This window comes from Candidatus Acidianus copahuensis, assembly GCF_000632495.1.
In the GTDB taxonomy this organism is placed as follows: domain Archaea; phylum Thermoproteota; class Thermoprotei_A; order Sulfolobales; family Sulfolobaceae; genus Acidianus; species Acidianus copahuensis.
This window is the reverse complement of sequence record NZ_JFZT01000045.1, coordinates 1-55,272: the sequence shown is the minus strand read 5'-3', so window position 1 is coordinate 55,272 and position 55,272 is coordinate 1. Positions and strand designations below refer to the sequence as shown.

At 34.2% G+C, this 55,272-nt stretch carries 69 protein-coding genes and 1 tRNA gene (1 of these 70 only partly in view); 40 read left to right on the top strand and 30 right to left on the bottom strand.

All coding sequences use genetic code 11. The features are described 5' to 3' along the window. The 12 genes from argC to CM19_RS08000 all read left to right on the top strand — a co-directional run. Positions 1-269, top strand: partial view of an N-acetyl-gamma-glutamyl-phosphate reductase gene (gene argC / locus CM19_RS08055; RefSeq protein ID WP_048099942.1) — the 3' portion only. 781 nt of this gene lie to the left of the window's left edge; only the last 269 of its 1,050 coding nucleotides appear in the window; its start codon lies beyond the left edge, outside the window; it ends in the stop codon at positions 267-269. A gap of 1 nt (position 270) precedes the next feature. After that, the gene (locus CM19_RS08050) at positions 271-1,059 is read left to right on the top strand and encodes a [LysW]-aminoadipate/[LysW]-glutamate kinase (protein WP_048099941.1); all 789 of its coding nucleotides are present in this window, start codon (positions 271-273) and stop codon (positions 1,057-1,059) included. After that, positions 1,056-1,478, top strand: a complete 423-nt coding sequence (gene lysM, locus CM19_RS08045) for an HTH-type transcriptional regulator LysM (protein WP_048099940.1) — start codon at positions 1,056-1,058, stop codon at positions 1,476-1,478. The genes CM19_RS08050 and lysM overlap by 4 nt, the downstream gene beginning before the upstream one ends. A gap of 67 nt (positions 1,479-1,545) precedes the next feature. Next, entirely contained in the window at positions 1,546-1,716 is a 171-nt protein-coding gene (gene lysW/argW, locus CM19_RS08040; RefSeq protein WP_048099939.1) for an alpha-aminoadipate/glutamate carrier protein LysW, read from the top strand. Further along, positions 1,713-2,561 (top strand): lysine biosynthesis protein LysX, encoded by an 849-nt coding sequence (gene lysX / locus CM19_RS08035; protein WP_048099938.1) that lies wholly within the window; start codon positions 1,713-1,715, stop codon positions 2,559-2,561. Before lysW/argW ends, lysX begins: the two co-directional genes overlap by 4 nt. After that, positions 2,558-3,721 carry a [LysW]-aminoadipate semialdehyde/glutamate semialdehyde transaminase gene (lysJ, locus tag CM19_RS08030; protein WP_048099964.1) on the top strand — a complete coding sequence of 388 codons (1,164 nt, stop codon included), beginning with the start codon at positions 2,558-2,560 and terminating at the stop codon, positions 3,719-3,721. Before lysX ends, lysJ begins: the two co-directional genes overlap by 4 nt. Continuing rightward, positions 3,669-4,703: an N-acetyl-lysine deacetylase gene (locus tag CM19_RS08025; RefSeq protein ID WP_048099937.1), complete on the top strand. Its 1,035-nt coding sequence runs from the start codon at positions 3,669-3,671 to the stop codon at positions 4,701-4,703. The genes lysJ and CM19_RS08025 overlap by 53 nt, the downstream gene beginning before the upstream one ends. Continuing rightward, positions 4,688-5,461, top strand: coding sequence for a polyprenyl diphosphate synthase (gene uppS, locus CM19_RS08020; protein ID WP_048099936.1), 774 nt, complete (start codon positions 4,688-4,690; stop codon positions 5,459-5,461). The genes CM19_RS08025 and uppS overlap by 16 nt, the downstream gene beginning before the upstream one ends. A gap of 36 nt (positions 5,462-5,497) precedes the next feature. Next, positions 5,498-5,890, top strand: a complete 393-nt coding sequence (locus CM19_RS08015; RefSeq protein ID WP_048099935.1) for a 30S ribosomal protein S8e — start codon at positions 5,498-5,500, stop codon at positions 5,888-5,890. Further along, on the top strand, positions 5,880-6,149 hold the full coding sequence (locus tag CM19_RS08010) for a hypothetical protein (RefSeq protein WP_048099934.1): 270 nt from the start codon (positions 5,880-5,882) through the stop codon (positions 6,147-6,149). The genes CM19_RS08015 and CM19_RS08010 overlap by 11 nt, the downstream gene beginning before the upstream one ends. A gap of 43 nt (positions 6,150-6,192) precedes the next feature. Beyond that, positions 6,193-6,285, top strand: a tRNA-Lys gene (locus CM19_RS08005). Between the two features lie 330 nt (positions 6,286-6,615). Next, positions 6,616-7,935 (top strand): class II fumarate hydratase, encoded by a 1,320-nt coding sequence (locus tag CM19_RS08000; protein ID WP_048099933.1) that lies wholly within the window; start codon positions 6,616-6,618, stop codon positions 7,933-7,935. Here the strand turns inward: CM19_RS08000 and CM19_RS07995 are convergent. Then, on the bottom strand, positions 7,925-8,737 hold the full coding sequence (locus CM19_RS07995) for an MBL fold metallo-hydrolase (protein ID WP_048099932.1): 813 nt from the start codon (positions 8,735-8,737) through the stop codon (positions 7,925-7,927). The two genes, CM19_RS08000 and CM19_RS07995, sit on opposite strands and share 11 nt — an antisense overlap. Before the next feature lie 220 nt (positions 8,738-8,957). Here CM19_RS07995 and CM19_RS07990 point away from each other — a divergent pair, with 220 nt between their 5' ends. After that, positions 8,958-9,644 (top strand): DUF3834 domain-containing protein, encoded by a 687-nt coding sequence (locus CM19_RS07990; protein WP_048099931.1) that lies wholly within the window; start codon positions 8,958-8,960, stop codon positions 9,642-9,644. Here CM19_RS07990 and CM19_RS07985 read toward each other — a convergent pair. Continuing rightward, a complete protein-coding gene (locus tag CM19_RS07985; RefSeq protein ID WP_048099930.1) occupies positions 9,633-10,469 on the bottom strand; it encodes a CBS domain-containing protein in 837 nt (278 codons plus the stop codon). The genes CM19_RS07990 and CM19_RS07985 overlap by 12 nt on opposite strands. A gap of 31 nt (positions 10,470-10,500) precedes the next feature. On the opposite strand from CM19_RS07985, the gene CM19_RS07980 reads away from it, so the two are divergent. Further along, positions 10,501-10,968, top strand: coding sequence for an 8-oxo-dGTP diphosphatase (locus tag CM19_RS07980; protein WP_150111413.1), 468 nt, complete (start codon positions 10,501-10,503; stop codon positions 10,966-10,968). Between the two features lie 754 nt (positions 10,969-11,722). On the opposite strand, the gene CM19_RS07975 is transcribed toward CM19_RS07980, so the two are convergent. Beyond that, positions 11,723-12,682 carry an alpha/beta hydrolase-fold protein gene (locus tag CM19_RS07975; RefSeq protein WP_048099963.1) on the bottom strand — a complete coding sequence of 320 codons (960 nt, stop codon included), beginning with the start codon at positions 12,680-12,682 and terminating at the stop codon, positions 11,723-11,725. 386 nt (positions 12,683-13,068) lie between these two features. Between CM19_RS07975 and tpiA the strand changes: the two genes are divergently transcribed. Together tpiA and CM19_RS07965 are read left to right on the top strand one after the other, a co-directional pair. Next, positions 13,069-13,758 carry a triose-phosphate isomerase gene (tpiA, locus tag CM19_RS07970; protein WP_048099928.1) on the top strand — a complete coding sequence of 230 codons (690 nt, stop codon included), beginning with the start codon at positions 13,069-13,071 and terminating at the stop codon, positions 13,756-13,758. Then, entirely contained in the window at positions 13,745-14,197 is a 453-nt protein-coding gene (locus CM19_RS07965; RefSeq protein WP_371810373.1) for an alanyl-tRNA editing protein, read from the top strand. Before tpiA ends, CM19_RS07965 begins: the two co-directional genes overlap by 14 nt. Here CM19_RS07965 and CM19_RS07960 read toward each other — a convergent pair. From CM19_RS07960 to purE, 3 genes are read right to left on the bottom strand one after another with little or no spacing between them, the layout of a single operon-like run. Further along, complete coding sequence (locus CM19_RS07960) at positions 14,180-14,521, bottom strand: winged helix-turn-helix domain-containing protein (RefSeq protein ID WP_048099927.1); 342 nt, start codon at positions 14,519-14,521, stop codon at positions 14,180-14,182. The two genes, CM19_RS07965 and CM19_RS07960, sit on opposite strands and share 18 nt — an antisense overlap. Beyond that, the gene (locus tag CM19_RS07955) at positions 14,518-15,609 is read right to left on the bottom strand and encodes a 5-(carboxyamino)imidazole ribonucleotide synthase (RefSeq protein WP_048099926.1); all 1,092 of its coding nucleotides are present in this window, start codon (positions 15,607-15,609) and stop codon (positions 14,518-14,520) included. The genes CM19_RS07960 and CM19_RS07955 overlap by 4 nt, the downstream gene beginning before the upstream one ends. Continuing rightward, positions 15,581-16,057 carry a 5-(carboxyamino)imidazole ribonucleotide mutase gene (purE, locus tag CM19_RS07950; RefSeq protein ID WP_048099925.1) on the bottom strand — a complete coding sequence of 159 codons (477 nt, stop codon included), beginning with the start codon at positions 16,055-16,057 and terminating at the stop codon, positions 15,581-15,583. Before purE ends, CM19_RS07955 begins: the two co-directional genes overlap by 29 nt. Positions 16,058-16,246: 189 nt before the next feature. On the opposite strand from purE, the gene CM19_RS07945 reads away from it, so the two are divergent. After that, positions 16,247-17,110 (top strand): FAD-binding protein, encoded by an 864-nt coding sequence (locus CM19_RS07945; RefSeq protein ID WP_048099924.1) that lies wholly within the window; start codon positions 16,247-16,249, stop codon positions 17,108-17,110. Between the two features lie 4 nt (positions 17,111-17,114). On the opposite strand, the gene CM19_RS07940 is transcribed toward CM19_RS07945, so the two are convergent. Continuing rightward, positions 17,115-17,393, bottom strand: coding sequence for a MarR family transcriptional regulator (locus tag CM19_RS07940; RefSeq protein WP_048099923.1), 279 nt, complete (start codon positions 17,391-17,393; stop codon positions 17,115-17,117). A gap of 229 nt (positions 17,394-17,622) precedes the next feature. Between CM19_RS07940 and CM19_RS07935 the strand changes: the two genes are divergently transcribed. Next, positions 17,623-17,805 carry a hypothetical protein gene (locus tag CM19_RS07935; RefSeq protein WP_048099922.1) on the top strand — a complete coding sequence of 61 codons (183 nt, stop codon included), beginning with the start codon at positions 17,623-17,625 and terminating at the stop codon, positions 17,803-17,805. Here the strand turns inward: CM19_RS07935 and CM19_RS07930 are convergent. From CM19_RS07930 to CM19_RS07920, 3 genes are all read right to left on the bottom strand, one after another. After that, the gene (locus tag CM19_RS07930) at positions 17,802-18,179 is read right to left on the bottom strand and encodes a Rid family detoxifying hydrolase (RefSeq protein ID WP_048099961.1); all 378 of its coding nucleotides are present in this window, start codon (positions 18,177-18,179) and stop codon (positions 17,802-17,804) included. The genes CM19_RS07935 and CM19_RS07930 overlap by 4 nt on opposite strands. Positions 18,180-18,273: 94 nt before the next feature. Continuing rightward, the gene (locus CM19_RS07925; RefSeq protein WP_048099921.1) at positions 18,274-20,247 is read right to left on the bottom strand and encodes a protein kinase domain-containing protein; all 1,974 of its coding nucleotides are present in this window, start codon (positions 20,245-20,247) and stop codon (positions 18,274-18,276) included. Positions 20,248-20,285: 38 nt separating this feature from the next. Further along, on the bottom strand, positions 20,286-21,569 hold the full coding sequence (locus tag CM19_RS07920; RefSeq protein ID WP_048099920.1) for a M20/M25/M40 family metallo-hydrolase: 1,284 nt from the start codon (positions 21,567-21,569) through the stop codon (positions 20,286-20,288). Positions 21,570-21,633: 64 nt separating this feature from the next. Here CM19_RS07920 and CM19_RS07915 point away from each other — a divergent pair, with 64 nt between their 5' ends. Then, entirely contained in the window at positions 21,634-22,407 is a 774-nt protein-coding gene (locus CM19_RS07915) for a hypothetical protein (protein WP_048099919.1), read from the top strand. A gap of 76 nt (positions 22,408-22,483) precedes the next feature. Next, a complete protein-coding gene (locus tag CM19_RS07910; protein WP_048099918.1) occupies positions 22,484-22,798 on the top strand; it encodes a hypothetical protein in 315 nt (104 codons plus the stop codon). A 416-nt stretch (positions 22,799-23,214) separates the two neighbouring features. Here the strand turns inward: CM19_RS07910 and CM19_RS07905 are convergent, their stop codons facing one another. The 6 genes from CM19_RS07905 to CM19_RS07880 form a co-directional block, all read right to left on the bottom strand. Further along, the gene (locus CM19_RS07905) at positions 23,215-23,760 is read right to left on the bottom strand and encodes a hypothetical protein (RefSeq protein WP_150111412.1); all 546 of its coding nucleotides are present in this window, start codon (positions 23,758-23,760) and stop codon (positions 23,215-23,217) included. Positions 23,761-23,832: 72 nt separating this feature from the next. Further along, positions 23,833-24,216 (bottom strand): CBS domain-containing protein, encoded by a 384-nt coding sequence (locus tag CM19_RS07900; RefSeq protein WP_048099960.1) that lies wholly within the window; start codon positions 24,214-24,216, stop codon positions 23,833-23,835. Between the two features lie 11 nt (positions 24,217-24,227). Next, positions 24,228-24,902, bottom strand: a complete 675-nt coding sequence (locus CM19_RS07895; protein WP_048099916.1) for a DsbA family oxidoreductase — start codon at positions 24,900-24,902, stop codon at positions 24,228-24,230. A gap of 139 nt (positions 24,903-25,041) precedes the next feature. After that, complete coding sequence (locus CM19_RS07890; RefSeq protein WP_048099915.1) at positions 25,042-25,368, bottom strand: hypothetical protein; 327 nt, start codon at positions 25,366-25,368, stop codon at positions 25,042-25,044. A gap of 32 nt (positions 25,369-25,400) precedes the next feature. Beyond that, positions 25,401-25,829, bottom strand: a complete 429-nt coding sequence (locus tag CM19_RS07885) for an OsmC family protein (protein WP_048099914.1) — start codon at positions 25,827-25,829, stop codon at positions 25,401-25,403. A 9-nt stretch (positions 25,830-25,838) separates the two neighbouring features. Further along, positions 25,839-26,285, bottom strand: a complete 447-nt coding sequence (locus CM19_RS07880) for a hypothetical protein (RefSeq protein WP_048099959.1) — start codon at positions 26,283-26,285, stop codon at positions 25,839-25,841. Positions 26,286-26,496: 211 nt separating this feature from the next. Between CM19_RS07880 and CM19_RS07875 the strand changes: the two genes are divergently transcribed. The 4 genes from CM19_RS07875 to CM19_RS07860 all read left to right on the top strand — a co-directional run bounded on the left by CM19_RS07875 (position 26,497) and on the right by CM19_RS07860 (position 29,696). Beyond that, entirely contained in the window at positions 26,497-27,219 is a 723-nt protein-coding gene (locus CM19_RS07875) for a CBS domain-containing protein (RefSeq protein WP_048099913.1), read from the top strand. A gap of 73 nt (positions 27,220-27,292) precedes the next feature. Continuing rightward, positions 27,293-27,739 (top strand): glycine cleavage system protein H, encoded by a 447-nt coding sequence (gcvH, locus tag CM19_RS07870; RefSeq protein WP_048099912.1) that lies wholly within the window; start codon positions 27,293-27,295, stop codon positions 27,737-27,739. Between the two features lies 1 nt (position 27,740). Next, positions 27,741-28,841: a lipoate--protein ligase family protein gene (locus CM19_RS07865; protein WP_048099911.1), complete on the top strand. Its 1,101-nt coding sequence runs from the start codon at positions 27,741-27,743 to the stop codon at positions 28,839-28,841. A 96-nt stretch (positions 28,842-28,937) separates the two neighbouring features. Continuing rightward, a complete protein-coding gene (locus CM19_RS07860; protein ID WP_048099910.1) occupies positions 28,938-29,696 on the top strand; it encodes a CoA transferase subunit A in 759 nt (252 codons plus the stop codon). On the opposite strand, the gene CM19_RS07855 is transcribed toward CM19_RS07860, so the two are convergent. Next, on the bottom strand, positions 29,674-30,393 hold the full coding sequence (locus CM19_RS07855; RefSeq protein WP_048099909.1) for a CoA-transferase: 720 nt from the start codon (positions 30,391-30,393) through the stop codon (positions 29,674-29,676). The two genes, CM19_RS07860 and CM19_RS07855, sit on opposite strands and share 23 nt — an antisense overlap. Positions 30,394-30,427: 34 nt before the next feature. On the opposite strand from CM19_RS07855, the gene CM19_RS07850 reads away from it, so the two are divergent. After that, positions 30,428-30,742, top strand: a complete 315-nt coding sequence (locus CM19_RS07850) for a hypothetical protein (RefSeq protein WP_048099908.1) — start codon at positions 30,428-30,430, stop codon at positions 30,740-30,742. On the opposite strand, the gene trm10 is transcribed toward CM19_RS07850, so the two are convergent. Beyond that, on the bottom strand, positions 30,675-31,595 hold the full coding sequence (gene trm10, locus CM19_RS07845) for a tRNA (adenine(9)-N1)-methyltransferase Trm10 (RefSeq protein ID WP_048099907.1): 921 nt from the start codon (positions 31,593-31,595) through the stop codon (positions 30,675-30,677). The genes CM19_RS07850 and trm10 overlap by 68 nt on opposite strands. Next, complete coding sequence (locus tag CM19_RS07840; RefSeq protein WP_235185655.1) at positions 31,592-32,683, bottom strand: VWA domain-containing protein; 1,092 nt, start codon at positions 32,681-32,683, stop codon at positions 31,592-31,594. Before CM19_RS07840 ends, trm10 begins: the two co-directional genes overlap by 4 nt. Positions 32,684-32,719: 36 nt before the next feature. Between CM19_RS07840 and CM19_RS07835 the strand changes: the two genes are divergently transcribed. From CM19_RS07835 to CM19_RS07820, 4 genes are all read left to right on the top strand, one after another. After that, positions 32,720-33,394 carry an FHA domain-containing protein gene (locus tag CM19_RS07835; RefSeq protein WP_048099906.1) on the top strand — a complete coding sequence of 225 codons (675 nt, stop codon included), beginning with the start codon at positions 32,720-32,722 and terminating at the stop codon, positions 33,392-33,394. Next, positions 33,394-34,194: a metallophosphoesterase gene (locus tag CM19_RS07830; protein WP_048099957.1), complete on the top strand. Its 801-nt coding sequence runs from the start codon at positions 33,394-33,396 to the stop codon at positions 34,192-34,194. Before CM19_RS07835 ends, CM19_RS07830 begins: the two co-directional genes overlap by 1 nt. Positions 34,195-34,205: 11 nt before the next feature. Further along, positions 34,206-35,351 carry a VWA domain-containing protein gene (locus tag CM19_RS07825; protein WP_048099905.1) on the top strand — a complete coding sequence of 382 codons (1,146 nt, stop codon included), beginning with the start codon at positions 34,206-34,208 and terminating at the stop codon, positions 35,349-35,351. Positions 35,352-35,455: 104 nt separating this feature from the next. Beyond that, positions 35,456-35,671 (top strand): hypothetical protein, encoded by a 216-nt coding sequence (locus tag CM19_RS07820; RefSeq protein WP_048099904.1) that lies wholly within the window; start codon positions 35,456-35,458, stop codon positions 35,669-35,671. Here the strand turns inward: CM19_RS07820 and mcm are convergent. Beyond that, a complete protein-coding gene (gene mcm / locus CM19_RS07815) occupies positions 35,668-37,722 on the bottom strand; it encodes a minichromosome maintenance protein MCM (protein WP_048099903.1) in 2,055 nt (684 codons plus the stop codon). The genes CM19_RS07820 and mcm overlap by 4 nt on opposite strands. Then, entirely contained in the window at positions 37,706-38,230 is a 525-nt protein-coding gene (gins23, locus tag CM19_RS07810) for a DNA replication protein Gins23 (RefSeq protein WP_235185654.1), read from the bottom strand. The genes mcm and gins23 overlap by 17 nt, the downstream gene beginning before the upstream one ends. A 745-nt stretch (positions 38,231-38,975) precedes the next feature. Here gins23 and CM19_RS07805 point away from each other — a divergent pair. Genes CM19_RS07805 through moaC form a run of 4 tightly spaced genes read left to right on the top strand, consistent with a single transcriptional unit; the run spans position 38,976 to position 41,450 of the window. Continuing rightward, positions 38,976-39,491, top strand: coding sequence for a hypothetical protein (locus CM19_RS07805; RefSeq protein WP_048099901.1), 516 nt, complete (start codon positions 38,976-38,978; stop codon positions 39,489-39,491). A gap of 36 nt (positions 39,492-39,527) precedes the next feature. After that, a complete protein-coding gene (locus tag CM19_RS07800; RefSeq protein WP_048099900.1) occupies positions 39,528-40,763 on the top strand; it encodes an ORC1-type DNA replication protein in 1,236 nt (411 codons plus the stop codon). 37 nt (positions 40,764-40,800) lie between these two features. Beyond that, positions 40,801-41,007, top strand: a complete 207-nt coding sequence (locus tag CM19_RS07795; RefSeq protein WP_048099899.1) for a hypothetical protein — start codon at positions 40,801-40,803, stop codon at positions 41,005-41,007. An 11-nt stretch (positions 41,008-41,018) separates the two neighbouring features. Further along, the gene (gene moaC, locus CM19_RS07790; RefSeq protein WP_048099956.1) at positions 41,019-41,450 is read left to right on the top strand and encodes a cyclic pyranopterin monophosphate synthase MoaC; all 432 of its coding nucleotides are present in this window, start codon (positions 41,019-41,021) and stop codon (positions 41,448-41,450) included. On the opposite strand, the gene CM19_RS07785 is transcribed toward moaC, so the two are convergent. From CM19_RS07785 to psmB, 4 genes are read right to left on the bottom strand one after another with little or no spacing between them, the layout of a single operon-like run. Then, positions 41,434-42,750, bottom strand: a complete 1,317-nt coding sequence (locus CM19_RS07785; protein ID WP_048099898.1) for a replication factor C large subunit — start codon at positions 42,748-42,750, stop codon at positions 41,434-41,436. The two genes, moaC and CM19_RS07785, sit on opposite strands and share 17 nt — an antisense overlap. Continuing rightward, positions 42,751-43,728 (bottom strand): replication factor C small subunit, encoded by a 978-nt coding sequence (locus tag CM19_RS07780; RefSeq protein WP_048099897.1) that lies wholly within the window; start codon positions 43,726-43,728, stop codon positions 42,751-42,753. A gap of 32 nt (positions 43,729-43,760) precedes the next feature. Then, positions 43,761-44,210: a YbhB/YbcL family Raf kinase inhibitor-like protein gene (locus CM19_RS07775; RefSeq protein ID WP_048099955.1), complete on the bottom strand. Its 450-nt coding sequence runs from the start codon at positions 44,208-44,210 to the stop codon at positions 43,761-43,763. Positions 44,211-44,212: 2 nt separating this feature from the next. Then, positions 44,213-44,830 (bottom strand): archaeal proteasome endopeptidase complex subunit beta, encoded by a 618-nt coding sequence (gene psmB / locus CM19_RS07770; protein ID WP_052349498.1) that lies wholly within the window; start codon positions 44,828-44,830, stop codon positions 44,213-44,215. Positions 44,831-44,891: 61 nt separating this feature from the next. Here psmB and CM19_RS07765 point away from each other — a divergent pair, with 61 nt between their 5' ends. Further along, the gene (locus CM19_RS07765) at positions 44,892-45,692 is read left to right on the top strand and encodes an ATPase (RefSeq protein WP_048099896.1); all 801 of its coding nucleotides are present in this window, start codon (positions 44,892-44,894) and stop codon (positions 45,690-45,692) included. Here the strand turns inward: CM19_RS07765 and CM19_RS07760 are convergent. Next, positions 45,680-46,504 (bottom strand): helical membrane plugin domain-containing protein, encoded by an 825-nt coding sequence (locus CM19_RS07760; protein WP_150111411.1) that lies wholly within the window; start codon positions 46,502-46,504, stop codon positions 45,680-45,682. The genes CM19_RS07765 and CM19_RS07760 overlap by 13 nt on opposite strands. Before the next feature lie 5 nt (positions 46,505-46,509). Beyond that, positions 46,510-47,739 (bottom strand): NAD(P)/FAD-dependent oxidoreductase, encoded by a 1,230-nt coding sequence (locus CM19_RS07755; protein WP_048099895.1) that lies wholly within the window; start codon positions 47,737-47,739, stop codon positions 46,510-46,512. A gap of 132 nt (positions 47,740-47,871) precedes the next feature. On the opposite strand from CM19_RS07755, the gene CM19_RS07750 reads away from it, so the two are divergent. Continuing rightward, a complete protein-coding gene (locus CM19_RS07750; protein WP_048099894.1) occupies positions 47,872-48,477 on the top strand; it encodes an alpha/beta fold hydrolase in 606 nt (201 codons plus the stop codon). Continuing rightward, positions 48,477-49,112, top strand: a complete 636-nt coding sequence (locus CM19_RS07745) for a DUF2250 domain-containing protein (RefSeq protein WP_048099893.1) — start codon at positions 48,477-48,479, stop codon at positions 49,110-49,112. The genes CM19_RS07750 and CM19_RS07745 overlap by 1 nt, the downstream gene beginning before the upstream one ends. A 17-nt stretch (positions 49,113-49,129) precedes the next feature. Here the strand turns inward: CM19_RS07745 and meaB are convergent, their stop codons facing one another. Beyond that, complete coding sequence (meaB, locus tag CM19_RS07740) at positions 49,130-50,056, bottom strand: methylmalonyl Co-A mutase-associated GTPase MeaB (RefSeq protein WP_048099892.1); 927 nt, start codon at positions 50,054-50,056, stop codon at positions 49,130-49,132. After that, on the bottom strand, positions 50,049-50,465 hold the full coding sequence (locus tag CM19_RS07735; protein WP_048099891.1) for a cobalamin B12-binding domain-containing protein: 417 nt from the start codon (positions 50,463-50,465) through the stop codon (positions 50,049-50,051). Before CM19_RS07735 ends, meaB begins: the two co-directional genes overlap by 8 nt. A 149-nt stretch (positions 50,466-50,614) precedes the next feature. Here CM19_RS07735 and CM19_RS07730 point away from each other — a divergent pair, with 149 nt between their 5' ends. Further along, positions 50,615-50,968: a hypothetical protein gene (locus CM19_RS07730; protein WP_235185653.1), complete on the top strand. Its 354-nt coding sequence runs from the start codon at positions 50,615-50,617 to the stop codon at positions 50,966-50,968. Between the two features lie 39 nt (positions 50,969-51,007). On the opposite strand, the gene CM19_RS07725 is transcribed toward CM19_RS07730, so the two are convergent. Then, a complete protein-coding gene (locus CM19_RS07725) occupies positions 51,008-52,189 on the bottom strand; it encodes an MFS transporter (RefSeq protein ID WP_048099890.1) in 1,182 nt (393 codons plus the stop codon). A gap of 88 nt (positions 52,190-52,277) precedes the next feature. Here CM19_RS07725 and CM19_RS07720 point away from each other — a divergent pair, with 88 nt between their 5' ends. The 3 genes from CM19_RS07720 to CM19_RS07710 all read left to right on the top strand — a co-directional run bounded on the left by CM19_RS07720 (position 52,278) and on the right by CM19_RS07710 (position 55,175). After that, positions 52,278-52,919, top strand: coding sequence for a DUF3834 domain-containing protein (locus CM19_RS07720; RefSeq protein ID WP_048099889.1), 642 nt, complete (start codon positions 52,278-52,280; stop codon positions 52,917-52,919). A 110-nt stretch (positions 52,920-53,029) separates the two neighbouring features. Beyond that, on the top strand, positions 53,030-53,923 hold the full coding sequence (locus CM19_RS07715) for a mechanosensitive ion channel domain-containing protein (protein WP_048099888.1): 894 nt from the start codon (positions 53,030-53,032) through the stop codon (positions 53,921-53,923). Positions 53,924-54,032: 109 nt separating this feature from the next. Then, complete coding sequence (locus tag CM19_RS07710; RefSeq protein WP_150111410.1) at positions 54,033-55,175, top strand: COG1361 S-layer family protein; 1,143 nt, start codon at positions 54,033-54,035, stop codon at positions 55,173-55,175. Positions 55,176-55,272 lie beyond the last annotated feature (97 nt).

Sequence of the window (55,272 nt, the reverse complement as noted above, 5' to 3'; positions counted from 1 at the left end):
GGAAAACTGCAGAGTTTTATAGAGGAAGGAAATTCATAAGAATAGTCAGAGGAGGAATTCACCCTTACCCTGATCCTAAATATGTCTTAGGTAGTAATTTTGCTGATATAGGTTTTGCACAGGAAAGAAGGATCAGTAGATTAACTATGTTTTCCGCTATAGACAATCTTATGAAAGGTGCTGCTGGTCAAGCTGTTCAAAGTTTTAATATCTCAAATGGCTTTGCTGAAGATACTGGCCTGAAATCACCTCCATTGAGGCCTGTATAAAATGATTGTTATCAAGTCTGGCGGAAGAGTAATAAAGAACTCATTCGATAAGCTAATAAACAGTTTATCTAATTATAATGAGAGTGCGGTTTTTGTTCATGGAGGAGGGGATATAGTTACAGATTATAGTAAAAGAATGGGTATAGAACCTACCTTTGTTGTTTCACCTGAAGGAATAAGAAGTCGGTATACAACTAGAGAAGAATTGGACATATATGTTATGGCTATGAATTTAATTAATAAGAATATTGTTAGCAGTATAAGTTCTAAAGGGAGAAATGTTGTTGGAATAACTGGTGCAGATGGTCCATCCATTTATGCCGAGAGAAAGAAAAGAATTATGATTATCGATGAAAGAGGAAAGAAAAGAATTATCGAGGGAGGGTACACAGGGAAAATAATTAAGGTTAATAATGAGTTCTTGTTAGGTCTAATTTCTTTAGTTAATTATGTCGTAATGGCTCCAATAGCAATAGATGTTAATGAAGGTGTTCTATTAAATGTTGATGGAGATCAAATGGCTTTAGCGGTAGCTAAGACCTTAAGAGCGGATGCGCTAGTTATTCTTACTGATGTTGAAGGGGTCTTAGTTGATGGGAAAGTTATAAATAAACTTAGCGTAAATGAGGCTAAAGACTTAGCTAAGAAGATTGGACCCGGGATGAATAGAAAAATTCTTATGGCAGCTTCAGCTGTTGAGGAGGGAGTTAAAAGAGTTATAATATCATCAGGTCTAAAAGACAATTCTGTATTGGAGGCATTGAGTGGAAAAGGTACGGTGATAGAATGAGTAAAGTAGATGAAAATGATCTAAAAATTCTTGATACACTTAAGAAAAATGCTAGGACACCATATACGCTCATTGCCAGAGATCTTAAGATAAGTGAAGCGGCAGTTAGGAAGAGAATTGATAAACTTACACGACTTGGAATAATTAAAAGATTTACTATAGAGTATGAACTAGAGAATGAAATAAAAGCAATAGTTATGGTTAAATCTACTCCTCAGATTTCTACTCCAGATGTATCCAAGAGGATAATAAAAATCCACGGAGTAGAAACAGTCTATGAAACAACCGGAGATTACGATATTATAGCCTTGATAAGAGGAATAAATATAGCGGAAATTAATAAAACAATAGATGAGATAAGAAGTCTTCAAGGTGTTATAAGTACAAATAGTACTATTATACTTCGAACATGGTTCTAACTTAGAACCATTTATTTTCATATAAGCTTTTGAACACTGAACCAAGTAAGATAAAACTTGACCAAGAATGGTTACCTTAAAATGCCCAATTTGTGGAGGAAATGTAGAAGTAGAGGACAATGCATTACCAGGAGAGATAATAGAACATGAATGCGGTGCTCAACTCGAAGTTTTTAATGACAATGGAAGGTTGTCTTTAAGGTTAGCGGAAACTGTAGGTGAGGACTGGGGAGAGTGATAATTGGACTAACATACGACATTATAAGATGGGAAGAGAAGAGTATTATAGAAGAGGCAAATAAATTAGGACATAAGATAACTCCTATTTTCACGAAGGATTTTTACTTTTCATCAGATGAGTATCAATTAGCTACAATGGATGTGGTTTTGCAGAGGAATACTTCTCATGCTAGAGCTTTTTCTACATCGACGATATTAGAGGGTTTGGAATACAAGGTAATCAATGACGCGAGAACACTAGTGAATTGCGAGAATAAGTTAGTTACAATGAGTCTTCTTTCTAAACATAAGATACCTATTCCCAAGACTGCAGTAGCATTTTCTAAAGAGAAGGCATTAGAAGTTGCGGGAAAAATTGGATATCCGACAATAATTAAGCCTGTCGAGGGAAGCTGGGGAAGAATGGTAGCTAAGGCTGATAATGACGATTATTTAAGAAGTTATATGGAATATCAAGATTATACTACCCTTCCATTGAGGAATATTTACTTTATCCAAGAATTTGTAAAGAAACCTGATAGAGATATTAGGATATTTGTAATAGGAGACGAAGTCCCAGTAGGAATATATAGGACAAATACTAAAAATTGGAGGACGAATACAGCATTAGGGGCAGTTGCAGAACCTCTCAAGATTGATGAGGAACTACAAGATCTTGCAATAAAAGTGAAAGATATTATTGGAGGATTCTTTTTGGGTATAGATGTATTTGAAGATCCCGAGAGGGGTTATCTAGTAGATGAAGTTAACGGTGTTCCAGAGTTTAAGAACACTGTTAGAGTGAACAAGTTTAATGTTTCCGAATATCTTATTAAAAAGGTAGAGGAGTGGATAAGGAAATGAGGCTAATTGAATTTTATCAAGGAAGAGGATTAAAGATAGTCAAAGGCGAAGGGCAATATGTATGGGATGAACAAGGAAACAGGTATCTTGATCTTCATGCTGGCCATGGAGTAGCGTTTCTTGGTCATAGAAATAAGATAGTCTTAGAATATCTACAAAAACAAATGTCAGAAATAATGACATTAACTACTGCTTTTGATACACCTATAAGGGAAGAACTAGCAAAGGAACTTGATAATGTAAAACCTGATAACTTAAATAATGCCTTCCTGTTAAATTCTGGTTCAGAAGCTGTAGAACTTGCGCTTAAGGTATCAAGAAAGGTTACTGGAAGGAAAAAATTCGTAGCGTTCGTTAACTCATTTCATGGAAGAACTTCTGGTTCATTATCTGTTACATGGACTAGGAAGTATAGAGAACCCTTTGAGCCCCTTCTAGGTCCAATTGATTTTCTCAGATTTAATAATATAGATGATTTGAAAAAGATTGATGAAAGTACTGCTGCAGTTATAGTTGAACCGGTTCAAGGCGAAGGAGGAGTAATTCCAGCAAATGATGAATTTATGAAAGGTCTAAGAGAGATAACTACTGAGAAAGGTATAATTCTAATAATAGACGAAGTTCAATCAGGTTTTGGTAGGACAGGTAAGATATGGGCCCATCAACACTTTGGCATAGACCCAGATATTATGACAGCTGGCAAGGCGATAGGAGGAGGATTTCCTGTTAGTGCCACCTTTATGCCTGATTGGATAGCTGAAAAACTTGGAGAAGGAGATCATGGAACTACTTATGGGGGAAATCCACTTGCAGCAGCAGCAGTAGTAGGTTCAATAAAGGCACTTAAAGCAGATAATGTACCGGAACAAGCTAAAGTTAAGGGAGAGATATTCATAAAGATGTTACAGGAAACTCTTTCTGACTTTAAATCTATAAGAGAAGTCAGAGGGAAGGGTCTAATGATAGGTGTTGACCTTAAGTTAAACCCTGGATTGGCTATAAAGGTTTTACAAGATAATCGAGTACTATCTTTAAAGGCAGGAGTAACTACTATAAGGTTCCTTTCTCCTTATACAATCACACATGAAGATATGGAGGTAGCAGTGGATGCAACTAGAAAAGGAGTTCTTGCTACAGAAAGAAAAACAACTTCTTCTTGATCTTATCTCAACCTATACCCCCTCAGGAGAAGAAGATAAAGCATTACCTTTTTTTGAAAGAGTTTCAAAAGATCTAGGGTTATCCTTAAAAGTAACTAACACTAATTCGTTTTATTTGAATAAAGGAAAAATATTATTTGTTTCTCATATCGATACTGTACAAGGGTTCATTGAGCCTAAAGTTGAAAAAGACGTCATTTATGGTAGAGGAGCGGTAGATGATAAAGGTCCTCTAATTGCAATGCTTCTTTCAACTTGGTTGCTTCATGAGAATGGATATGATGTAATGTTTGCGGCTCTTTCTGATGAGGAGAATAAAAGTGCAGGAGCAAGAGAACTCTTGAATTCAGGTAATACCTTTGAGAACATAATTGTAGGAGAACCAACAAATGGTAATATAGTCATAGAGTATAGAGGAGTAATCCATCTAGACATTGAGTGTAAAGGTAAAGGGGAGCATTCTTCTTCCTCTAGTGAAAACTTAATTGTAGAGTTAGGAGAAAAAATAAGGAGGGTTTATCTTCCGCCAAGCTCGTATGATAAGCCTTCAATTGTTCCTACAATTATTAGATCTGGAGATAGACTTAATGTAACTCCATCTGACGGTTATGTACATTTCGATATAAGATATCCATCAACGGTAAATGAAAAGGCTATAATATCAGAAATAGTGAATGTTTTTGTCGATTGCGAGTTCAAGGTTGTTGAAAGTGTTCCACCAGTAAAAGTTCAACCTAATAATCCTCTTGTTATCTCTTTATTTAGAGCATTATCAAGAGAAGGAATAAAACCTAGCTTAAGTAGAAAAGCTGGAACTAGCGATATGAACATTCTTTTTCCTATAGCCAAGAATATAGTAGCTTTTGGACCGGGAGATTCTAAACTCGAACATACCGATAAAGAAAAAATATCTTTGGAGGAAATATATAAAGGCATAAGAGTATATACAAACACGATAGAAGAGCTATGCAAAGAAAACTGATGACGCCATTATATTTCTTTTACGAGAAAATTCTATGGAATCAGATAAAAAATGGACCTATGCCAAATCATGTTGGAATAATTCCAGATGGAAATAGAAGATGGGCTAAGTCAAATAATTCTAGTGTTAGTGAGGCTTATCTTCAAGGATATAAAAAATTAAAAGAGGTTTTAATTTGGCTTGCAGAGCTAGGAGTTAAAAATGTTACAGTATTTGCATTATCAACGGAAAATTGTGATAAAAGAACAAAATACGAACTTGAGGCCATCCTTAACTACATTAAAAAAGGGATTGACGACCTATTAAATGAGGAGTATGTATATAAATACCAAGTTAAAGTAAGGACTATTGGTAAGGTTGAGAAGTTATCGGATGGTCTTAGGTTATCCATTTCCAATGTTGTGGAGAAGACTTCTTCTTTTAATAAAAGAAGATTAACGTTAGCCATCTGTTATGGAGGAAGGCAAGAGATATTGGATGCAGTATCAAAATTAATGGATGACTATAAGAAAGGAAGTGTAAAGAACTTAGTACTTGACGAAGAAGTTTTAAAAAAATATTTCTATGATAGTGAACTAGAAGATATCGACTTAGTTATAAGGACTTCGGGCGAGATGAGGATAAGTAACTTCTTACTCTGGCATCTCGCTTACTCAGAGCTTTTCTTCTGTGAGGTTTATTGGCCAGAGTTCAGGAAAATAGATCTTTGGCGAGCTATAAGATCATATCAGAGGAGAAAGAGGAATTATGGGGCTTAATCTTTTTTACTGAATGTTTTATGCATATTGATCAAGATGGGTGTATTTCAAGGTAATGATATAAGAAAAATCACAGGAGGATTAAAGGGAACTCATAGGGGTAAAAGGAAATTCGAAATGGGAAGCGTACCTACAGAGACGAAACTAGGTAATACTGATGTGAAAGTGAAGGAAAGAGTTATGGGAGGGAATATCAAAGTTAGGTTAAAATATGTTACATTTGCAAACTTATTTGATCCGGCAGAGAGGACATTTAAGAAAGTTAAAATTATAGAAGTGGTTGAAGTTCCAGCTAATAGGGAATATGCAAGAAGGGGAATAATAACTAAGGGAACAAAAATCAGAACAGATGCAGGATTAGCTATCGTCACATCTAGACCTGGACAGGACGGAGTAGTTAATGCATTACTGATGCGCAATGAGTCTTAGAGATTTTGAAAACAAGAAAGTTGCTATTTGGTTAGCTTACTTTACTGCTAGTAGTAGAAGAAATGGTAGAAGATTTAAAAAGATTAAAATTGATTTGAATGATATTGTTAGTATAGCTAAACAGCTTGATCTAGAGCCAGAAGTAATGGAAAAAGTTCATCCAGGCAGTAGGATAAAGGGACTAGTTTTGGTAAAAAAGGTCGCTTCTAAAGAGAAAGTTTTAAAGATGGTATATAGCTACGCTTCACAAAAGAAATAGATTACTTTATATATTATTTTAGTCTATCGTTATTAACCCTAATGGGCCCGTAGCTTAGCCAGGGAGAGCGACGGGCTCTTAACCGCTATAGAGGGATACCCGTAGGTCCCGGGTTCGAATCCCGGCGGGCCCGCCACATCTCATTCACGATTTTACTACAAAGAGTTATCTATTTTTCAAATATCTAGGATCTTGGTGTATGATAAGATGTTCTGAGATTCTCTAATGAAATAGCAGGTCTAAATTAATATTAGGTTATTAATATACATAATTCTAATAATTTAGAATATATATTAATTATATTTTATATTTTTAAATAAAGTAAAATAAGGAAAGATAGAGTGTTAGAGTAAAAGGAATAATAGTTCTTTTTTATAATTTGTTTTGAGGCTCTTCTAATCTTTTCTTTAATAGATGAAAAATTTCTAGAGAACTAAATATTTATTCTTAAGCGAGAAGTAGGCGTATGAAATATACTGAGACAGCGCCCAAACTTTTTATGAATACTGGAACAAGATTTCCAAGAAAGATAATATGGGCAATTGGGGTTGTAAAACTAGCATGCGCGAGAGTTAATACATCTCTTGGATTTTTAGATTCAGATATAGGTAAGGCTATAGAAGAGGCTTCAATAGAAGTGATTAATGGAGGACATGATAAAGAAATTACTTTAGATGTTTTTCAAACTGGTTCAGGTACAGGCTTAAACATGAACGTTAACGAGGTTATCGCAGAAAGAGCAACCGAAATATTAGGAAAAAAAGTTCATCCTAATGACCACGTAAATATGGGCCAATCATCTAATGATGTAGTTCCCACAGCAATTAGAGTGGCAGCTGTTTCTTCTGCAGTTGACCTTTTAATACCGTCACTAGAGAAGATAACTTCAGAATTATATAGAAAATCACAAGAGTTCCAAGGAGCTATTAAGTCAGGAAGAACTCATTTGAGGGATGCGCTACCTATATCGCTGGGACAAGAGTTATCTGCTTACTACGATGCCATTGATCATGAGTTATCTCAAGTAAAAACAGCTATAGAATATGTTAAGGAACTTCCAATAGGAGGAACAGCAGTTGGAACTGGGTTAAATACCGCTCCTAATTTTCAGGAGTTAGTTATAAGGGAAATAAATACTATAACTTCCCTCGGATTTAAACCAGCTAATAAGTTTAGAGCAATGAGATTTTTAACTGATCTCTTGCTTCTGAGCGGTACTATGAGAAATATTGCTGTTGAAATGTATAGAATAGGTCAAGATTTTAGGCTAATGTTCTCTGGTCCATTTACTGGATTGGGTGAAATAGATTTGCCTACTCAAGAGGAAATTGCTGGTAGCAGTATTATGCCCGGAAAAACAAACCCTGTTACTGTAGAGTCTACTCTTCTGGTTTCTGCACAAGTTATAGGACTTGATCATTCTAACCAGATAGCATCAATGTTAGGAGAATTTGAGTTAGCTATGGGAATACCTCTTGTAGGATATAATATTGTAGTTCAGGAGAGCATTCTTGCAGAAGCTTTATCCAAGTTTAGTGATCTAGTAATAGCTGGGATTAATCCGAATATAGAAAAGATGAGAAAGTACGCTGAGAGCAGTCCCGCTCTAATAACGGTGATCTCACCAATAATCGGATATGATAAGGCATCTCAAATAGGGAAAATGCTAGCTAAAGGTCTATCGATAAGAGAGGCATTAAAGGAGCTTGGATTTAAGGAAGAAGAAATCAATAAAATACTTAATCTTCAGGAACTAGTTAAAGGTGGAATACCTTCTAAATCTTGAACACTAATCCTTTTTCTTTTACAGATATATCTTTACTTATTTCGGATAGTATTGATTTAGCTGTTACGGAATTGAGCGCAACGGATACTGGTTGTATCTCCTTCTTACCTCTCTTTTCCATTACCTTTATTACAACTTCCTCTGCTGTAAGCTCATTACCTTTTATTATTTCCTTAATATCATTGACTAATTTCTTTCCATATTCTAAGTTAAATTCCATTAATTTTATCATTCTTTCCTTACTTAATACAGGTCCATGCGATATGATTATATGATTTACTGATGAAGCTATATCCTTAATTTTCTCTATACTATCCATTGATCTCCAGAAATCATTATAAAATGGGAAAACGAAGTTTTGCAATACTTTCTCACCAAAAAATGTGTCTCCACAGTATAACGTATCATCTACCAAATAACTTACGTGTCCAGCTGTATGTCCAGGAGTTTTTATAATCTGTATTTCACCTCCCTCTGTTATATTTTCTGTAAAGATTAGTTTTAGTTCATCCTTAATAAGGTCATACGAAAAAAGTGGAGATTGAACTGCACTAAAACCGTATGTTAACATGTGTCTACCTATCATGTTCAGAGTACAGTAATCCTCTATAGGGAGAAACTTTTTCTTTGCACTTCTAAAAAGCCCCGCTATATGATCAGCATGACCATGAGTTGCAAGCTGAACTTCAGCATCTAACTTAACCTCTGAATTGTTCCCTCCAAGATCTATCAATATTCGTTTATCATAAAATAGAACGTTTGGACTACCAGGAAAAACTTCTATATTATTGGATATCTTCATGATATCATTTTTGGAAATATATTGTATAAAGACTTATCTTAGGGTGGATTAAGTGATTCGAAGATCTCCTATTAGTATGAGCATGGAAAGATCTCTTAAACCATATAAAACCTTTTTGTCACTGTTTTCATTATCCTCCGAGTTCAGACTGAAGTGATTATGTTACCCTTATTATCGATAATTATTAAAGTTTTAATTTGCTAAATATATATTTTTTCTCATGATCATAACTGCACCATATGCGGGTCCAGTTTCGTTTCCACTTTTGGTAGGGAAGGAATTAGGTAAAATAGATATAGATTTGAGAAATTCTTGTAAGACCTCAATCATAGGCGATGTAATATTAGATTCAATAACTAACATTGCATCTTTAGGACTCGATTACAAAATAGTTGCGGCTGTTTATATCGATATGTATTCGATTTTGGGGGATAAAAATTCTAAAAAGCTGTTTACCTTAAGGGCAGGAACATTAGCTGATATGAATGCAAGGCTTTACGCCTTGTATACTGGGAAAGAAGTTATCAATACTGATAGTAGAACGGCAATAGAAATGGCTCAAAAAGGATATATGGCTATAGTTGGAAACGAGATAAAACTCGGTGAAAGTCTTGAAGATGAATTTAAGGCTTTAGGAATACTGTCACCATCATGCATAATATACAGTCACTTAGACAATAATAAGAATATTTTAGACTACTATAACAAAGGTATTTCCCTTATTTCTAGTATGCCAAAAGAATCAGCATACGTTATTTCTTCTTATAGTGAATATTATCAGTTTGATATAATGAAAGAAATTGTATCAAGGTATAATCATAGGTTAACGGAGAATAAAAATGAGATTAAGAAATCATTAGAACTTTACTCTAAGGTCTTTCCTCCCGTAGCTACTTTAAGTCTTTAGCTTTCCTACATATGATAGATGAATTTGATAGTGTAAAGCTATTAGGAGGTCTCTTTCAGTTATAATTCCCTTTATCTTTCCGGCATCATCTAAAATTACAAGCGAACCGATACTTTTTTCTATCATCATCGATGCTGCCTCGTTTATAGATCTATCCTCTTCTATGACCACTAGAGGCGTTCTCATTATATCCTTAACTGTTTTAGCAAAAAAGATATCAGGATCTAGTTTCGTGACAGACTTTGCTGCAGACTTAATACTATCAGCAGCGGTTATTATTCCTAGAACGTTTTTATCCTCGTCCACTACTGGTAATCTTCTAAATCCTCTTCTGAGCATTTGCTTAGTTGCAGTGGTCAAGTCTGTATGCTGATCTATTGTAGAAACTTTTTTAGTCATAAAATGATAGACTGGGAATAGAGGATCTAAATCCTGAAACTCTAACAATAGCTCTCTTTCAGTTATAATCCCTGACGGAATACCTTGTTCATTTATTACTACTAAGGAACCAAAGTTCCTTGTTACCATGAGAGTAATAGCCTCTAACGTATCTGCGTTTTCTGTAATTACCGTTACTGGAGACGTCATATATTGTGAAGCTTCAACTGTACTTAGCTTGTATAGATCTCCCTGAGTACATCCATTTGTACAGAAACTGAGAAATATTGAAAGTAAATCTCTTGTAGATAAAATACCCTCTACTTTGGGATTTGCAATAATTATTCTTCCAATTCCTCTTTCATTAATTTTCTTAAAGGCTATTGTAAGATTATCCTTATCGGAAATAACTGGTGGATTTAAAATCTCAAGAGTTTTTACTAACACAAGAATTATATAGTCACTGGGGTAAATAAGGTTGGAATTAACTACTTGCCTAACGATAGTAAAGAACTCTAATCATCTTCTGATGATAGAGAAGAAAAGAGGTTTAGGTAAAGGATATATTACTTTTCCTGGTGGTAAAGTAGAAGTTGAAACTCCGGATGTATGCGCTGTTAGAGAGCTAAAGGAAGAAGTCGGAATAACTGGATATAGTCCAAGGAATGTGGCACGTATAATCTTTGTTCAAAAATCAGGCAAGATAAATGTAATGTATGTTTATCAAATAACTAACTTTTCTGGACATATGGTAGAGACTGAAGAAGCTAAACCTTTTTGGATTGATAAAAATAAACTACCCTTTGAAAAGATGTGGATAGATGATAGATTTTGGTTACCTAAAGTTCTTGGTGGGAAATATGTTGATTGTATCTTTATGTTTTCAGACAATTGGGAAAATCTATTAGAGGGAAATTGTTATGAAATTATGCAAGGTTTATCTTAATGGGATTAATGGGCAGAAGATTTTTATCTCTAAGGGTGGAAATGTTTTGTTCCTTCTGAAAATATATTGAATTCACTATAAACGATAATCAGATCTTGTTCTAGAGTTCGTTACTCGATCTCATGCTGATGACCAAAACATAAGGTTAAAAGCATAGTTGGAATTAACGCCTGGAATATATAATATGTCACAGGAAAATCTACTTAATTCTATGAAGAGATATGAAAAAGGACAAACAAAAGGGTTAACACAGCTAAGTCTAACTTAGGAAACAGACGAGCAATCAACTCTTATTAAATTTGTTCAAAGCGTTAATTTTTTCAATACTTAGCTTAAAATTTCACGTTTTATTCATGGTACAAAGGTGAAGAGTTTAAAGGGTATAACCTAGATCTTAAGTCTTTGCTTATAGTAGTTATTTCTACTGGATGAGGAAGATGTTAAGATGTCAAAGGAGAAAGCGGGGGAGTAGATCAGAAGTTAATCCAGCATGTATACATCAAGGTTCTATCTGCGTTATAGTTATGTGAAAAAGAAATCATTTTCAGCGGGGGATTTTTTAATAATTGTGGTTACAATACTGCTCTAGATTTCTGCTTTTACTTAACATCTCACTTCATAGCGATTTGTAACTCGCCTCAAATCCTGTAGAGTTGACCCATTCCCTTTTTGGGGAAGGACTGACTGTGAAACAGAAACGTGTATCGAATAGTGAAGCTGTTGTCTTATTAGCATATATAAATCCTAAAAACTACTATTTTCTTACAAGTTGTCTCTCTAAGTAGGCTAATGATAAATCATATCTGAATGATGTGTTCATATGACCTCCATCAAACTCTTCGAAATAATGTGTTAATCCTAATTTCCTCATTTTTTTATGTAAAATTCTAGTTCCATATTGAATATTAAACTCATCCTTGTTTCCTACATCTAAATAAATACCTTTTCCTCTAAGTTTTTCATAATATTTATCTATCATTCTTACAGGATCTTTTTCTAGCCATTTTTTCCATATATCTTCAAGGATTTCCCCAGTCTCTAAATCAAAAGGCAAAAGGATTTCCCCATTTTCTCCAGGTGAATAAAATGCTGACATGCCTATGAGAATTAATGCGTTTAGATCTTCCCTTCTCTTCTTATTTGATTTATTCCAGTATGTATTAATTAAATCCAAGGGATCTTTAAATTTTCTGAGATATGGTATTACCTTTGGGAAAAATGGTAGATAGGTATATTCAAAATACGCATCACCGGAATGAGATGCAATAGCAGACACTATATCGTATTTCATTCCTAAAACTAGTGAGCCATAACCCCCAGAGGATTTCCCCATAAGACCTACTTTATTTGTTTGATATAAGTCAAGAAAATAGGGAAGCAACTCCTTAAAGAGGAAATCCTCGTATAATCCTACAGCATTTGAATTTATGTATTGATTTCCACCTAACTTCGTGAACATATCTGGGAGAATGATATTGCAACCCGTGATTTTCCCTTCTTTCTTCAATCTAGCTAATTTAGTTGGTAAATTTTCAATAATTGGATCATAGTTAAGTTGTGATATGGATGAACCAAAATATCCACTTAAGAAAACTATAATTGGCTTACCTTCTGGGTTTTCCTGTTCTATTACCGAGACTTTTCTTATATATGGATCATTTAACGGATTATCTCTTAAAATATTGCTTTCAAATTCCATAGATTTAACTTGCATTAAAAACACACATTAATAGAATAATAAAAAATCTTCCATTAGTTTACTATAACTATAGTTTCTTCTTAATATAGCCAGATAAGGTAAATGGAATCACTACAGCAATACAGGAATTAGTTATTTTATTATATATTAAAAATAAGCCTTGTTATAAATGATAAAATGATTCTCTTTATTTTAAAAATAAGAACCTTTGCCCTTTTGGGTTTGTGAACCAATAATCAACCTAAAATCTTTTGATTGACGTTGAAACTTTAGGATTAAAGTTTAATGAAAATAGTTGTAAGGTAATTTATATTAGAGAAGTTGAATTATTTGAAAACTCCTGATTATTCAAGACAAAACTTTATAGACAAAGATAAAAATTATCTAACCCCCCTTAAAATATGAAAAAACCAATAATAATAATAAACTTTAAGGCCTACGATACCTCGTTTGGGAAAAAAGGAATAGAAATTGCTAAAAAAATTCAAAACGTTTCCAAACAATACAGTACTGAAATTATCGTTTCTGTTCCAGCAACTATGATATATCAACTTTCCTCTGAATTGGAAATACCTGTTTTCGCCGAACATGTAGATGGGGTTCCATTGGGAGCTTATACAGGGTCTATAATGCCTGAAATGATAAAAGACGTAGGAGCTAAAGGGAGTTTGCTTAATCACAGCGAAAAGAGAATTAGACTTGATGAGATAGATGATGCCTTAAAAAGACTTAGAGGTCTTGGGTTGGAGTCTGTAGTTTGTGTTGATAGATATGATTTAGTCGTTCCAATGTCTCTTTTAAAACCTACAGCGGTATTAATTGAGCCACCAGAGCTTATTGGTTCTGGAATTTCAGTTTCTAAGGCTAAACCTGAGGTAATAACTAGAGCAGTAAATGAAATATCAAAGGTAAAAGATGTTTATCTGGTAGCAGGAGCTGGTATAACTACAGGTGAAGACGCTTATAGGGCAATTGAGCTAGGTGCTGATGGAATAGGTTTGGCCAGCGCTGTCATGAAAGCCAGAGATCCTGAGAAGATTGTAGAGGAACTTGTGATCAACTCATTGAAGGCCTGTGATGAGAATGAGTGAGGAAGTAAGAACTCATTCAGCTCTTCATGTGATTAAAGGAGCATTAAGAAAGGTTTTGGGAGTAAAATGGACGGCTGGAACTTATGTAAATGGGCTCCATGGTAGAATAGAAGTAAAATCAAGTTATAAACCAACAAAGGAAGATATAGAGAAAGTAATAGAAGAGTCGAATAAAAAAATCGTAGAAGGTTCTCCTATAATAATAGAGAAATTACCCAGAAAAGAGGCGGAGAAAAAATATGGAGATGAGATCTATGATTTATTTCCTGTACCGGCTGAAGTAAATGAATTAAAAATAATCATTATCCCAGAATGGAATATTAATGCATGTTCTAAGAATCATGTAAGTGATATTAAGGAAATAGGAAATATTGTTCTTTCTGATTGGAGATATAGAAATACAAAAGGGCTGCTCGAGATATCATTTGACATCATTTAACTCCTCAATCATCTTAGTATACTTTTCAAGAATTTTTTTCACTTCTTCTTGTGCTTGGTCATATATTTTAAGCATTTCTTGGATTTTTGGTGATAAATTAGTTCCTCCAGCATTTTTTCCTCCCTTTTTCATTTCTACTCCTCCAACTTCTTTTTCAATTTTTCTTATATACTCCCATGCAAATTTATAGGATAGGTTGAGATTTTCTGCAGCTTTAGAGATCGAGCCTGTTGTAGATATAGCTTTTAGAAGTTCTACTCCACCTTTTCCTATAACGCTTTTACCTTCATCATCCTCTATCCAAAGTTTGAAATTAAATTTCATAGATCTAATCCTTGAGGATAAATTAGTTTCAAAAGATTATCAATTTTTTCCCTAACATCACCTAGATCTTCACCTCTTACATTTATATGGCCCATTTTTCTTCTCTTTCTTACTTCATTCTTTCCGTACCAATATAATTTTCCAAGACGTAATGCTTCTAAAGGAACATTACTTTTTCCTATTACGTTTACCATCCCAGAGGGAGTTAAGAGACTAGTATCTCCTAAAGGTAAATCAGTTATTGCTCTTATGTGTTGTTCAAACTGTGAAGTAAAAGTTCCATCAAGAGTGTAATGCCCCGTATTATGCACTCTTGGGGCAAACTCGTTAATTAAGATCTCATTATTTCTTATAAAAAATTCTATTCCAATTGTACCTACATAATTTAATGACTCAGTAAGTTTTTTTGCTATATCCTCTAATCTATCATCATAATATGGACCATAATTATAGATAAGAATTCCATTCTCATTATAATTAAATGTTGGCGTATAAGCAACAAAGTCTCTCCGTTTTCTTACAGCAATAATAGAAGTTTCAAAGTCAAAGTTAACGTATTCCTCAACAACAAACTTGCAATTGTTCTCCTTTAAGAAAGAGTAGTCCTGAGGATTTCCCTTAATAAAGTATTGCCCTTTTCCGTCATAACCATTAGTAGATTGCTTTATCACTCCAATGTTGTTGAAAGACTCCTTAAGGATCTTGAGCGCTTCTTCTCCCCCTTCAGCAATCTCAAATCTTGGGACTGGAAATCCATGGTCTTTAAGATACTTTTTCTCTTTCCATCTTTCGCGTTTTAGTTCAACCGAGTTTATTCTGGGAAGTAATTTTTCTCTATCCTCAGCATATTGTAATGCCATATCATTTACATGTTCGAACTCAAATGTGACTACGTCAACTTCATCTATCATTTTCTTATACTCTTCTTCAGAAAAGCAAAAATCGGCTACTTGGCAAGCCGGTTCATCCTTATTTCCTAGTACGTAAAATAATATTGGAAAATTTCTTCCTTCGATAATCATCATTCTTCCTAGTTGTCCACCGCCTAGTATCCCTATTTTAATCTTCGAGTTTTGTTGAGAGAACATCATTCTTCATCTCCTCCATATATTTTTCAAGTTTTATTTCTAAATCCTTATATTTTAAGGAAAGTATTCTAATAGCTAGAAGCGCAGCGTTTTTTGATCCACCAATGGCTACAGTGGCAACGGGTATTCCAAAAGGCATCTGAACTATAGAGAGAAGGGAATCTAATCCATTTAAATTCCTGGAAGGGATTGGTACTCCTATTACTGGTAAGGTTGTCATAGATGCCGTCATACCAGGTAAGTGGGCCGCTCCACCCGCTCCAGCTATTATTACGTCTATTCCTTTAGATTTAGCTGTTTTTGCATATTCAGCCATCAAGTCTGGTGTTCTATGGGCTGAGACTACTTTTAGTTCATATTCTATACCAAACTCTTTCAGAACATTTATTGCATCCTTCATATATTCCCAATCGTTTTTACTGCCCATAATTACTCCAACTTTTGGCATAGGTTTAATTATGAGAGAAGAGTAAAAGCGTTACTACTACATTTTAATTTTTATATATAGAATTATATTAATTTCAATAAGTAACTTCATCTATTATATTCAATTTATTTTCCATTATTCTACTTTAAATGACAACCAGAATGTCTTGAGTCGATTTATTTTTAAGCCTTTTCTCTTAATGTCAAAAATATGATCGATGTTTATACTGAAAGTGAGCTTTTCAATGAAATTCGCGATGCATATCTTAGCAGAAGGAAGGTAGCGATTTTAGGTTATGGAAGACATTCTAAGAAAGGAACCGAAGAGGAGATAATCCATATAAAAATGGAAGATTTTACTTTAGATAAGGGTAAAGTTATAGCAGAAGCTGGGGCATCGGTAGAGGAGATTAGGAAAGTGGCATCAGAAGAAGGACTTCTTTTACCTTCTTTTTATAATGGAAGTGTAGGTGGTCTTTTAGCCAATAATGATCTTTCACCGCTATTTACCCATTATGGGTCCGCTAGAGAATTTACAGACTGGGTGATTTTCATGACACCATATAGGGCCATAAAGTGGAAGGGAGTTATAGGTTCTAAAGGAAAAATAGGAGCTATAACTAAGGCTCAATTCTCTCTTTTTCCTAAACCCGATAGGGTTTTTATGTTAGAGCGAAAAGTGGATCCAAATAACCTCGTTAAAGAAGTTACAGAATTACTAAAGCTCAAACCATTGGCGCTGCTAATAGATTATGATGGGTCATTTTACATTCATGCTAGTTTTAGTGAGAAAATAGAAAGAAATGGATATTCTATTGATGAAGGTGTTCCAAATGTAGAAGAATCAAATAAGAATAGTTTTATAGTCAAGTTAAACTCACTAGAAGATTTTATCTCTTTAGTGGATAAATCTGAACCCGTTTATGCTTATACCATTGTAGACTCCAAATTAGCAAAAATCTATATAGCGGATGAGTCTAGCCTTTTGGGTTTTAACTATTATAAAGCAGATGAACCACAATTAGTTTTTAATAAGCTTAAGATAATATTTGATAGAAATAACATTTTTATATGACATTTCAGCAATCAAATTTACTACATACAGTAAATTCCATGTCATCGATCAATTTTCTCATATAAATGTAATGTTTGTAAAGTTCACTAAAACCTAAATCAGTTATCGAAAATATCACATCTTTACCTATAAATGCTCTCTTTTCGATATACCCTCTCATTTCAAGATATTTGACGATTTTAATAAGTTTTCTCTTTGCTAATCCAGTATACTCGGTAAGCTCATTTACGCTCAATTCTCCTTCTGCTAGATTTGTTAGCACGGTAAGCTGTTCTATGTTCATGGAATATTTTATTTTAATTATCGTTTTTATGGGTTGCTTTTATTTTTCTCCTATTATTTTATAAAAAGTAATATAACTCACTTTAGTTCAAGATTAAGTATTTTATATTTATTTTTAATATATAATTCTTTGACTACTTTATTTACGCTCTTTTTAAAGTTTGACCATAATAGAGAGGAGAAATGCTTATAAACGAATAATTACATTATAAAGGATTAAGTGAGCGAAAATGGCAGAATACAGAAAAATCTTTGAGGGAGTTGCCTACTCTATAGTAGAGGACGATGAGGCTTCCATAGTTTTTTTGGAAGGAAAACCAGTAGCTGCTTCATGTATAAAACATGGAAACCACGAAATATATCAACTCGATTGTCCATATGTAGAAAAACTATTAAAAAAGGTTTTTTCCTAAACCGTCGCAATAACGGCTATTTCTATTAAAACACTTTTCGGTAACTTAGATACTTCTACAGTAACTCTTGCTGGAGGTTTATCTTTGAAATATGTAGAATAAATTTCGTTGAATTTATTAAAATCATTTAGATCCTTTAAATAGACAAAAGACATCACTACATTACTTATGGAGGAACCAGATTTTTCTAATATAGCGATCAGATTTTGCATTACAGCCTTAGTTTGTTCTTCAATATTTGTTCCAACTATATTCCCCTGAGGATCTGAAGGTATTTGTCCAGAGACAAAAACTAGGTTGTTTACCTTTATAGCTTGAGAATATGGTCCTATTGGTCTTGGAGCTTTTTCTGAAAATATTACTTCCTTTTCCATAGGTATAAACATGGTCTCTAGTAGAAAATCTTTTGGATTTGATACGAGACAGATAAATTTTTATTTTAATCAGTCTATTTTTCTAGAAATAAAATTATATTGAGGAAAATACATTTTCATCTCTTATATCATAGATAGTGCTTTTTATTTGTCTTAACTCTGACTTAATTTCTTCTAATGTTATTTCTCCTCGTAGTCCTCTAAGTATTAATTCCCTATACTCATCTGGTACATAGTCCATTTTAGGTTCTATGGAGTAAAAATCCTTTAAAGCCTGGTCTCTTTTTGAAGGATTATTTACGGCCTCTTCAATTTCTCTTTCTAACCATTCAGGAAATGGGAAGTTATTAGTTAGTGTTACAAATAATGATACAGTAAAGGAATAAACATCCATATCAGTTGTAGCTCTCTGACCAAAACGCTGTAATGGATGAGCATAATAGGGGGTGTAATGGACTACTGGAACTCCTATTTTTACTGCACTTCCAAGATCTGAGAGTTTTGGTATACTTAACTCTAATGATAATGTCTTAACTCCATCCTCTCCATATGCTGGCAATCTACGAGAAAATAATATATTGGACGGTTTTATATCGCAATGTATATATCCTTCCTTGTGGATCTTTATTACCGCATCTACAATCCTAGAGAATATTAGCGATACTATCTGAGGCCATAAAACTGAGTGTCTTAATGACGAGAACTCTTCTCTAACTAATAATTCCCTTAGATCTCCCCCTTCCATGTATTCCATTAGTATTGCTGGAGGAGAACTGAAGTAATCCACCCAATTTTCATCAATAAAGCTAGCTAATATTCTTACCATATATTTGGAGTTTTTACTTATTTCTTGCATCTTAGCAACTTCATATAACATTTCTGTAAAGTTGTACTCTTTTTTCATTATTTTCATTGCAAACTGTTTATTGTTTCTTTCGACCAGTAATACATAGCCCATACCTCCATTACCTATTACTTTTTTAGCTTCATAACCATAAATGACGTAACCTATCCATTGCTCAGGTGTGAAATCTTTAGGATAGTACAGTTGAGATGGATTAGCTTTCTCACAAGCTTCAACTACTCCTTCTCTACATGCATATATGAACTCTTTTTCTGCAGCCTTTTTATCGTTTAAGTTAAGAAGAGATAACCCTTTAATATACGCGGAACTACCTGTTCTTCTTATTTTTTCAGCTTTCTCGATTAGTTTTAAGGCATCCATATACCTTTCTGCCTTTATATAAGAATTGGCAAGGATTATCATGTTTTGATAACTTCTAGAACGTCTAAGAGCCTCTTCAAAGTTCTTAACTGCTTCATTAGGGTTTTTATTGAAATAATAAAAACCTAGCTTTAACGCTGGCGCATCATACGTTGGAAGGTAATTCATGGCCTTATAAAGAATCTTTAGATTTCCACTATTCTCGTAGTCCAAGATCATATTATTGACCTCTTTTCTCATTTCATTTTCAAGTTCTCTATACTTTTCGTCAGAGAAGAATGAGTATATCTTTAAAGCCTCCAGCTTATTATCTAGCTTAATATAGCACTCTGCAGCTGCCAAAGACTCTTCCGGAAATTTCTTATCTAGAGAAGCATAAAGTTCCAACGCCTTTTCACATTTGCCTAATTTTGAATATGATATTATTGCATTTCTTACTATATCGCTATTATCCTTAAATTGCTTTAAGGCAAAATCAATTATTTCTTCTCTATTCATTGCATTTATTAAGTCATTTATGTTTCCTTCTTCAATTACCGATCCATAAATAATGTGATATCGTTTCCCTACTACTAAATCAATGTTATTGAAAAGTATGCATGGCGAATCCTTAGTTTCGAATACTAGCCCTGAGGGGTTGTCCATTTTCGCTATTAGCTTACCCGTTACTTCACGTTTAGAACAATCATAAACAGGTATTTTACTTTGTTTAACTTGTCCATCATTAATCATTACTAAATAACCAATAATATCATCCTTTATTTTGAGCTTCCCGTTATAGTCGTAGACCTTTCCATTATCAAAGACATACTTGTTATTGCCATTGGTAAACACAAACTGCATGCGTAATATCTTGCGAAAAAACCTTTTTTAATGAAGGGCTAAGTAATACCAACTGAGAGTTTAGCCACAAACTCCTTCATCCAATTGGAAGCTAAAAAGTAGTCCTCTTTATATATATTCTCGTTAAAGGAATGAATATTTGAACCAGCATAATCTACACCTATACCATCAGCAATTTGCCTTATTCCTAGTATAGATGCAAATGATTGCATTGGACCAGTTCCAGGACTGTTTGGAAGAACCACAGGATTTATACCATAAACGTCTTTTGCTGATGATATTAGTTCTCTCGCTATTTTGCTCTCAATAGATGTTCTATACGGCTTTACTCTTCCTAGAGGAATCACTTCTATTCCCTCAGCCTCTGCCTTTTTCTCTAAGCTTCTTAACACTTCGTTTGGATCTTGTTCCGGTACTAATCTAAAGTCAATTTTTACGATAACATAAGAAGGAATTACTGTCTTAGATCCTTCCCCTGTATACCCTGACTGAATTCCATCTATGTTACAAGTCGGCTCCTCTATTAACTTTTCAATAAAATTCGATTGAATTTTCTGGCCTAGAGCATTTTCCATTTCACTTTTATTTCCTTTAAGATATTTTATCTCTTCCTCAGACAATCTCTTAACTTTACTGTAAAATCCCTCAAGGTTAACCTTACCATTAGGAGATCTGAGATCCCTTAAAAAATATATAATTTTCCACACAGGATTTTCTATTATTGGCGCATACATAGAATGTAAATCCTTTGTCGTTCTATACCTTAATTCAACGTAAAGTAGGCCTTTAACTCCTAGTACAATTTCTGGCGATCCATCGCTGCCTTTTCCTGAACCCTCCCACAAGAGGTAATCCGCCTTTAATGTATCCTTATATTTTTCGAGAAAATCCACAATATTAGGACTACCTATTTCCTCTTCCCCTTCATAGATAAATTTTATATTTATTTTTAGTTTTTTCTCTTTAACAAGTTCAATTATTGTTTGAAGACGCATCATTAAAGTTCCCTTATCGTCGGCAACTCCTCTTGCGAATATCTTTCCTTCCTTTTCGGTTGGAGTAAAGGGATCAGAATTCCATTTGTCTAATGGTTCTACTGGTTGTACATCGTAGTGGTTATAAATTAGTAATGTTTCCTTTGAACCCACATTTATTTCACCATAGACGTATGGATTTTTTGATTTTCCTTTTAATAGTTCTGAATTTATATCTTTCTCTCTCATATAATCTAAGAGGAACTTAGCTCCCTCTTCTCCCTTACCTTTAGCGGATGTTGTATCAATCTTGAGGAATTCAAACAAATCTAGAATAGATAAAGACATTTCAGTTACATGTTAAAATTTCTCTAATATATTTATATATACATCTCAAGTTCATGAGATAAATATGAGTTATAGTGAAGAGTTAGTTGTTAAAGCTGGAAAAAGCAGTCTATTTAGCCTTTTAGCTGATCCTTTTAAATTATCTGGTATTATTGGCCATTTTTCCATATTAGGTATCGAAGATGGTAAAACTGGGAAGCGTTATCCTCCTTCAGAAGTTAAAAAACAAGAGGACAAATATTGGATTGCCATTGTTTTTGGTGCAACTTCAGGGAAAGTTATCTCTTCTGCTGGTACACTTGATGGTCCAATTATATCTCCTAATTCTATTCAGTACAAAGCAGAAACTGACGATGGAAAGGATAGTTTTAAAATACTTTTTATTTTGCAGGATCATCCTTTAGGAACTAAAGTTAGCATTACTGTTGAGTTTAACGTAAAGGCTGGTTTACTTAGTAAGCCATTCTATGGCGATTATTCATCGTTTGCAGAACATATAGTTAAGGGACACATAATTCCATATATAAGATCTATTTCCTCGATAGATATTGGATTGAAAGAGATAAAAAGGGTAAGAGGTAATGTGGAAGAACTATTGAGAGAGTTAAGAAACCTGCATAACATATATGGAGCTGTCGTAATTAAAGGAGAAAACTTTCGATTTGCTAGTTTTATCGATGATAGAGAGCTCAAGGGTAGTAGGATAGATATCTCTGGAAACACTTTAGGAGGAGGCGAGGCGTTATCCAAATTACTTATATTAAGTGGATTAGCTGAAATGGTTATATATGAAGTGCCTGCAGATGATTTGATTGAGAGCTTATTAAAAAGTAAATGAATACAGATCTATAGACATTTTTAAACACAAGCGATTATGAGTTGATTTTTTTTAGAACAAATTTTAACTTGTAACCATGATTAAACATGTTGAATACACTCGACACAGCTTAACAGAACCTATGCTTCTAACATACATCTATAAGAAAGTAGAGGACGGAAAAATAGTCTCAGCTTTTAGAATTATGCTGTATAAAGATACAATAATCTCAGTATTTGAAGACGACAGTCTTCAAGGAGGAGAAATATCAGATGTGATTAGAGGAAATATTAAGTGTTTTATTAATTTAATAAAAAAATATTATGATGAAAATACTGACGATCTAGTAATATATGGTGAGCAAAGATATGTTGATGAATTGCTTGAAGAAATATCTAATGTTGTAAGTTAGTAGTCTCTAATAGAGCATAGGAACAGAAAATATAGTTTCTGATCATACGAGTAGACACCGACTTGGAAGATAGTTTTATCTCTAGACTTAAAGGATAAAACGTCAGGCATTGGATTAGATCAATATCTTACTTCTGGAAAATATGAATGTCATTTCGCATAATTTATCAGTATCAATGCTAGATTGGTGTAACGGACTTAGTCAAGTCGTACCTTAACCTCGGGAACGGGGATAAACCTGTGAACTTAAAGATCGTCTAGATCCCTATACACGCTTGCCGAAACGATTTTGGGTATTTAGAGTGTAGAGGATGAATAAGCATGATCCCGAAAGGTTTGGATAGTTTATTCATGTTGTTATTTAATGATGCTGAGGTCCATCAAGACTATAGCATCCTTACCGCTACTATGTAAAATTCACTCTTTATGACACTCAACTACCCAAAAATTATCCTTCCATTTAACTTTACTTATTGAAAACTTAATTACAAACTTAAGTATATCTCCTATATCAAGCCCTTCATGAATTTTATCTCTAACTATGAGTCTCATGATACCTTTTCGTTTGATAACTCTATATGCCTCTTTAACTAGATCGTAATCAAGAATCTCAAAGAATGTAATCTCACTTATACTAGAGTCTCTGAACGGAAAAGGATAAATAAAAGTTAAAGGTTCTTCATTTATCTCTCCAATAGCATCAGGTCTATTTCCTATAATTAGACCACCATGAAAATGCGGATAAGAGGAGTTCTCAACTCTTATTATTTTTTCTCCATCGATAACTAATGAAAAAATAATTCTTAAGACGTTTTTTTCTCCTAGAAGATAATCTTTTCCAAAAATTAGATCCGCGTTTTGTAAAGCCGAAGATCTACCAAAAGCTAGGGAGAAAACCTCACTTTTACCATTCATTAATTGAAGTTCAGTAGATCTCCATAAAGGTGATAGCTTACCTTCCATTAATAAAAAGCCTGATGTCACGGCAATCTACTATGTATATAAAAATAAATATTTTTCTTTATACTTATTACTTCAAGGTCGTAGGTCTTGGACAGCCTTAGATGCATCTACTATGGATAGAATTCCAACAATATTTCCCTTTTCGTCTACCACTGGTAAATGTCTTATTTTGTTTTGTAGCATTAATGTTACAGCTTCAGTTATATCAGTGCTAGGTCTTACTGTAATTAGGCTTTGCATTGTTGATGCTAGTCTTACTTCATCATTCGGTGAAAGACCTGATGCAATAGCCTTAATAGCATCTCTATCAGTGAAAATTCCCTTCGGTGTACCGTTTTCTGTAATTACTATTGAACCAACTCCTCTTTCCAACATTAGCTTGCACGCTTCTTGTAAGTTTGTATTTCCCTCAACCATAAAGACTGGAGTATTCATGTAGTCTTTTACGTACTTCATACTAGAGAATATTATGACTCTTGTTCCCAATAAGGTTTTAGCTCAATTCTTTTAGGTTCCCCATATTTTAGCATATCTTCGATAACAGTCTTGTAGTACTCTTCGTTTTGTACTCCCCTAATAAGCCACATATCATTAAGTAAGATAGCTGGGACTCCTCGTATTCCCATAGCATGGGCTTCTTCTTCGTCCTGAATTACGGCAAGTTTTGCTTTTTTTGACTTGAAATCTTGCCTAAACCTTTCTATATCAAGACCTATCTCTTGAGCTACCTCTATTAATACCTCATCAGAAGATACGTTATCTCCTTCAAAGAAGAATTTTTCTTGTGCTCTTTTATAATATTCCCAGTGTCCTTCATTTCCTTTCTGGAATTCTGCAGCTTTACAGGCCATCTGAGGTGGAAGAGACCACACATAGGTTATCTTTCCTTTTCCTATTACTTTATCTGGGTCATAATCAGGAATGTATCTTTTAAGGATTGAAAATTCATTTTTAAATACTTCTCTAGCGTCTTCTTCTGTGGGAGCAATTGTCTTTAGATCGTCCAGTGATGATATCATCATGAAAGATTTATGGATTATCTTTACCTGTTCTTTGTACTCATTTACTACGTTTGCAAGTCTACGAGATGTTACAAAACAATAGGGACATAGTACGTCATGGAAGAACTTAAACTCTATCATTGAATATAAGAGAGAGAGATAATTTTTAACTCTGTCGTTGTACTATATAGGTCTATAAGGGATTTTTATTATAAATAAAAATAATATAGTTAATATGATTCAAACTTCTGGTAGGAATTTTAGTACTTTAATTTGGGAATTAAATATTAGCTTCTTGTTTTACTTGATTAATTATACTTGCATCTTTCATTATATCAGTTAATTTATCCTTAATTTCTGGTAACGAATTCATTTTTAATATAACGTTATATAGATTATTCCAATAAATTTTCATTACTAAGTCAAGATCATACTTCTGCATTGTCACTAGTTCGATTGCCGATAAGAGAGTTGGCAAAATTCCATTTTTAGCTAGTATATCTTTATTATCCTCTATTAGAGAGTTTAACTGATCTAAGAGATCAAATAAATAATCTTTTATTTCGAGTAAAGCTCTCTCTTTTGGAGTGACTAATTCTTCAGACATCTTTTATCAAAAAAATTTAAAATTTAACACTTTTAAGTCTTATTCTCCTTTCCGTTCCTAATATCCCAATTAACGTTGATTTTTACTGGTCTACTTAATGTATCTTTTAGTGGGCATCTCTTAATTGATTGTTCAAGGATCTCATTAATTCGTCTATCCTCGCTTTCAACTGTTATGTAGTAATTAACTTCCAATAAGCCAGGATGAACTTCAGGATCTCCTTGGAATCCTCTAGGATCCATAGTTCCTTCAATATATCCTTCTATGTTATTTACTTTTACATTTCTTTCTTTTGCTATATAGTAAATTGTTAAAATCATACATGAGAGCGCAGATGACAAAAGTACTTCTTCTGGCGTAGGATAGTCTGAACCCATAAGACCTATCTCTATTTCCTTACCAGCCACACATGCCCTTACTATATCTCCTTGAAGTTTTCCCTCAACAGTAAAGGTTATCATTTGAAACACTTAATTTAAGAGTCCTATATCTTTAAGTATTGCCGCTTCGATAGCGAACCTTATATAATAGCTTGTTTTCTCTTCCTCATTGAAAACTCTACCCATCTTTCTTTCCATTTCATTTATCTGATCCGTTATAACAACGCTTATGTTAGTCTCTATATTTGGTTTATTAACTTTAAATGTATAATAAATATCTAGAATGAGATTATACATCTCCTCATCCATGTTAAATAAGAAATCATCTAATGCAGGTATCAATTGGCCATTAAAATCTATCATTTTCCCTCTAAAAAATGGCCTCCAACTGAGCATTTTTGATTTCACGAAATCCCAAGAAGGAGGAAAACCTTTGAAATCATCAGCTCCTGGTACAGATACTACCTTATACTCTTTGCCATCTATTTCTATGATAGCTTCTATCTCTAGTTCTAAATTTCCTACTTTTTCTTTCAACAGCCTTTCACCTAATATATAAATAAACAAATATAGTAAAGATTTTTTTCTCGAGCTATAAGAAGTCTACAGGTGAAATCATGCAAGCAGAAATAACTGACCCATGTGTTCAAGAATGTTTTAAGCCAAATTCAAATTGGTCAGCTGATATAAGTATAGAAGAATGTTTAGCTAAGTGTAAATCTATTGATATAAGGAAGCCGATGTAATTATGTTAGTAAAGGATATAGCTACTTCTAACGTAATAAGCGTAAGTAAAGATACTCCAATAATTTCAGCTTTAGAAATAATGGAAAGAGAAAATATCAGAAGGCTACTAGTTGATAAGGAAGGAATAATTACAATCAGAGATATAGTTTATAATTGGAAAAGAATCTCATCTGGGACAGTCGTAGATATAATGAATAATAATCTTCTCTTTATCTCCCCTAGTGCTAACCTTAAAGAAGCCATGAGAATAATGACAAAGGAGGCTGTTGGCTCCCTTATTTTAGGAGATGGAGAGAACGTTAAGGGTATTGTAACGGAAAGGGATCTTATAAGATATGCTAAGGTAGAGGTAAATACATTCATAGGCGATATAATGAACGTCGAACCAGTTATGTGTACTATTGACGCCATCCTATCTGAGGTTGTAGAGTTTCTAAAGAACAATTCTGTAAGGCATGCAGTAGTAGTATGTAATAACTTACCATGTGGAATCTTGTCAGTGAAAGATATAGGTAAAGCACTACTAGCCAAGAGAAACCTTGAAAAAACTAAGGTTAGTGGATTTATGTCAACAGTGGTCTATAAGGTAACTCCAGATTCTAAGGTAGAGACAGCTAGACTACTTATGGCTGAGAAGAACGTGGGCTTCTTACCGGTAGTAGACGTGAGGAGTTTACTTGGAAGCGTAAGTGAAAGGGAAATATTAGCTGTACTATCCATCTAATTTTAAGTTTCATGGATTTCATACGAAAAATTTTTAGTATAGCAAATTCGCTAATTTAAATAAGTGGTTCAGCTTGGTAACCGAATCGAATTGTGAGATCCCTGAAAACCTTCTATACTATATTGAAGGTAAAAACACGGTTTGGGCAAAACAGGAATCATCTGATACAATATTAGTTGGAATAACAGATATCGCTCAAACTATGGCAGGAAAAGTAGTTAAAGTGAGGATAAAGAAAAAAGGTATTAAAGTAGAGAAGGGTAGGCCAGTTGCTACTATGGAAAGTGGGAAGTGGGCAGGACCTGTACCAGCTCCTGTTTCTGGTGAAGTAATAGAGTCAAATGCTGCCGTGGAAAAAGATCCAGTCCTGGTGAATAAAGATCCGTATGGACAAGGTTGGTTAGTTAAAATGAAAGTAAATAATCCAGAGGAGTTGAAGCAACTATATTCTGGAAATAACGCAGTAGCTAAACTAAAAGAGCTAATAACTAGTGAGAAGCTCTCATGTAAGAGGCTGTAATATGAGTTGGCGGTTTATTTCCCTCCCGCCACAAGACGGTTATCATATGGTAACATCGTTTGTAGCTACTGCAGATTATGTAACCAAGGGAGGTAAAAATACACTAATGGTTTTTTATGCAAAAGGCCCTTTTGTTAATGTAGGAGTTAACCAGGAGGTATGGCTGGAAGTAGATCTTGACTTTACTAGGAAAATGGGAATTCCAGTAGTAAGAAGGGATTTAGGCGGAGGAACAGTAGTTATTACACCTGGGGAACATGACTACTTCGTAGTTATAAGGGAAGAAGATGCTCCGAGAGATTCTGGATCTCTTTATAAAAAGTATTTGACGCCAGTAGTTGATGTATTGAGAGAATATGGATTAGATGCTCAATTGAGAGAACAGGATATCGTGGTTAATGGAAAGAAAATAAGCGGAAATGGTGCAATGACTCATGGAAAGTCTGTTGTAATAGCTGGAAATATCTTGCTTTCGTTAGATATAGAACTTATGAGTAAGTCAATAAAAGTACCATCAGAAAAGTTTAGGGATAAGATGGCAAAAAATATGGCTGAATGGCTAACTTCGATGGAAAGGGAACTAGGTAAAGTACCTTCCAGAGATGAAATTAATAAGAAATTAAAGGTTACATATGAGAATGAACTAGGAGCAACTTTTGAAGAGTCCTCTCTAACTCCTGATGAAATTGAAACTTGGGATAAGCTGGCTGAGGAAAAGAAGGCAGAAGAGTGGATCTTTTATAAAGATAATAGACATCCAGATCTAAGGACTGAAAGATGTGTAAAAATTTCTTCTTCAGTAGCCTTATGTCACGTTGACTACAAATCTAGAAAAATGTTAAGGATTACAGCAAAATTCACACACGATGAACTCGATGAGGTTTCAATATCTGGAGACTTTTTTGTTATGAACCCTCCCGATTTTCTAGATAGGTTAGAGGATTATCTTAAAGGAACTAAGGTAAAAGATATTACTACTAAAATCAGGGAAATATTTACAAATAGTAAACCTGTATTATTTGGTTTTAATGCGGATGACCTAATCCATGCATTCGATGAAATATTAAGTAAACCAGAAGTTATCGAGGTAACTTCTCCCTAAATAACCTTTTCTTTTCATATTCCTTGTTGGAAATTATACGATAATAACTGTTGAGTAGAACAATGAAATTTAATCTTTAATCTTGGAAAGTAAACTATGGAAAACAAGTTAGTTGATATAAGAGATGCGTTAGATCTAATTAAGAGTGGAGATACGATAACTGTGAGTGGCGTTTCTATACATAGGAATCCAATGTCAATGGTAATGGAAATAGTTAAGGATGGACCTAGGAATTTAGGTTTTATAGATAGAGAGCCAGGTCTAGCTTTAGAGGTTCTTCTTTCTTCAAATGTTTTAAGGAAAGTAAGGGTAGCAATGGCAACTTTAGAGTGGTTTGGTATGCTTCCAAGCTTTAGGAAGAAGATAGAGAATGAAGAAGTTGAGTTTTTAGAAGATACATGTGGTGCATTCATGGCTGGAATTCGAGCAGGCGCTTTCGGTATTCCATTTATGCCAGTTAAGGGAATTTTGGGATCAGATCTGATTTCATTGCATGAGAAGGTTAATTCGTGGAAAGTGGTAGAAGATCCATTCTCAAATGAGAAAATAGTTCTCGTTAAGGCTATAACACCTGATGTAGCTATAATCCATGTAAATAAAGCTGATATTGAGGGTAATGCGGAAATAGAAGGCCCTGTATATGAGGATGAGTTTAAGGCTAGAGCCTCAAAAAAGGTAATAGTAACAACTGAAGAGATTGTAGATAAAAATTACTTCAAAAAAAGAAGGCCTTCCTTAATAGCTGAACATGTAACAGCTGTGATAAATTCTCCTAGAGGAGCTGAACCCACCAGTATGTTTCCACTTTATGATGCAGATTATGATGAAATACTCAAAATTCTAAAGCAAGCCTAAGCTTACTTGTATCTAAGGAGTCTAAGAACATTTTCTCCCTCTCATTAAGTTCTATTCTTCCAATTACATTATCCTCAACCTCAAAACCAGTATTGTCTTGAACAGTCTTGAAATCGCTCCATGGATATAAGTATGTTACTTTCCATCTATGATCTGCTCTTGAATATTCCATCACGCAAAGATTTGTCACTATTATTACCTTGTTTTTAGAATACTTTGCTGTACCAGTTACAAAATCAACTCTCTTAACTAATGAGTTTTTAGAATGTTTAACATTCCAGAGAATTGCCTTTCCAACTAAGGGTAATATAAAAGCTGTTGCAGCGCCGCCTGGTAATCTTACCTCTGGTTTATAGTAATTTCCAATTACTGAAAGATTAACATTTGTTTCGGAATCTATTTGAGATGGACCAAGAAACATGACATCTATTTTCCCTTTTTGAACTAGATCAAAAGCATCTGTGGTAGTCATGACTGGAGATTCTGAGACAAAGAATGGATCTCCAGTAGAGGGAGAAATAGATACCCTCGCTGGATTATATGCCTCAGAAACACTAAGTATTTTTATATCTTTATTGTAAAAATCTCTTGCCATAAAAGAACCTAATAAGGCAGGTATAGAATTGAGGCCTACATAGACTCTTTCACCACTATTAATATGAATAGCTATCGCCTTTATGACATGATCTATAATCATTAGAGTTAAATTTCTTCAAGAGACTAAAAAGAATATGCAAGTATATAAGTATGAAGAGATTTACATTGCCGGAATCCTACACTCTGTTCCAGGATATTTTCAAGATATTGTAATTATATATAGAGATGGATATCAATGGAAAGCGATAAGTGCAGAAAAATATAAACCAAAAGATTCTATTCTAACAAGGATTAAGGAAGCTGTTCAGTACTCAGTTCATGAAAGCGATCTAGATAACGCTATTGAAAAGCTTCGCAAAAACGGAATCAAAATAGAAGAGGCTAAGAGTTTTCCTTTTCCCAAGAAGCTGATTGAGGGAAAAACGAAGATCCAAGCCGAGTTTGACTAAATTTTCTAAGAACTTTGTCATTTGGCTTTAACCATAAGATGGCATCACGATAATTCCCTCTGCTAGCCTCAAGAACTAACCTAGAAAACTTGTCCGAATTTGTTTGCATTTCTAGAATTGCCTCTTCAATTTTTTCTCTCAATCTTATTTTCATAATGATCTCGATAATTCTATTTATTCTATCAGGTACTCCAACAGTAGAGCCCCTTAGGCTAATTCTTACATGTGGAAAATCATATCCAGCTTTTTTTGAGAGTTCCTTAGTGGCTTCTTTCCATCCTGATTTATCAACTATTCCGCCTATGATAAAATAATTAGTTTTTCTTAATATCTCTTCGGTAGCTTCGACGTCTCCATATGGATCTAGAACGATAGTTGAGTCATCTGGTATTACATCCTTTCTCAGATTATTTGGAACATTAAGTGAAAAATTCTTTGGGTAGTTATTTATTGCTAAATTATAGTCCCAAAGATAATTTCTTATAGCATTTAGAGAACATAAAATCTGTGTTTTTAATCTACTTCTTTCATCTTCTACATGTCTCTCCCAAAGAGAGAGATCAATAATAAAGGTTGGAACTTTAGGATATTCAATTAAGATTTTCTCTCCTTCTCCTTTCCATATTTCATATTCAGAAGTTTCTACACCTTTGCCAGAAAGTATAGTTATCCCAAATTCTTTCCCCATTATCTTTCCTCTGTTTTCTTTTTTTAGAAGGGAAAAATTCTTTAATAGGACATTAACTGCTATATTCTGTAAAATAGTTCTATTTCTTTTTATTTCTCCCTTAAAATAGATTTTATTTATTCCAAGTTCATTTAGTCTTTTTCCGAGAATTTCTCCAAGTATCAAGATCTCATCTTTTTTGTAATTTCAGATAAATCGTTCTTTGAGTCTCCGGTTAATTTCTTTGTCTCTTCAATTATTAAAGGGTTTCTTGTTTCCTCCGCTATAGACTTTAACTTGTCTATGACTTTAGTAGCATCTTTTCCATGCTCTAGCGTTTCTGAATACTCTTTAAGAAGTCTATAATATCTAATTTCCGCTAGGACATCAGAATTAACAGTAGTATGAATCTTTTCCCTATCTCCTCTCTTAAATATAAGAGTCGAACTTAGTGTCTTTTCCTTAGAATCGACAGGATCTTGATAAGTAACGAGAAAAGTGACATTATAATCCTCATTACTAGCCGGTATTATTAGCGTTCCATATATAGTCGCTAAGTTCTGAAGTATTGGTATCCTAATAGGTTTTTTGTAGTTAAGCGAATTATATGTTTCTGGTACCTCTACTCTCAAGTTCTTTGCTACTATCTCCTCGTCTTCTCCACTTCTAAATAATGACGGTAGCTGAGATATGTCTTCAACATGATAAAAGAATCCAGCTGTTCTATCAGCCAGATTTTTTAATATTACCTCGTTATAATCTCTACCTATTCCTATGTTAATGAACTGTAGATTTGGCGGTATACTAAGTTTTTCATAGTCCTTTACATTCCTTTTATCTGTGGGTTTTCCATCAGTAAGAAGGATAACCTTTGTTGGCATACCGTCTTTAGAGATCTCAATAACTTTTTGAATCATCTCATAAAACCTCGTAGTACTACCGAATTCCTTATCTATATCTACTCTTTCTGTAGGATTTCCTCTATAGATAATCTTTGGATGATTAGAGAAGGTTATAACAACCATTTCATTGCCCTGAGGAATCTGTGAGAGTAGTGAGTTCATTGATTCTAAAGCGATATCATATTTTTCCCCTTTCATTGAGGGACTATTGTCTAGCGCAATAACATACCTAATACCGGTAGTTTTTGTAGCATATTCGGGGACGATATATATAACTATTCCCGCTTCAGTTTCCACCGACTGGCTTACAAAAATATGCGAAGATTTTACCTTTAAGGATACAGTCAAGTCAACTCTTTCATTATTTGGCAAAATCCTTATTTAGACTTTTGTATAATAGCATATGTTATGACATGGAAATGTTCAATATGCGGTTATGAAAATCCTGATGATGCAGTTTTTTGCCTTCATTGTGGAGCAAAGAAACCTGAGGCTAGGGAAGTATCTGAGAATGCTGAGGTTCCACAAATTAATGAACAATTACCTCAAGAGGGAGAAAATATTCAACTAAGCGAACAGCAAACTCCACAGTCAACGGAACAGCAGGTAACAGGCGAACTAAAAGAGAACGTATCAGAACAGCAATCCATATCAGAACCTTCATTACCTCAAACGTCATCTGCGTTGCAGACAGAAATTCAAGATCAGAAGAAAGAGGAGACTATTCAAGAACAACAAAGTCAGCAAGTCCAAGAAAGCAAGTACTATATTATTTTTATAGCCACACCAGCCTCAGCTCTAAATAAGAGCAAAGTACCGCTAGACTTTGATGTTTTCGAAAACATATCTTTAGGCAGAAGTCCAGAAAATGTTATAGTTATACCCGATTCAGAAATATCAAGAAGACATGCTGTCCTCTCCTTAAAATCCGGTGTATTGTATATTGAGGACTTGAATAGTACAAATGGGACCTATATATACGATGGAAAAGTATTTCAACCGATTAAAGGTTCCGCTGAAATATCTCCAAATACCGTTGTAAAACTTGGAAATAGTACAATAATAAAAATTGTGAGAGAATGATGTCTACAGTAAATAGCAAGGAGGAAGTGATAAAATTACTTGATGATGCTTATAGTTTATTTGAATCCTTACCAACTTTAATTGAGTTACCTAATAAACCAAGAGTACTTTTTGTAGGAGATACGCATGGTGCAGATGATGTTACAAGAAAAGTTTTTTCAGAATTTAGCGATAAAGTTGACTTAATAATCTTCATAGGAGATTACGTAGATAGAGGAGTTAATGGAGTAGAAAATCTTACATTAATACTTTCAAGAGCTCTGCAGGAGAAAGATAAAGTGATAGTACTTAGAGGAAATCATGAGAGTCCTTTAACAAACGAATATTATGGTTTCAAAAACGAAGTTAGTAAGAAATTAGGTGAAGATATTTATGAAAATTTTGTTAGAACATTCTCAATAATGCCGTTAGCAGCAGTAGTCAATGGATACTTTTGTGTTCATGGTGGAATAGCTAGAGGTCTACATTCATTAGATCAAGTAAATGCTATTCAAAGGCCAGATGTTAATCCAGATAATGAAATAGCGTTTGAAATGCTCTGGAACGATCCTAGGGAAGAGCTTGACGGTTTCGTACCTAACATAAGAGGTGAAGGTACTTACTTTTATGGCAAAGATGTTACCTTGAAGTTTATAGAGGATAATAATTTGCTGGGAATAATTAGAGCGCATGAGGTAGCTGATGGATTTAGATTTGAAATGGATAACAAAGTTATCACTGTTTTCTCGAGTCGTTATCATGGTATGAGGGCTGGAGCCCTTCTACTTAATAATAATAACTTAGAAACTATATTCCTGTAGGTGAGAGTACAATGACTCTATCTCTTAAAGTTGACGTAAGCCATAGATACTCATTTAATTCAGAAGTTAAAATGATGTTTAAGATATTGCTAGTTCCTGAAAAAACCTCTACAGCTACCGGTTTCCATTATATTATACTTTTAGATACCAGCGGTTCAATGGATGGCCTTAAGATAGAGAAAGCTAAAGCTGGAGCAATAAATATGTTTAAGAAGATTCCACAGGGAAATAAGGTCTCGTTTATTGAGTTTTCATCGAACGTTAGCGTTGTCAAGGAATTTGCTGATCCACAAGACTTGACAGAGGAGATACAGAAAGTATCAGCTGAAGGACAAACAGCATTTTTCTCGGCATTATTAACAGCTTTAAAGTTAGCTTCAAAATATGAAATGCCTTCCTATATAATACTTTTGACTGATGGCAACCCAACTGATATGACAAATATAGATGCATATAGAAAAATGTCTATCCCAGATAAAGTTCAGATAATAAGTTTCGGGATAGGTGATGATTATAACCATGATTTACTCTATATGCTTAGCGAAAAAAGTCGTAGTGTATCTTACCATCTTGAAGATCCAAACGAAATAGCTGAATCTCTTCCGAAGGCGGCAAAAACAAAAATAGGCGGAAAAGATATAGAAGTTAATATAGTGGCAGAGTCCAAAGTTAATTTACTCAACTATTCCGAATTACCTGTTAAAATAAACGCTGCTGAGGGTGTTATAAAAATACTTGGAGACACAATAGTTCCGCCTAACTATTCTGGCAATTTTATAACTGTAAAAGTAAATTATTTTGATCCTGCTAAAAATAGGGGGGATAGTCTGATGAGTGTGATTTCACTAAAAGAGGCTAATGATCAAAATACGTTTGTTTCTGGTATAAATAAGGATATTATAATGGAATATGAGTACTACTCAAACCTTCAAAAATACTCAACCGATATTAATTCTGGCAATCTAGTGGAAGCAACTAGGACTCTTAAGAAAATGGAAGAATTAGCTCAACAGACTAGAAGACTGGAATTGATAGAGACTACTAGGAGACTCTCAAGCGATTTGGAAACTACAAAGAGAATAGGTTCTATAGAACAAACTAAGAGACTTCAAAAGGAAGTATCAAGTGAAGTTACTAGAAAACTTAGAGGAGAGTAGGTTTTATTTCCTGGTCCTTTTATAGCTCAGAGTTTGCTTATGTATCATAAACAATGCGGATCGAATGAGTAAATAATTTATATGGAATAGTTACTCTAAAATGTATGGATAGCCTTAAGGTTAAGTTGAGTACAGGTAAAGAAATAGAAATTAATGAGGATGCGATAAGGGTTTTAAATAAATATGTCAGGACTCAATTAACATTAGACGACTTATCTAGGGAATTAGGTTTAAGCGGTTGGGAAGAAGCTTATGAATTAATAAAATTAGTTCCTTCATGGATCATGTGGTATCCTTTATCAATTTATAAAAGAAGTTAAACTTTTTTGTAACATTCAGGTTTTACCTCGTAAATTAATCCACTTTTTCTCATGTCTGAGATTATTTTTTCTATACTAGACCTTTCTATTCCTTCTCTATTCCCTTCTTTAATTATATCCTTTAATTTTGCACATTCTTCTGAGCTAGAAATGGAATCTATTATGCCAATGACCTTTACCATTTTCTCTCTTGTGCTCTTTGGCCTTCCAGTCATTATCGTATCTATATCCATTGTACCTGATTCGACATCAATTCCAACTTTTTCCAAGAATATCCTCATAATATTTATTGCGCTTTCTGCGTCCTCTTTTGTGATGTAATTTCTTAGAGACATTCTAGCGTAGGCTTCGGAGAGTCGTATGAGGGCCTCAAGCTGTCTAGGAGTAATTAGTATCGGAGTGTTAGGGTTATCGCTACTTTTCTTTCTCATTTCTACGTAAAAGTCGGCCAGGAGCTTTTTTGCCTCATCTGTAAGTGATGGATTTATATATTTTCTAGCAAAAGCGATGTATTTCTTAAGTAGGTCTGTATTTACTGTATCTTTTACTACTTTTTCACTATGCATATTTAAAATATGTAACGCTAATCTTTGATCTTCACTTCCTGGTTTGTCTATAAGTATGAAAATTAAGTCAAATCTGGAAAGTATTGTTGGTGGTAAATCTATATTTTCTGATATTCCTCTTTCTTCAATATATCTGCCAAATTTTGGATTTCCTGCAGCTATTATAGTTGCTCTAGCGTTAAGCTTAGCTACTATTCCAGCTTTAGCTATACTTACAGTCTGCTGTTCCATAGCTTCATGAATCGCTACCCTATCCTCATCCCTCATCTTATCTATTTCGTCTATTACTGCTATTCCTCCATCTGCAAGGACTAGGGCTCCAGCTTCTAGGTAGTAATCACCACTGTTTTTTTCTCTAACTACAGCGGCCGTAAGTCCAGCCGCAGTAGCTCCTTTACCAGTAGTATAAACAGATCTTGGTGCAACTCTAGACGCAAATTGTAATATCTGAGACTTAGCCGTTCCTGGATCGCCTATAATTAAAACATGAATATCTCCTCTTATTCGAGTGGAATCAGGCATTACCTTCGGAACTCCTCCAAATAAGGAGAGAGCTATAGCTTCCTTTATTTCCCAATGATCAAAGATTGAGGGAGCTATAGACGAAATTATCCTCTGTTTAACCCATGGATCTTTGGCAAGTTCTTCTATTTTCTTTTTATCGTCATCAGTGATTTCAACTTCATCGAGAACTTTCTGCGAAACTTCTACACTCATAGCTTTCATATAAGTATCAAACACGGACCTGCTTCCTCTTCTTATTAGGCTGTCCTGTTTTATACCCAGAATGCCAGAGATTCTAACTCTATCTCCTGGTCTAACAGAATCCACTAAATCATCTTCAAGGATCACCTCTAACTGTCTAGGAAGCTGTCCTGATGGGACTTCTTCTGGTTTTTCTTGGAGTACAACTTTTTGCCAATCAACTAGTTTTGTCCTATCCTCTATCATTTCGAATTGGCCAGGTTTCCCACATTTAGGACATATGGAAGGCATAGTTATTAGCTCTTCAAATTCTCCCTCTTCTGGCCATATAAATTCTTGATTACAATCTGGATGCGTATGCTTTAGGACGACTCTATAAGCCCGTTCCTTTACTGGAGTTTGTTTGGTTAGTATTCCCTCAATTGCGATTAACTTATTAATATCTGAACTGCGGAGTTTTCTTAGTTCTACAGTTCTTGGAATATTTATAAGTCTAAGATGAACTCTCTCGACTTCATCTGCATATAGCGGATCTATATCACTTAGCATTCGTAGTAGTCTATCTTCAATCTGCTGAAGTATGGCGCTAGGAGAATCTATTAAATCCGTAGCTAGTTTTTCGTTAAATGAATACAAATCCGTAAAATCAACTATGAGGCTTCTTTTTCTGTAAGCGATCATTTCACTGAGTTGACTAGAATATTTGTAATTTCCATTACTGTCCTTAAAGCCTTTTATGAAGTTCTCAAATTCTTCAGCTAAATCAATCTGTGCCTCCAACTACCTCACCATTAAATGCTGTTATTATCTTTCTCACGTTTAGGTATACCAAATATTCCTCTTTAGTCATCTTGCTTATAACATTTTGGTCTACAATGTTTAGTAAGGCTAGTTGGATAACTTTTCTTAATCTGATAGAAGAAAGATCATTAGTGGATGATTGAACTTTTTTAACAAGCTCGAAGTTTTCTATTCCACCTTTTTTTAATTGGTCTCTAAGATCCTTAATCCTTAAATATAAATCTGGATACGACTTTACGATGGAGGCTGGAGTGCTCACATTCTGCCTCTCTTGAAAGAGAAGTCGACCTAGCTCATCTAGAGATAAGGAAGATACCTTTATTGAACCCTTTTCTTGCTCAAAATATCCTAACCAAAGAGGAATCTCATCTTCACTGCCCTTTCTTAGGGATATTTCTGAAAACCCTACATCTATTGGTTCTATATCGTCGAGGATTGTCACTTTTCTGCTTTCCACTAGTCTTAGTCTTTGTGCAGCTCTCAACATTACTTTGAACATATATAAAATGTTATATGAATAGATGCTAAATGAATTACGGGTCTAGATCTTCCATGTGTATTTTACGTAAATTATTCTAACCTTATGAGTAGGGGTTTGAGCTTTACGGACATTTATTGGCTTATCCATAAAGCCCTAGCTCCTCATCACATTCTGGAAGAACCATCATATCCTAGTGGAATAACCCATCCCCTATCGAAAGGATGTGGGAAAATCCAGTACATCCTTAGAAGAACGTTAATCCATGCATTTAACTATCTATCAATTTTAACCAACACCTACAATCAAAAAGTCTTCTTTGATCCTAAATACAGGTCTACTCACCCACATCTGAGACTCAATAATTCTATTATTTTTCGGTAAAAAATGCCTTGGAAAAATAGTGACATAAAAATTTCACGGTCTAAGAGGAACTGTTATTAACAGTATCGTATTATTAGCTGAGAAAGACATTATATATTTTTAGAATGTAGTGCCTTCTAGGGACAAACGGCTGTCTATTCTAGTCTTTCTAGATTTCCGTCCCCTTTAACTTTATAGGGATAAAATCAGACGTCTTACTGCTATACTTAATATAAAAACATTAAACAAAACTGCTAGTAATGGCTACTATCTTTAGTTTGCATAAGAAAGATAGTTTTCAGACTTGATATTACTTGATCTCATTAGTATGAAAGCGTATAGTACTCTTGAACCTTAAAATATAAATTCATAAGTTTTTAGTTTTTAAAAAATGGAATCTAAAGGAAAACAACCTAGGTTAATTGTTACAACTTATACTGGAAAAGACAAGAAGTGTATCCCTGAAATTCTAAATCGTTTATTTATTTCGGATCCATATGCTGAAGCTTTTGAGATAAAAAAGAACGTTATCCTGGTTTACTCTACTCTTTCCTCTATCGAGGCTTATGGCCTTCTTAGATCGGCTCCACCATCATGTGCTGCAAAGGTATTTTATATTGACCTAGTTGTAAAAATTGATGAACTAAAAACTCTATTTGATTCTGTAACAAAGATTCTTCTAAATAAGAAAATAGATAGGTTTTATGTTGAATGCATAAACAGAGGATCTAATGTAGACTGTAGAGAAATTGAAATTGGGATAGGAATTGCAATGAAAAATTTTGCCGTAGTTGATTTTAGTTCGTATAATATCGTATTTATTAATATTATTAATGATTATGCTTATGTTTCGGTCATGAATAAAGGCCAAGAAAAGTTTCGGTCAACTCCCTCAGATAAAATATAAAGTATTACCTCTAAATTAACATATGAGTGAAAGTATATGCCAACTCCTGCGGAAATAATAAGTAATAATATAGAAGGACCAACAGTCTTTAAGGAAATCTATAAGCTTAATCCGGATTATGTACCTGACGTTCTTCCACATAGAGATGAAAAGATAAGCGAACTTACAGTAACCTTTAGAGATGTGATAATAGATCCTGGCAGGTCCTCAATAAGAGCAGTAGTAGTTGGGAGGACGGGTACAGGTAAAACTGTTACTACAAGGCTTTTTGGTTCTAAATTTGCTGAGCTAGCTAGATCAAAAAGAGGTCTGAAAGTAGAGTATGTTCATATAAACTGTCATAGGCAACGTACTCTTTATCTTCTTACTATAGAGCTAGGAAATCAGCTAAAGCTTAGTGTTCCTTCTAGAGGTCTTTCGTCTCAGGAAGTGTTCTCTACTATTCACGATTACTTAGACAGAAGAAATATGCATCTAATAGTAACTTTAGATGAGTTCGATTACTTTGTCAATACGTCATCGCAAGAAGATATATACTTCCTAGTAAGACTCTACGATGAACTTGCAACGTCTATAAAAAGGATAAGCTATATTTTTATAGTAAGGGACATATCAACTATTCTTTCTTTGGATAAGGCAATTAGAGATCATATACTCAGAAATATTATAGAATTTCAACCTTACAAGTCTAATGAATTATATGACATTTTATTGAATAGAGTTAACTTAGCGTTTTATGATGGATCTGTCTCTGACGATGCATTAAAATTCATTTCTGAAGTAAATGGGTTTGACAAGGGAGGCAGTGGTAATGCAAGAGTATCCATAGAGACGTTAGAGTTAGCCGGAAGGTTAGCCGATAGAGATAGATCCCCTATAGTTTCTTTAGTTCATGCAAAAGAAGCCAACTCTAGAGTGAATCAAGAGAGTAGTAGCATCATAGACGAAATGAAAATCCTAGATCTGCATCCAATACTTCTTCTTAAATCTTTAATAAATCTTGTAAAGAGGGAAAGAAAAGAATATTTCACTATGGGAGAAGCAGAAGAAGAATATACGAATGTTTGTAAGTTGATAGGTGAAGAACCTAGAAGGCATACTCAAGTCTATGAGTACGTAAGGAGGCTAAAGCTTATGGGTATCATAAGCACTCAACAGAGCGGTAAAGGAATAAGAGGAAAGACTACTCTTATTTCCTTGACTTTTCCCATAAGTCAAGACCTAGAAAATTACGTAGATAAGTTAATAGAGGGGACGCTGAATATTAAATAAAGAAAGTATAATTAGACTTAAATTAATTTTTGCGTTGATGAAATATGGAGATCTTACAGTAACAAAATTATCTAAATTGTCTGGAGTTAAGCCTTGGATAGTTAAGAGGGAGTTAGACTTTCTTTCCAAATCTGGATATATAGATCTAATAGAAGGGAGCAGGAGTACTATAGTGAAACTAAACTATTCCAATCAAAAGGTTATTATTCTAATGAACCTACTACAAGAAATAGAGGAGCTTTGAGCGAAGCTAGAATGATAGATATAAGTGAAAAGTCATATAGTTTAAGAACGGCAATTGCAGAGGGCTTTATAAAATTAAAGAATACAACCATTGAAAGAATAAGAAAAGGAGATGTAGAGAAAGGTGATGTTATATCTGTTGCTAAAGTTGCAGGGATATTGGCAGCAAAGAGGACTCCTGAACTTCTGCCTATGTGCCATCCTATACCAATAGAGTATATTACTGTTAACCTAAATATAGAGAATGAAGGAATTAGAGTAGTTACTGAAGTTAAGGCTTATTATAAAACAGGAGTAGAGATGGAAGCGCTAGTTTCTACGTCAACAGCTTTACTTACTATTTGGGATATGGTAAAGAAGTATGAAAAAGACGAAAATGGGCAATATCCTGATACAGTGATAAGCGAAGTAAAAGTAATTAAAAAGACTAAGCTCGTTTCCTAGAATATTTAGTATAACCTTTCTTTTTACTTTCTGCTGCTTTACCTTCTTCGCTTTCTTGTAGCCTTCCTTTTAGAGAAGATAAATAGTTTATTTCATCTTCAGAAAGTTCGAGTTCTTCATCTATTTTTGATGAATATTTTTTATAATATTGTAGGAAAACTGGATAGACATCATTGAGAGTTTTAGATTGTGATGCATGAAGTCTTACCGCTAATTTTCCTAATATCCTATCCCTGGTATCTCTAACGGACTTGGACTTTGAGAGAAGTTGTATTGTTTGAGGAAATTGATATTTTTTCCATTTGGCTTTCCAGTTAGGTTTAGATTTACCTTCTTCTGCCATAGCAACCCCAGGTCCCATCATATCAAACATATAGTTCAACATGTCCCAACTTGATCTCTTAGCTCTAGAAAGAAAAAGCGTTGCTCTAGACAGGGCATCATATGCTCTAAATACATCATTAAGATCCTCATATTGAATAGGTATATTTTCATCAAACCACTTGATTAATAACTCATAATCAGTCTGTGAATTAGTAACAGTATTCCTAGCTTGCCAACTGAATCGTGCCCAGAAAGTATTTCTTACTGTTTCAAAGGAATCATACTCTCTTTCCTTTTTTCTAGCGAATTCCTTAACGTTTTCTGCTGTGACCTTTCTAAAGCCTTCAGCAGTAGCCTCTAAAAGGTTTATTGCGTATCTAGCGTCACCTTCGCTTAAATCAGCTATTGTGCTTAGTCCTTCGTCTTCACATTGGATCTTTTCTAATTTGCATATATTCTGTAATATTCTTTTCATAGCATATTTTCCAAGTTTTTTTACCTCAACCATTAGGGCTAAATTCCTAAGTTCTCTTAAGGATGGATCCCAAGGGTCGTTTGCAGCCATAATTATAGGAAACTTTGAGATCTGAACGAGTTCAGCTATTGCAGGAATTGCTCCAGTATCTTCTCTAGAATTTATTCCATCAACTTCATCAAGAAATATGAGCTTTCCATTTGTTCCAAAAAGGCTACTAGTTATTGCTGCCTTTTGGGCTATATTCTTCATTGACTCAATGTTTCTCTTGTCGCTGGCGTTCATTTCGACTAATTCTAAGCCGTAATCATGAGCAATTGCCTCTGCAATGGTTGTTTTACCACTTCCTGGAGGACCGTAAAGTAGAATAGCTCTTCTATTTCCTTTTCCTTTTAGCCAAGAGTCTAACCATTGTTTTATCTGATCCTTTACATCTTCTTGATTCTCTATTTCCTTTAGAGATTTAGGCCTATACTTTATGATCCAGGGTAATTTTGACAATTATTTTACCCCTATATACTTATTTCCGAACACTGCCATCCTCGCTAATAAAGCAGAAACTTGAATTTCGTCATCCGCTCCTTCTATTATTCTATATTCAGTTTCGCCTAGATAATCCATGATAAGAACTCTAAGTTCTTCTGGAATTTGAAGTTCGTTAGACAACATCTCTCTATGAATTTGCTTAACTACATCTTCTCCAGATAATCCATAAGTAACAAGTAAAGATCTTAATTTTTCCCTAGAATCTACAAACTTTCCTGCTAGAGCTAATCTCACCATTTCTCTAACTTCCCTAGGTTGGGCAAGACCTAAAACCTTGAAAACAGTTTCAGAGTCCACTTTTCCATACGAGGATGCTGCTTGCAATACGTTGATTGCTTTCCTCATATCCCCTGATGTCACATCATATATGGTCTCTATTCCTTTTTCTTCACATTCTGCTTTCTCTTGTTTGCAAATATACTCAAGCCTTGAAACTACATCTTCCTTCTTAAGCGGATAGTATCGGAAGAGGGCAGTCCTAGACTGTATTGGGTCTATTATTTTACTGAGATAATTGCAAGCCAAAATAAATCTAGTTGATTCAGTATAAAGTTCCATTGTCCTTCTAAGGGCTTGTTGAGCATCTGTTGTCATATTATCAGCTTCATCCAACAGAATTACCTTAAATGGAACAGATGACTTAACTAGAGTTCTCGCGAAGTCTTTTACCTTGTTTCTTATAACATCTATTCCTCGTTCATCACTAGCATTAAGTTCTAGGAAATATTGTCTGAACTCATCACCATATAGATCGTGAACTAAGGCTAAGGCAGCTGTAGTCTTTCCTGTGCCTGGTGGACCTGCAAAAAGTAAGTGAGGCATGTTTTTTTCCTTTACAAATCTCTTTAATCTTTCAACAATATCTTTCTGATTTACAATTTCATCCAAAGATCTAGGTCTATATTTTTCTGCCCAAAGAACTTCCTCAGACATACTTCACATTTATAAAACTTGACTAAAAGAATTTACGTTCTCTTATATTTTCCCATTAGACTACCACTGTCTATAACAATTTTGGCCATTTTCTCCTTTAGTTCTTTAGCGGTTATTTTGGATGATGAGGGAATATCTTGAGACAGAGCATAGACATTAAAGTAATAACGATGAAATCCATGACCTCTTGGTGGGCAAGGCCCGTTATACCCAATATTATCGAAATCATTTAATCCCTGTATTCCAAAATCTGTTTTTTCCTTTTTTGGGACATTCTCCGGAAGACTATTTTCTTTTATATTATAGATTATCCAATGAATGAAAACTCCACCTGGAGCATCTGGATCCTCTACTATAATTGCATATGATGAGGCATTAGATACCTTATTCCAGGAGAGGGAAGGCGAATAGTCTTCACCATCACATGTGTATTTGCGAGGAATAATATCCTCATTTTTAAAGGACGGTGATTTGATTTCCAACTTCACACCTTCTTCTCAGGATAGATTTCTTTTTCTACATGTCCTGTTTGAGTTAGTTTAGTTACTATAACTCCTGTGCCAGTAAACGAATCTCGTTTTATTGCAGAAAGTATAGCTCTTGTCGCTATACTCATTGCCTCATCAGCAGTTAAATCATCTCTGTAGTTGTCCTCAAGTACTCCCATTGCTACAGGAGAACCTGAACCGGTAGCTACATATTTCTCTTCCGTCATATCTCCTAAGTAATCTAAGTTATAAAGTCGAGGAGCTGTATCATATCCTCCTAAAAGTATTTGAACAACATATGGGAAATACTTAGATTGAGATAATATGTTATCAAGATATGTGGCGAGAGCTTTGATAGTAATTGGACGATTTCCAGAAATTATATTATAATGATAGAGATTTTTAAGATAATTATATATGAACTGCAAATCTGCAACTCCTCCAGCAGTTGTTACTCCAATACTATCAGTTATATAAAGTATTTTTCTTACCATTTTATTTGCTACGAAGAATCCTTCGCTAGCTCTTCTATCAGCTGCTAATACAACACCATCCTTTGCAACTAGGCCAACTGTAGTAGTTCCCTTAAGGTATTTTATGTTTTTGCTCTCCATGTGATAAATGTTGCTCTTATGTATTTGAAACTTATCTTTTTTAAAGTAGAACAAGATCAGCATGAAGCTATTAATAAGTGGGATATTACCATTTGATTCAGGAAAGACAACTTTTTCCTTATCTATAATAAGAGAAATGAAAAATAACGGTATAAGTTTTTTCCCACTAAAACCAGTTGCAGGGCATAATGCATGGTACAGTTTTTCAACTCTTGCTAGAAGCTATGAGATTGGTGCCTTGGCTGGAAATGATGCGTTAAAGTATTATGATGAGGTAAAGAAAGATATAAGGAAGATAAATCCTTTCGCTGCCCTTCTATCTCCTATTGATATTGAGAGTGCAAGTAGTATAACTTATTACCAGCAAATTATGGAGAGGGGGTATCCAGTCTTAGTCAGAATCTCGTGTGGTAATGAAATTTATTTTGGAAGTGATCTACATAGAATTCCCAAGAGTTTACGGGAAACACTTTCCAAGCTTTTTGCTGTTTTTAAACCAAAAATTGTTACTACTAATGAACTTGCAGAAGTCATAAATAACTCACCATCTCTTGTGGAAGAATGTGTTAAAAATGTTATGGAAGAGAATGACAATGTAATAGTAGAATCGTATAACGATGCTATAGCCCCTACTCTTGCTTCAACCTTTGTGGACCTAATGTTCTTAATCACGCCTGGCAAAGCTCTTCTAATTAAGGGTGATGAACTAAGGAAAGTCCTCTCTGTTATTTCCTTACCTCCATGGATTACACGGTCGTCAAGCATAATGGAATATATAAAAATAGAAAAATCCTACGATTTGGATATTTTAACATCTAAAAACGATAAAATAATAGAGTATTTATTATCTCAGGACTTATAATTTTGTCCTATTTTCTTAAGTATATCTATAACAACCCCTAAACCTTTTTGGACTTCTGGATCTCTTAGTGCTGACAGTAGTCCACCTAATCCTACTGGTTTTACCTTTTCAGTACTTATTGCTTCTCCTATTGAATTAATTAAGTGAACATAGTATTTAAAATTCTCTAAGTTAAGTTTTCCCAGATCTTTAGTTATATTATTCCAGTTGCTTAAGACTGACATTGTAAAGTCATTAACTAATCCTCCCATTATTTTTCCCATTGTTTCTTCATCTGATAGCATTCCTTTTATTGGATCTAATATTCCTATTTTGTTCATTGTTTTAATCATGTCAAGAACCGACTTTAGGCTTTCTGTAGTATCTTTATCTGATAGCATATTCACTAAGCCAATAACATCATCCCACTTAGTAGCTAGCTCCATAGTTTTATCGTTTATAAGTGCGTTCATTATTTTTCCTATAAATTCCTCATCACTCAGCATTCCTATTATTGGCTCAAGTATACCAGAATCTCTTAAATTGTCTAAGAGTCTTATAACGTAGTTTAAATCCTCAGATACGTTTCCCTTAGTCATTAAGTCTAAAAGACCGCTCATCTTGTTCCATTCGGTAATTAATTGTAGAGTCTTATCGTTAACAACTGCTGACATTATTTTTCCTATAAATTCCTCATCATCTAGTACTCCATTAACTACATCAATAATTCCAAGCTTGTCTAGTTTCTCTAACATTTCTAAAAAATGATTTAGTGTAAGTAGTTTATCCTGAGATAATATGTTATCAAGCGCTGACAGCTCTAATTCTGACAAAATTTTCACCAGCTAGCTAGGAATTTCTCTAGAGCCATATCTCCCTTAGTCCACATGAAATATTTGGTAAAGAGCTCCTTTTTCAAATGGTTCGCTGCTGCCGGTTGAGCTATACTAATGTTCCCTCCATACCACGTATCGTCTTGTACTGATACAGCAAAACCTTCATACGGATTATCGGCTACGCAGACTATAGTTGGATAATATGTATCTATCTTTGTTGGAACTCCTAGTCTATTAGCCAAATGTTGTGCAGCTATTCTTCCAGTTTTAACTGCTAAGTATCCAAGTTTAGGTATTGTCATGGAGTTAGAATCTCCTACAGCATAAACATTGTCGTACTTAAGAGAGAGCATATTAAGGTCTGTAGGTATAAATCCTCCATCGTCAATAAGATCAGGTGTCGAGTTCTTTAGAGCGGGATTTCCAGCGTAAGGTGGAAGGACAATAGTTAGATCTGATTCTAACTTGTTTCCTTTTTCATCTACGATTTCGTGTTCTTTAATTTCCTTTATTCTGAAATTGTGCACCAATTTAACTCCTAACTGGTCATAAATACTTGCTACAGCTTTTCTGGACATTGGTGATAAATCTGACAAGTACTCGCCAGGGGAAAATACAGTTAACTTTACTTTATCAAGCATTTTCTTATGCATGAAATAGCCGTGTAACATCAACGACATTTCGAATACAGGTCCTTCACATGCCGAATCCGCTTTAGGTACAAAATTCTCTGGTACTTTTGGCTTCGGGTTACTACCCTGGTAGAAAGGACCGGAACCTATTGCTATAGTGCCTCCCTTGAAGTTTTCTAGTTTTTCTCTTAACTTTGTCGCATAATCTGCTTCGCATACACTGTATCCGTATTGATCCCAACCTTTCATCATATCAGTAGCAAGATAAGCTCCTATACCAACCATAACGTAGTCGTATTCTTCTTCACTAGCTGAACCGTCTGGCTTGCTATATATTACTTTATTAGCTTTGGCATCTATCTTTTCTACTTTTCCTTCTTGGAACTCGATCCCTTTCTCCGGAAGGGCCTGAGAAAGATCAATTTTAAGATCGTCAGCACTTCTTACTCCTATTGCAACATGTGGTAAACCTGGCCTAAAATATGTAAATCTACTTTGATTTATTAATTTAATTTCAGCTTTACTTCCTACTAATCTCTTTAACGTATATGCTGCAGTCAAGCCTCCGAATCTTCCTCCTAATACTAGGACTTTAGTCATGTTTTATCTAGTCAACCTTACGCATTATAGTTAATAAATCTTTTTTAAAGTGAATATATATATAGTTAATTTATCAATTTGTAGTCTAATGTCTTTTTTATCTTATAATTGTTCTAAAACTTTTTATCTTTCATGTACTTAAATGTTGATATGCAAGCTGTAGAAAAGTTTATTGAAATCAATGGGGCAAGGATACATTACCTAGAACAAGGAAGTGGTAAGGCAGTAGTTTTACATCATGGTGCAAGATTTAATGCTAGAACTTGGGAAGAAGTTGGAACAATCTCCACAATAGCAGATGCAGGTTTCCGAGCAATATCTATTGATTTTCCTGGATTCGGCAAGTCAACAAATGGGAAATTTAATTCGCTTTCTGAATTTATTGGTAGTTTTGTGGATGAAATGAAACTAGAAAAACCAGTTCTCCTAGGCGCATCTATGGGAGGGGAAGCTGTTTTAGAGTATTCTGTAGATAATCCAGGAAAGATTGGTGGACTTATCCTCGTTGGTGCAGTGGGTGTTTCCAATTACGAAGAAAAATTGAAAAGTCTCGACGGTATTCCAATCCTTCTAATATGGGGAAGAAAGGATTCCGTATCCTCAAAATCTAATGCAGAACTTATATTGAAATATGTAAAAACTGCAAAATTTGTTAATGTAGGGAATCAACATGCATGTTATTTGGATGATCCAGCAGGTTTTAACACACAAATAAGGGAATACTTGAAGGGACTATGATGGAAGAGGCCTTAAAGCCGAAATTACGAGAAGTGTTAAGGGATGGTCGTTTTCTTAAAGTCTTATTACATCTAAAGAAAGCTAACGTTGATTATGGAAAGTCGATAATGCTTAATACTAAAATCCCAATTCAGGAAGTTATTGACATTTTAGAGCAATTAGAAAAGATTGGTCTCATAGAGAGGGTTCATGGCGCTACCTTAAAGAATACAGAAGCAAAGTTTAAGCTCAGTTCTGAAGTGCACAAACATCATACTTATTATAGGCTAACTAGAGATGGAGATCATCTCTTAAGGAATCTAACTCAACAAGACATGATAGATGCATATATAGAACTTGTTAAAAACGATGAACTATCTAGGGATATATTACGACTTGCTGAAGAACTAAATGCTGATCACGCCTTAACATACTCTAAGCTAACCCATAAAAAGCTTGAGGAAGTAACTCCTAAACTCGAAGAACTAGAGAAAATGGGGTTGCTTGAAGAAGCAGGTTCAAAAATTATTAAGTTTGGAGAAAGGAAGTCAAAACCTAAAAAGGAAACAAGGACACATCACAAGTATTATGGTCTAACCAGAATTGGAGAGCTAGTAGTAAGAGAAATGAAAAGGAAGGGAATTATCCCCAAATAGACATGTTGAAATTATAATTAGCAAATATTATTCTTGAATTTTGAAAATAGAGCATCTAAAGTCTTCCTAAGTTCATTTTTCTCATAAATTAAGGAAGAATTTTCCTTAATTACTTTAGATATTTTATCGTTTGCCCATTTCCTAATTATAAGTTCTATCATTTCTCTTCTTCTTTCCTTTACTTTATCCTCAAATTTTCCAGTGTTTCTTAGATATTCTAAGTGAGTTTCGATCTCATTGACTAGTTCTTCGATTCCTAATCCTTTTAATGCACTTACTTTTATCACCTTAGGTATCCAATCTTTCCATTCTGCAGAATCAATAGAAAATTTAATTGCGTCATAAACAACGTTAGCGTCAGGTAAATCGGCCTTGTTTACTATATATATATCACCTATTTCCATTATTCCAGCTTTTAATGCCTGTATTTCATCTCCAGTTCCCGGGACTGATGTAACAATAATCGTGTGAACTGATGACATTATTTCTGTGTCAGTTTGTCCCGCACCAACTGTTTCAACGAGTATTTTATCATAACCTAACCCATCCATTGCCTCAATGAGCATTATCGCTTCTGATGAAACTCCTCCAAGATGTCCCCTTGAAGCTATACTTCTTATAAAAACGTTTTTTAGCATTGTTTTATCTTGCATTCTTATTCTATTTCCCATAAACGAACCAGAGGATATTGGACTACTTGGGTCGATCATTATGACTCCTACTTTAAGTCCTCTCTTTGAATATTGGGAGATAAGGCCAGAAATGAGAGAGCTCTTGCCTGCACCTGGAATTCCTGTAATACCTATAGTATGTGCCTTTCCAGCTCTTGCCGATAGCTCATCAAGGTACTCTAATCCGTCCGGCGTCATATACTCTATTTTAGTTAATATCTTTGAAGTTACTAGCTCGTCTCCTTCTAATGCTCTTTTTACAATTTCACTCAATTTTTATTCCTCTTTTATTATACGCAATTCTCTTTATTTTATCTACTATTTCCTTTAGACTTGATCCCGGTAAAAATATATCATCTACCCCCATTTCCTTTAGCTTATCTATATCCTGAGGTGGAATAACACCCCCTACTATTAAGCCAACATCATTAAGTCCTTTATCTTTCATTAGCTTAACCAATGGAGGTACGAGCTCTAAATGGGCTCCACTTAGAATGCTTACTCCTATAATGTCAGCATCTTCTTGTATAGCCGTCTTAACTATTTGCTCTGGAGTTTGTCTAAGCCCTGTATACACTACTTCCATTCCAGCATCCTTTAGAGCTCTGGCGATAACCTTAGCCCCTCTATCGTGACCATCTAGTCCAAGTTTAGAGACAACAACTTTTATCCTTTTCTCCATACTAATCTCTATATCCCATCGTTTTAAAAAGTTTAAACTTTTCTTCAAGTGTCTTGTAGAACAATAAAACGTATTTATTTTATTATATTTTTATAAAATTATTATATAGGAATTTTTATTAGAGATCCAAAAATAGTAAAGATTATCGTGTGATTATAATAACTAATGCAGATTTGGGTAAACGCTTAAAAGAGAGATTTAGGTTAGCTAATTTGATGTTCGAGATATGGTATGTTAGCATTGGATTAGCTATAGTGTCTATTGTGTTTTCCATTTTCATAATCTATGAGTTTGCTAACCTAAGAGGAATTGCTTCATCTAAGATTACTAGAATCTTTGTATTTATTTCAGTAATATTACTTTTGGACGGATTATCAAATTTGATAGCATTTTCTATGTGGAGCGGTAATAGAGATCCGTACTATGTATATCCAGCATTGTCTATAGCTATTTTCAGTACGGCTGGAATAATTTTATTATATTATTATATATCTAGAGTGTAATTATATATCATGTAAGATTTCAATTAAGGTAATATAGGCTCATGCCTGTATTTTCTTATTCTCTTCTTTTTGTATATCTACAAATTTAATATATTTTTTAAGAAATATGAGTAATATAAGAACTATTGGAATCAGCGAACCAAACATAGCTTTTAGTCCTATATATTCTGCTACTCCTCCAGATACTAACGGAACTATGATGCCTATTAACATCATTACAGCAAAGAATTGACTATTAGCTGCATTTCTTTCTGTAGGGGAGAAAGTTCTGCTAATTGATATTATAGAAATTGGATATGTTAATCCATGTGGAAACCCTAAAATAATTAATGCGATAGAATAAACTAGTAAGTTAGGTGAAATTAATATTAGAGTAAGACCTATAATTGTTAGAGATACCGCAAAGAAAGCATAAGTAGAAATTTTCTGAATTGGTTTTATTGAAAGGTATACCCTAGAGAGTAAAGAGGTTGTAAAGAACAATGAGAACAATCCAGTGACCGTAGCTAAATTTACGTGAAGCAAATCTACTGCATAAATTCCACCAAAAGTCAATATAACCGAAAAAGGAATATTATAGGCCAGAATGTTTATTATGGCAGATTTAAACCCAGGATTGGAAACAACTTTAATTTTGTGATTGTTTTCTTCAACTTTAGGGAATTTTATAAGAAATGATATTGCTCCAACAGCTATACCGAATGGTGTAAAGAAAAGGAAAACGTCTTTTAACGCAGGATGAAACTCAAGGATTAATGTCTCAATCGAAGGTCCAGCAACTAAACTCGCGCTTAACGCTAGTGTGTAAATAGCCAATAGTCTTTCTCTAGCTTTTCTGTCCTCCAATAGGCTAGCTGACGTTATAATATTAGGCATTATCATGCCTAAAAGTAGTCCGGAAACGCCTGAAATTGCCCAAATTGTTATATCATTACTTAGATAGAATAAGGGTAAAATGACTGCGTAGCTCAAAGATGATGCGATGAATAATTTTCTTCTAGTCTTTATATTTAATTTTGAGTTAATTACTCCACTTGATAAAAATGTTCCTAATGCCATTATTGCTGAGATTATTCCTACTTCAGTTTGATTAAAACCGAAACTATATTTAGATAAAAGAGGTATCGTTGTTGAAAGCATGTTATTTGAAGCTCTTACAGAAAAGGTCATGGGAACTATAACCAGCAATGCCTGAATAAAACTCAGTTTGCTCTTTTCCATAAGGTCATATAACAGTATATTGTTTATTAATGTATACTATATAGGATCTAATGATTAACTTTTTAATTTATGGATAACAAAGTTACCTATGCTGAAAGTATTAGCCGCACCTGGACCTGTATCTTATCCAATAATTGCATCTTCAATGAAAAATAGAGTCGATATAAGTTTTGGTAAAGAAGGTAATTTGGATGTAATCCTTGACTCAACTGTATCTTTAGTAAAAAGAGGACTAAAGATGAATTATGTGACAATCAGAGGTCTAATGGTGGTCGTACCTGAAATAGGTAGTAGAATTGGAGTCTGGAGGAAGGGTAGTGCTGCAGATGTGTTAACAAAAGCGTTGATTTTTACGAAACAACTAAACGCATCAATAATTTATGTGGACGATGCAGAAAAAATAGTGTCGATGCTAAATTCAGGAGAAATTGATAGTGCAGTAGTTTCATCGGCTGTAGGAAAAGGAAAGACATTTGAAGAATTGCTAGGAATACCGGGAAGCTGTGGGGCTGTAATTAATAAAGGAGAGGATGAGTTTCTAAGGCTTTACAATGAAGGAATTGAATTGATAAGAGAGGATCCTGAAGGCACTTCAGAATTCATAATGTCGAAATTGCCAATCAAGCAAAAGAAAGAGTTTATCATTGGAACAATGGTCAATTCAGATTTAGAGATAAGGAAAGTAGATAATTATAAAGAATTTGAGGAATTAGTGAAAAGGTTTTTATGATATCAATTTATTTTATATAACAAAATAAATATATTATGTAATAATTTTTATTAAGACACTGTCTAAGTGGAATAGTAAATCCTTTAAACTTGTTAGTATTAAGGGATGATATGAGCTATCAGCAAAAGACAATTAAGATCATATTATTTTTGATAAGTTTAGCCGTATTGTTGGTAATACTACATTTTCTCACTAGATATTTTTCTTCCTATTATCCGCCAATAATTCCTTACCTCCGCTATGTGAATTTGGGAATAGATGCGACTATTGCAGGAATCGGCGGATACTATATCATTAGAATGTTAAAGAGGTCAATATTAGATCCTATATTGTTAAAAAGAGTAGAGAAGAGTACTGCTAGAACAATAGAATTATTTATTAATATATTATTTTATTCAATTTTACTTTTAATAGTTTTAGCGACGTTAGGCGTAAATCTAACAGGAGCAGCGATAGGAGGTGCAGTAGGAGGCATAGCAATTGGTTTAGCGGCTCAAACAGTACTTTCAAATGTTCTTTCTGGCGTTATGGTAACTGGAGGAAAGACATTAAGGCCCGGAGATCCAGTATCATTAAGTTCGTGGATTTGGGGTTCTCCAATAGTGGGAGAAACGACTACTGTAGGTATACTATTTACTGAGGTAAAGACCACAAATGGAAATATAGTAAAAATTCCAAACTCGGCTTTTTTAGGAAATACCGTATTTACGAAACTTGAATCTGATAATTCTTTAATTTATTCATTTTTAGTCTCAATTAATGCTGATGTCCCAGCTGAACAAGTCTTAGAAAAAGCATCAGCATACATTAAAGATAATCTATCAAAAAGAAAGGCAAGCTTTGAAGCATATTTCTCTGCTAAGGCTGGTGGTACTAATCAATTCACCATTATATTACATTTTATGGAATTAAATTCATTTAATACTCTAATGGATATTATTAATAAATCCTTTGATAAGGCATATTGGGAGATCAAACAACAAGGTCTTCAACAACAAAAATAATTTATTAAAAATATCTTTAATAATATTTAATAAAGTTTATTATATATAAGAATTAAACATTAAGTTACTACGAAGCAACTTTAAATATTTAGATATATCTTTTTGACATATGAAACTGCACAAACTAGTCACTATAATGATAGCTTCATTTTTTATATTTGCTATATTTCCACTCATTCCTACTGTCTCAAGTAGTAGTGTCCCAATTTACGTATATGCTAAACCTTCAACTATATTAGCTCCAGGAATGTATAATGTTCCAATAACTTTAACCATAGTCAACGGATTACCAGAAAACCTATATGATGTAAATATTTCAGCACCTAATGATACCTTTCCAATCAGTCGTAGTAATTATTATAATGGAACTTATAACGCTACTATTCCTGAGATTATTAAAGGAGGAGAGGTTAACGTTACCTTCTTGTATAACGTCAACCCAAATGCGTCGACTGGAGTCTATAAAGTTCCTTTAAACATTAGCTATAGAACTGCTTATGTCGTGGATGGAATAACTTTCTTTAAAACTAGCAATAAAATTCTAAATTTCTCTATTCCAATTTTAGGTTATGTTAAGGTAGCAGGTCAAGCGGTTTGGGGAACTGAGTCTTCTCCACAGTTAGCTGCTCCAGGAGAGACTAATTTACCTCTTACACTTATTCTTACAAATGACGGTAACGTAGAGTTAAGTAATGTGACTCTATTGCTTCACTCCATATATCCAGTCCAGTTTGAAGAATCTAACGTAAGCGTTGGCTATTTACCACCAGGACAACCAGTACCAATAACAGTTTACGCTAACGTTATGAAGAACGCTACAGAAGCTGTATACACTATACCAATAACAATAGAATATTTCCATAATTCTAAAAGTGTGGTTGGCGTTAAGGTTCCTATCTTAGGTAATGTGCCAGTAGCAGGAGACGCCATTTGGGGAACTGAGTCTTCTCCACAGTTAGCTGCTCCAGGAGAGACTAATTTACCTCTTACACTTATTCTTACAAATGACGGTAACGTAGAGTTAAGTAATGTGACTCTATTGCTTCACTCCATATATCCAGTCCAGTTTGAAGAATCTAACGTAAGCGTTGGCTATTTACCACCAGGACAACCAGTACCAATAACAGTTTACGCTAACGTTATGAAGAACGCTACAGAGGCTGTATACACTATACCAATAACGGTAAAGTACTTTAATGGTTACTTCATCCGAGGAAATTCTACTTACTATTCCAATTTTAGGTTATGTTAAGGTAGCAGGTCAAGCGGTTTGGGGAACTGAGTCTTCTCCACAGTTAGCTGCTCCAGGAGAGACTAACACTCCATTAACTCTGATATTAACCAACTAT

Excerpts from the sequence above, each read along its gene's own strand:
- CM19_RS08050 (WP_048099941.1), top strand. The coding sequence starts at position 271 with ATGATTGTTATCAAGTCTGGCGGAAGAGTAATAAAGAACTCATTCGAT.
- lysM (WP_048099940.1), top strand. The coding sequence starts at position 1,056 with ATGAGTAAAGTAGATGAAAATGATCTAAAAATTCTTGATACACTTAAG.
- lysW/argW (WP_048099939.1), top strand. The coding sequence starts at position 1,546 with ATGGTTACCTTAAAATGCCCAATTTGTGGAGGAAATGTAGAAGTAGAG.
- lysJ (WP_048099964.1), top strand. The coding sequence starts at position 2,558 with ATGAGGCTAATTGAATTTTATCAAGGAAGAGGATTAAAGATAGTCAAA.
- CM19_RS08025 (WP_048099937.1), top strand. The coding sequence starts at position 3,669 with ATGCAACTAGAAAAGGAGTTCTTGCTACAGAAAGAAAAACAACTTCTT.
- uppS (WP_048099936.1), top strand. The coding sequence starts at position 4,688 with ATGCAAAGAAAACTGATGACGCCATTATATTTCTTTTACGAGAAAATT.
- CM19_RS08015 (WP_048099935.1), top strand. The coding sequence starts at position 5,498 with ATGGGTGTATTTCAAGGTAATGATATAAGAAAAATCACAGGAGGATTA.
- CM19_RS08010 (WP_048099934.1), top strand. The coding sequence starts at position 5,880 with ATGAGTCTTAGAGATTTTGAAAACAAGAAAGTTGCTATTTGGTTAGCT.
- CM19_RS08000 (WP_048099933.1), top strand. The coding sequence starts at position 6,616 with ATGAAATATACTGAGACAGCGCCCAAACTTTTTATGAATACTGGAACA.
- CM19_RS07995 (WP_048099932.1), bottom strand. The coding sequence starts at position 8,737 with ATGAAGATATCCAATAATATAGAAGTTTTTCCTGGTAGTCCAAACGTT.
- CM19_RS07990 (WP_048099931.1), top strand. The coding sequence starts at position 8,958 with ATGATCATAACTGCACCATATGCGGGTCCAGTTTCGTTTCCACTTTTG.
- CM19_RS07975 (WP_048099963.1), bottom strand. The coding sequence starts at position 12,682 with ATGCAAGTTAAATCTATGGAATTTGAAAGCAATATTTTAAGAGATAAT.
- tpiA (WP_048099928.1), top strand. The coding sequence starts at position 13,069 with ATGAAAAAACCAATAATAATAATAAACTTTAAGGCCTACGATACCTCG.
- CM19_RS07965 (WP_371810373.1), top strand. The coding sequence starts at position 13,745 with ATGAGAATGAGTGAGGAAGTAAGAACTCATTCAGCTCTTCATGTGATT.
- CM19_RS07960 (WP_048099927.1), bottom strand. The coding sequence starts at position 14,521 with ATGAAATTTAATTTCAAACTTTGGATAGAGGATGATGAAGGTAAAAGC.
- CM19_RS07955 (WP_048099926.1), bottom strand. The coding sequence starts at position 15,609 with ATGTTCTCTCAACAAAACTCGAAGATTAAAATAGGGATACTAGGCGGT.
- purE (WP_048099925.1), bottom strand. The coding sequence starts at position 16,057 with ATGCCAAAAGTTGGAGTAATTATGGGCAGTAAAAACGATTGGGAATAT.
- CM19_RS07945 (WP_048099924.1), top strand. The coding sequence starts at position 16,247 with ATGATCGATGTTTATACTGAAAGTGAGCTTTTCAATGAAATTCGCGAT.
- CM19_RS07940 (WP_048099923.1), bottom strand. The coding sequence starts at position 17,393 with ATGAACATAGAACAGCTTACCGTGCTAACAAATCTAGCAGAAGGAGAA.
- CM19_RS07935 (WP_048099922.1), top strand. The coding sequence starts at position 17,623 with ATGGCAGAATACAGAAAAATCTTTGAGGGAGTTGCCTACTCTATAGTA.
- CM19_RS07930 (WP_048099961.1), bottom strand. The coding sequence starts at position 18,179 with ATGGAAAAGGAAGTAATATTTTCAGAAAAAGCTCCAAGACCAATAGGA.
- CM19_RS07925 (WP_048099921.1), bottom strand. The coding sequence starts at position 20,247 with ATGCAGTTTGTGTTTACCAATGGCAATAACAAGTATGTCTTTGATAAT.
- CM19_RS07920 (WP_048099920.1), bottom strand. The coding sequence starts at position 21,569 with ATGTCTTTATCTATTCTAGATTTGTTTGAATTCCTCAAGATTGATACA.
- CM19_RS07915 (WP_048099919.1), top strand. The coding sequence starts at position 21,634 with ATGAGTTATAGTGAAGAGTTAGTTGTTAAAGCTGGAAAAAGCAGTCTA.
- CM19_RS07910 (WP_048099918.1), top strand. The coding sequence starts at position 22,484 with ATGATTAAACATGTTGAATACACTCGACACAGCTTAACAGAACCTATG.
- CM19_RS07905 (WP_150111412.1), bottom strand. The coding sequence starts at position 23,760 with ATGGAAGGTAAGCTATCACCTTTATGGAGATCTACTGAACTTCAATTA.
- CM19_RS07900 (WP_048099960.1), bottom strand. The coding sequence starts at position 24,216 with ATGAAGTACGTAAAAGACTACATGAATACTCCAGTCTTTATGGTTGAG.
- CM19_RS07895 (WP_048099916.1), bottom strand. The coding sequence starts at position 24,902 with ATGATAGAGTTTAAGTTCTTCCATGACGTACTATGTCCCTATTGTTTT.
- CM19_RS07890 (WP_048099915.1), bottom strand. The coding sequence starts at position 25,368 with ATGTCTGAAGAATTAGTCACTCCAAAAGAGAGAGCTTTACTCGAAATA.
- CM19_RS07885 (WP_048099914.1), bottom strand. The coding sequence starts at position 25,829 with ATGATAACCTTTACTGTTGAGGGAAAACTTCAAGGAGATATAGTAAGG.
- CM19_RS07875 (WP_048099913.1), top strand. The coding sequence starts at position 26,497 with ATGTTAGTAAAGGATATAGCTACTTCTAACGTAATAAGCGTAAGTAAA.
- CM19_RS07865 (WP_048099911.1), top strand. The coding sequence starts at position 27,741 with ATGAGTTGGCGGTTTATTTCCCTCCCGCCACAAGACGGTTATCATATG.
- CM19_RS07860 (WP_048099910.1), top strand. The coding sequence starts at position 28,938 with ATGGAAAACAAGTTAGTTGATATAAGAGATGCGTTAGATCTAATTAAG.
- CM19_RS07855 (WP_048099909.1), bottom strand. The coding sequence starts at position 30,393 with ATGATTATAGATCATGTCATAAAGGCGATAGCTATTCATATTAATAGT.
- CM19_RS07850 (WP_048099908.1), top strand. The coding sequence starts at position 30,428 with ATGCAAGTATATAAGTATGAAGAGATTTACATTGCCGGAATCCTACAC.
- CM19_RS07835 (WP_048099906.1), top strand. The coding sequence starts at position 32,720 with ATGACATGGAAATGTTCAATATGCGGTTATGAAAATCCTGATGATGCA.
- CM19_RS07830 (WP_048099957.1), top strand. The coding sequence starts at position 33,394 with ATGTCTACAGTAAATAGCAAGGAGGAAGTGATAAAATTACTTGATGAT.
- CM19_RS07825 (WP_048099905.1), top strand. The coding sequence starts at position 34,206 with ATGACTCTATCTCTTAAAGTTGACGTAAGCCATAGATACTCATTTAAT.
- CM19_RS07820 (WP_048099904.1), top strand. The coding sequence starts at position 35,456 with ATGGATAGCCTTAAGGTTAAGTTGAGTACAGGTAAAGAAATAGAAATT.
- gins23 (WP_235185654.1), bottom strand. The coding sequence starts at position 38,230 with ATGTTGAGAGCTGCACAAAGACTAAGACTAGTGGAAAGCAGAAAAGTG.
- CM19_RS07805 (WP_048099901.1), top strand. The coding sequence starts at position 38,976 with ATGGAATCTAAAGGAAAACAACCTAGGTTAATTGTTACAACTTATACT.
- CM19_RS07800 (WP_048099900.1), top strand. The coding sequence starts at position 39,528 with ATGCCAACTCCTGCGGAAATAATAAGTAATAATATAGAAGGACCAACA.
- CM19_RS07795 (WP_048099899.1), top strand. The coding sequence starts at position 40,801 with ATGAAATATGGAGATCTTACAGTAACAAAATTATCTAAATTGTCTGGA.
- moaC (WP_048099956.1), top strand. The coding sequence starts at position 41,019 with ATGATAGATATAAGTGAAAAGTCATATAGTTTAAGAACGGCAATTGCA.
- CM19_RS07780 (WP_048099897.1), bottom strand. The coding sequence starts at position 43,728 with ATGTCTGAGGAAGTTCTTTGGGCAGAAAAATATAGACCTAGATCTTTG.
- psmB (WP_052349498.1), bottom strand. The coding sequence starts at position 44,830 with ATGGAGAGCAAAAACATAAAATACCTTAAGGGAACTACTACAGTTGGC.
- CM19_RS07765 (WP_048099896.1), top strand. The coding sequence starts at position 44,892 with ATGAAGCTATTAATAAGTGGGATATTACCATTTGATTCAGGAAAGACA.
- CM19_RS07755 (WP_048099895.1), bottom strand. The coding sequence starts at position 47,739 with ATGACTAAAGTCCTAGTATTAGGAGGAAGATTCGGAGGCTTGACTGCA.
- CM19_RS07750 (WP_048099894.1), top strand. The coding sequence starts at position 47,872 with ATGTACTTAAATGTTGATATGCAAGCTGTAGAAAAGTTTATTGAAATC.
- CM19_RS07745 (WP_048099893.1), top strand. The coding sequence starts at position 48,477 with ATGGAAGAGGCCTTAAAGCCGAAATTACGAGAAGTGTTAAGGGATGGT.
- CM19_RS07735 (WP_048099891.1), bottom strand. The coding sequence starts at position 50,465 with ATGGAGAAAAGGATAAAAGTTGTTGTCTCTAAACTTGGACTAGATGGT.
- CM19_RS07725 (WP_048099890.1), bottom strand. The coding sequence starts at position 52,189 with ATGGAAAAGAGCAAACTGAGTTTTATTCAGGCATTGCTGGTTATAGTT.
- CM19_RS07720 (WP_048099889.1), top strand. The coding sequence starts at position 52,278 with ATGCTGAAAGTATTAGCCGCACCTGGACCTGTATCTTATCCAATAATT.
- CM19_RS07715 (WP_048099888.1), top strand. The coding sequence starts at position 53,030 with ATGAGCTATCAGCAAAAGACAATTAAGATCATATTATTTTTGATAAGT.
- CM19_RS07710 (WP_150111410.1), top strand. The coding sequence starts at position 54,033 with ATGAAACTGCACAAACTAGTCACTATAATGATAGCTTCATTTTTTATA.